The sequence below is a fragment of the Niabella aquatica genome (assembly GCF_054779315.1).
Genome location: NZ_BAAGYM010000013.1, coordinates 57,385 through 115,055, shown reverse-complemented (window position 1 = coordinate 115,055; position 57,671 = coordinate 57,385). Strand labels below are relative to the sequence as shown.

40 protein-coding genes (2 of these 40 only partly in view) are annotated in these 57,671 nt (G+C 43.6%); 24 read left to right on the top strand and 16 right to left on the bottom strand.

What is annotated here, in order from left to right:
- The 9 genes from ACYVBM_RS11585 to ACYVBM_RS11545 all read left to right on the top strand — a co-directional run.
- Window positions 1-319, top strand: partial view of an ABC transporter permease gene (locus tag ACYVBM_RS11585; protein WP_460685821.1) — the end only. The gene continues 2,168 nt to the left of window position 1, outside the view; 319 of the gene's 2,487 nt are visible here — the last part of the coding sequence; its start codon lies off the left edge, out of view; it ends in the stop codon at window positions 317-319.
- A gap of 94 nt (window positions 320-413) precedes the next feature.
- Window positions 414-2,813 carry an ABC transporter permease gene (locus ACYVBM_RS11580; RefSeq protein ID WP_460685820.1) on the top strand — a complete coding sequence of 800 codons (2,400 nt, stop codon included), beginning with the start codon at window positions 414-416 and terminating at the stop codon, window positions 2,811-2,813.
- A gap of 10 nt (window positions 2,814-2,823) precedes the next feature.
- A complete protein-coding gene (locus ACYVBM_RS11575; RefSeq protein WP_460685819.1) occupies window positions 2,824-3,036 on the top strand; it encodes a hypothetical protein in 213 nt (70 codons plus the stop codon).
- Between the two features lie 23 nt (window positions 3,037-3,059).
- Window positions 3,060-3,368, top strand: a complete 309-nt coding sequence (locus ACYVBM_RS11570) for a hypothetical protein (protein ID WP_460685818.1) — start codon at window positions 3,060-3,062, stop codon at window positions 3,366-3,368.
- An 82-nt stretch (window positions 3,369-3,450) separates the two neighbouring features.
- Entirely contained in the window at window positions 3,451-5,136 is a 1,686-nt protein-coding gene (locus ACYVBM_RS11565; RefSeq protein WP_460685817.1) for an ABC transporter permease, read from the top strand.
- A gap of 113 nt (window positions 5,137-5,249) precedes the next feature.
- Window positions 5,250-5,813: an ABC transporter permease gene (locus ACYVBM_RS11560; protein ID WP_460685816.1), complete on the top strand. Its 564-nt coding sequence runs from the start codon at window positions 5,250-5,252 to the stop codon at window positions 5,811-5,813.
- Between the two features lie 160 nt (window positions 5,814-5,973).
- Window positions 5,974-8,331, top strand: coding sequence for an ABC transporter permease (locus ACYVBM_RS11555; RefSeq protein WP_460685815.1), 2,358 nt, complete (start codon window positions 5,974-5,976; stop codon window positions 8,329-8,331).
- 171 nt (window positions 8,332-8,502) lie between these two features.
- Window positions 8,503-9,168 (top strand): ABC transporter ATP-binding protein, encoded by a 666-nt coding sequence (locus ACYVBM_RS11550; RefSeq protein WP_460685814.1) that lies wholly within the window; start codon window positions 8,503-8,505, stop codon window positions 9,166-9,168.
- An 11-nt stretch (window positions 9,169-9,179) separates the two neighbouring features.
- Window positions 9,180-10,613, top strand: a complete 1,434-nt coding sequence (locus ACYVBM_RS11545; RefSeq protein WP_460685813.1) for a TolC family protein — start codon at window positions 9,180-9,182, stop codon at window positions 10,611-10,613.
- 55 nt (window positions 10,614-10,668) lie between these two features.
- Here ACYVBM_RS11545 and ACYVBM_RS11540 read toward each other — a convergent pair whose 3' ends face one another.
- The 3 genes from ACYVBM_RS11540 to ACYVBM_RS11530 all read right to left on the bottom strand — a co-directional run bounded on the left by ACYVBM_RS11540 (window position 10,669) and on the right by ACYVBM_RS11530 (window position 16,312).
- Complete coding sequence (locus ACYVBM_RS11540) at window positions 10,669-12,003, bottom strand: TolC family protein (RefSeq protein WP_460685812.1); 1,335 nt, start codon at window positions 12,001-12,003, stop codon at window positions 10,669-10,671.
- A gap of 29 nt (window positions 12,004-12,032) precedes the next feature.
- Entirely contained in the window at window positions 12,033-15,161 is a 3,129-nt protein-coding gene (locus tag ACYVBM_RS11535) for an efflux RND transporter permease subunit (RefSeq protein ID WP_460685811.1), read from the bottom strand.
- 92 nt (window positions 15,162-15,253) lie between these two features.
- Entirely contained in the window at window positions 15,254-16,312 is a 1,059-nt protein-coding gene (locus ACYVBM_RS11530) for an efflux RND transporter periplasmic adaptor subunit (protein WP_460685810.1), read from the bottom strand.
- 192 nt (window positions 16,313-16,504) lie between these two features.
- On the opposite strand from ACYVBM_RS11530, the gene ACYVBM_RS11525 reads away from it, so the two are divergent.
- Window positions 16,505-16,984 (top strand): TlpA disulfide reductase family protein, encoded by a 480-nt coding sequence (locus ACYVBM_RS11525; RefSeq protein WP_460685809.1) that lies wholly within the window; start codon window positions 16,505-16,507, stop codon window positions 16,982-16,984.
- Between the two features lie 24 nt (window positions 16,985-17,008).
- Entirely contained in the window at window positions 17,009-17,620 is a 612-nt protein-coding gene (locus ACYVBM_RS11520; RefSeq protein ID WP_460685808.1) for a thioredoxin family protein, read from the top strand.
- 72 nt (window positions 17,621-17,692) lie between these two features.
- Here the strand turns inward: ACYVBM_RS11520 and ACYVBM_RS11515 are convergent, their stop codons facing one another.
- Window positions 17,693-18,820 carry a 5-(carboxyamino)imidazole ribonucleotide synthase gene (locus tag ACYVBM_RS11515; protein ID WP_460685807.1) on the bottom strand — a complete coding sequence of 376 codons (1,128 nt, stop codon included), beginning with the start codon at window positions 18,818-18,820 and terminating at the stop codon, window positions 17,693-17,695.
- A 167-nt stretch (window positions 18,821-18,987) separates the two neighbouring features.
- Between ACYVBM_RS11515 and ACYVBM_RS11510 the strand changes: the two genes are divergently transcribed.
- Entirely contained in the window at window positions 18,988-20,163 is a 1,176-nt protein-coding gene (locus ACYVBM_RS11510) for a L,D-transpeptidase family protein (RefSeq protein ID WP_460685806.1), read from the top strand.
- A 97-nt stretch (window positions 20,164-20,260) separates the two neighbouring features.
- On the opposite strand, the gene ACYVBM_RS11505 is transcribed toward ACYVBM_RS11510, so the two are convergent.
- The 8 genes from ACYVBM_RS11505 to ACYVBM_RS11470 all read right to left on the bottom strand — a co-directional run bounded on the left by ACYVBM_RS11505 (window position 20,261) and on the right by ACYVBM_RS11470 (window position 34,922).
- Window positions 20,261-22,126 carry a glycoside hydrolase family 13 protein gene (locus ACYVBM_RS11505; RefSeq protein WP_460685805.1) on the bottom strand — a complete coding sequence of 622 codons (1,866 nt, stop codon included), beginning with the start codon at window positions 22,124-22,126 and terminating at the stop codon, window positions 20,261-20,263.
- Window positions 22,127-22,163: 37 nt separating this feature from the next.
- The gene (locus tag ACYVBM_RS11500; RefSeq protein WP_460685804.1) at window positions 22,164-23,522 is read right to left on the bottom strand and encodes an MFS transporter; all 1,359 of its coding nucleotides are present in this window, start codon (window positions 23,520-23,522) and stop codon (window positions 22,164-22,166) included.
- A 394-nt stretch (window positions 23,523-23,916) separates the two neighbouring features.
- Window positions 23,917-25,188 (bottom strand): histidine-type phosphatase, encoded by a 1,272-nt coding sequence (locus ACYVBM_RS11495; protein ID WP_460685803.1) that lies wholly within the window; start codon window positions 25,186-25,188, stop codon window positions 23,917-23,919.
- Between the two features lie 68 nt (window positions 25,189-25,256).
- The gene (locus ACYVBM_RS11490) at window positions 25,257-26,984 is read right to left on the bottom strand and encodes a RagB/SusD family nutrient uptake outer membrane protein (RefSeq protein ID WP_460685802.1); all 1,728 of its coding nucleotides are present in this window, start codon (window positions 26,982-26,984) and stop codon (window positions 25,257-25,259) included.
- Between the two features lie 92 nt (window positions 26,985-27,076).
- The gene (locus ACYVBM_RS11485; RefSeq protein WP_460685801.1) at window positions 27,077-30,115 is read right to left on the bottom strand and encodes a SusC/RagA family TonB-linked outer membrane protein; all 3,039 of its coding nucleotides are present in this window, start codon (window positions 30,113-30,115) and stop codon (window positions 27,077-27,079) included.
- A gap of 219 nt (window positions 30,116-30,334) precedes the next feature.
- Window positions 30,335-31,951 carry a DUF6377 domain-containing protein gene (locus ACYVBM_RS11480; RefSeq protein WP_460685800.1) on the bottom strand — a complete coding sequence of 539 codons (1,617 nt, stop codon included), beginning with the start codon at window positions 31,949-31,951 and terminating at the stop codon, window positions 30,335-30,337.
- Between the two features lie 173 nt (window positions 31,952-32,124).
- Window positions 32,125-33,405, bottom strand: coding sequence for a glucose-1-phosphate adenylyltransferase (locus tag ACYVBM_RS11475; protein ID WP_460685799.1), 1,281 nt, complete (start codon window positions 33,403-33,405; stop codon window positions 32,125-32,127).
- A gap of 89 nt (window positions 33,406-33,494) precedes the next feature.
- Entirely contained in the window at window positions 33,495-34,922 is a 1,428-nt protein-coding gene (locus ACYVBM_RS11470) for a glycogen synthase (RefSeq protein WP_460685798.1), read from the bottom strand.
- A 128-nt stretch (window positions 34,923-35,050) separates the two neighbouring features.
- Here ACYVBM_RS11470 and ACYVBM_RS11465 point away from each other — a divergent pair, with 128 nt between their 5' ends.
- Window positions 35,051-36,490, top strand: a complete 1,440-nt coding sequence (locus ACYVBM_RS11465) for an MFS transporter (protein ID WP_460685797.1) — start codon at window positions 35,051-35,053, stop codon at window positions 36,488-36,490.
- A 34-nt stretch (window positions 36,491-36,524) separates the two neighbouring features.
- On the top strand, window positions 36,525-37,493 hold the full coding sequence (locus ACYVBM_RS11460) for an ROK family protein (RefSeq protein WP_460685796.1): 969 nt from the start codon (window positions 36,525-36,527) through the stop codon (window positions 37,491-37,493).
- 76 nt (window positions 37,494-37,569) lie between these two features.
- On the opposite strand, the gene ACYVBM_RS11455 is transcribed toward ACYVBM_RS11460, so the two are convergent.
- Window positions 37,570-38,280 (bottom strand): response regulator transcription factor, encoded by a 711-nt coding sequence (locus ACYVBM_RS11455; RefSeq protein WP_460685795.1) that lies wholly within the window; start codon window positions 38,278-38,280, stop codon window positions 37,570-37,572.
- Window positions 38,281-38,317: 37 nt separating this feature from the next.
- On the bottom strand, window positions 38,318-39,733 hold the full coding sequence (locus ACYVBM_RS11450; RefSeq protein WP_460685794.1) for a sensor histidine kinase: 1,416 nt from the start codon (window positions 39,731-39,733) through the stop codon (window positions 38,318-38,320).
- A 337-nt stretch (window positions 39,734-40,070) separates the two neighbouring features.
- Between ACYVBM_RS11450 and ACYVBM_RS11445 the strand changes: the two genes are divergently transcribed.
- From ACYVBM_RS11445 to ACYVBM_RS11405, 9 genes are all read left to right on the top strand, one after another.
- Window positions 40,071-43,130 carry a SusC/RagA family TonB-linked outer membrane protein gene (locus ACYVBM_RS11445; RefSeq protein ID WP_460685793.1) on the top strand — a complete coding sequence of 1,020 codons (3,060 nt, stop codon included), beginning with the start codon at window positions 40,071-40,073 and terminating at the stop codon, window positions 43,128-43,130.
- 27 nt (window positions 43,131-43,157) lie between these two features.
- Window positions 43,158-45,134, top strand: a complete 1,977-nt coding sequence (locus ACYVBM_RS11440) for a RagB/SusD family nutrient uptake outer membrane protein (protein ID WP_460685792.1) — start codon at window positions 43,158-43,160, stop codon at window positions 45,132-45,134.
- A gap of 45 nt (window positions 45,135-45,179) precedes the next feature.
- Entirely contained in the window at window positions 45,180-46,166 is a 987-nt protein-coding gene (locus ACYVBM_RS11435; protein WP_460685791.1) for a BT_3987 domain-containing protein, read from the top strand.
- A gap of 89 nt (window positions 46,167-46,255) precedes the next feature.
- A complete protein-coding gene (locus tag ACYVBM_RS11430; RefSeq protein WP_460685790.1) occupies window positions 46,256-47,356 on the top strand; it encodes a C2 family cysteine protease in 1,101 nt (366 codons plus the stop codon).
- A gap of 536 nt (window positions 47,357-47,892) precedes the next feature.
- Entirely contained in the window at window positions 47,893-50,241 is a 2,349-nt protein-coding gene (locus ACYVBM_RS11425) for a GH92 family glycosyl hydrolase (protein WP_460685789.1), read from the top strand.
- A gap of 14 nt (window positions 50,242-50,255) precedes the next feature.
- Complete coding sequence (locus tag ACYVBM_RS11420) at window positions 50,256-50,963, top strand: basic secretory protein-like protein (protein ID WP_460685788.1); 708 nt, start codon at window positions 50,256-50,258, stop codon at window positions 50,961-50,963.
- A 2-nt stretch (window positions 50,964-50,965) separates the two neighbouring features.
- Window positions 50,966-53,029, top strand: a complete 2,064-nt coding sequence (locus ACYVBM_RS11415) for a glycoside hydrolase domain-containing protein (protein ID WP_460685787.1) — start codon at window positions 50,966-50,968, stop codon at window positions 53,027-53,029.
- A 12-nt stretch (window positions 53,030-53,041) separates the two neighbouring features.
- Window positions 53,042-55,339, top strand: a complete 2,298-nt coding sequence (locus ACYVBM_RS11410) for a GH92 family glycosyl hydrolase (RefSeq protein ID WP_460685786.1) — start codon at window positions 53,042-53,044, stop codon at window positions 55,337-55,339.
- Window positions 55,340-55,398: 59 nt separating this feature from the next.
- Window positions 55,399-56,193 (top strand): N-acetylmuramoyl-L-alanine amidase, encoded by a 795-nt coding sequence (locus ACYVBM_RS11405; protein WP_460685785.1) that lies wholly within the window; start codon window positions 55,399-55,401, stop codon window positions 56,191-56,193.
- A gap of 98 nt (window positions 56,194-56,291) precedes the next feature.
- Here the strand turns inward: ACYVBM_RS11405 and lipA are convergent, their stop codons facing one another.
- Window positions 56,292-57,203, bottom strand: a complete 912-nt coding sequence (gene lipA / locus ACYVBM_RS11400) for a lipoyl synthase (RefSeq protein ID WP_460685784.1) — start codon at window positions 57,201-57,203, stop codon at window positions 56,292-56,294.
- A gap of 12 nt (window positions 57,204-57,215) precedes the next feature.
- Between lipA and ACYVBM_RS11395 the strand changes: the two genes are divergently transcribed.
- The gene (locus tag ACYVBM_RS11395; RefSeq protein WP_460685783.1) at window positions 57,216-57,341 is read left to right on the top strand and encodes a hypothetical protein; all 126 of its coding nucleotides are present in this window, start codon (window positions 57,216-57,218) and stop codon (window positions 57,339-57,341) included.
- A 56-nt stretch (window positions 57,342-57,397) separates the two neighbouring features.
- Here the strand turns inward: ACYVBM_RS11395 and ACYVBM_RS11390 are convergent, their stop codons facing one another.
- Window positions 57,398-57,671, bottom strand: partial view of a tyrosine-type recombinase/integrase gene (locus tag ACYVBM_RS11390; protein ID WP_460685782.1) — the end only. Its footprint extends 821 nt past the window's final position; the window shows 274 of its 1,095 coding nt (coding positions 822-1,095); its start codon lies beyond the right edge, outside the window; its stop codon occupies window positions 57,398-57,400.

Below are 57,671 nucleotides of genomic sequence, written 5' to 3'. Positions count from 1 at the left end.
GTTAGCCTCATTCATGGCTGTACAGCGCATTAAAGAAGTGGGTATTCGTAAAGTATTGGGGGCTACCGCAGGCAATATTGTTTATTTGTTTTCAAAAGAATTTATCCTGCTCATTGCAATTGCCTTTGTGATTGCCACACCCATTGCATCGTATTACATGCATCAATGGTTGCAGGATTATGCTTATCGCATTCATGTGAGTTGGTGGTTGTTTGTTGTGGGCGGAATTGCTGCCATTGTTATTGCATTGGCAACGATAAGCTTCCAGGCAATAAAAGCAGCGATGGCAAACCCGGTTACAGCATTACGGAGCGAATAGCCCATCCCCCGCAGGGAGGACTTAATAGCGGCATCAAATATTATGTTATGAACAACATTGTACTTTATAATTGATTAAAAAAAATTCTTTCCTCATGGGAAGCAAGGAGGGGTTTATGTTTCAAAATTATATAAAAACAGCGTGGCGGAATATCATCCGAAGCAAAGTCTTTTCTTTTATCAATATTATGGGGCTGGCCCTTGGTTTGGCATGCAGCTTACTGATCATGCTTTGGGTGAATGATGAAAAAAAGGTAGATGCATTTCATAAAAATGGGGAATACTTATACCAGGTGTATGAGCGGAATCATTTTGATGGAAAAACAGATGCAGGTTATGTTACACAAGGCCTGCTTGCCGATGAATTAAAAAAGACGGTCCCAGAGATCCGGTATGCAAGCGGATTTGAGCCTGTTGCAGCACCCGGCAGCAGCAGTACATTTGAAGCAGGCAAAAAAACGGCCAAAATGAATGGTGCGTTTGCCGGGGAAGATTTTTTTAACATGTTCAGCTATCCTTTATTGCAGGGCAGCATCACTACGGCATTGAACGAACCCAATACTATTGCTATATCAAAACACATGGCTGAGTATTTTTTTGATAATGCTTCCAACGCAATCAATAAAATAATCCGCTTTGATAATAAGGAGGAACTGAAAATAACAGCTGTATTTGATAATGCGCCGCCCAGGTCATCATTACAGTTTGATTTTTTAAGAACATGGGTAGATTTTGTTAAGCAAAACAACTGGGTGCATAACTGGAACAACACAAGTCCGCAGACTTTTATACAACTGAAGCCTGATGCTGACGCTGCAAAAGTTCAGGCCAAGATCAGGGACTTTATCTATAATTACAAACAAAAAGATAAAAGCTTTGTTACGGAACTCGCATTACAGCCCTTTGCAGAAAAATACCTTCATTCAAACTTTAAAAACGGATACCCCGATGGCGGAAGAATTGAATACGTTCGGCTCTTCAGCATTATTGCTGTATTTATATTGCTGATCGCCTGCATCAATTTCATGAACCTCGCAACAGCACGTTCCGCAAAACGGGCAAAAGAAGTGGGTATAAGAAAAGTAATCGGCGCTATGCGGTCTGCATTAATTGCACAGTTTGTTGGCGAAGCAATTATACTTACCTTTATTTCAATCATTATTGCAATTGCATTTGTTCTGTTGAGTTTACCTGTATTTAACCAGTTTACCAATAAACAATTATCCCTTCCTTTTAATCAACCTGCATCCTGGCTAATTATTCTCGGTTTATTGTTAATTACAGGCATTATTGCTGGCAGCTACCCGGCATTATTTCTTTCTTCATTAAAACCGGTGCGTGTTTTAAAAGGAGCTTTAAAATTTAGCTGGAGTACGACATTCTTCAGAAAAGCATTAGTTGTTTTTCAGTTTGCGATGAGTATATTTTTGATTATCGCGATGATCGTTATATATAAGCAACTCAATTATATTCAAACAAAAAACCTTGGTTATGACAGAGATAACCTTATATATATTCCTATTGAAGGGGATCTCGTAAAAAACTACAAAATCTTCAAGCAAAAAGCCCTCGCAGATCCCGCGATAGCAAATGTTTCAAAAATGCGTAACTCGCCCACAGTCATATCTCATCATTTTTTAGGTATTAGCTGGCCGGGTAAAGATCCAAATCTAACAGTACCATTTGCTGCCGGTATTGTAGGCTATGATTTCGTAAAAACAATGAATCTTCAAATGAAGTCGGGGCACGACTTTTCAAAAGAGTATGGAACAGATGCTGCGGGGTACCTTGTGAATGAAACTGCTATTGACAAGATGGATTTGAAAGATCCTATTGGCAAAATAATCAATTGGGAGAACCGCGAAGGTAAAATAATTGGTGTGATAAAAGATTTTCATTTCAGTTCATTGCATGAAACTATTGAACCCTTAATTATAAGGCTGGATGAAAACTGGAGCTGGGGAACCGTTTTTGTGCGTATCAGAGCCGGTAAAACAAAAGAGGCTATTGCTTCTCTGCAACAAATATGCGCAGAACTGAACCCTGCATTTCCATTTACTTACCAGTTTTCTGATCTTGAATATGCCAAATTATATGTAAGCGAATCGGTGATAAGTAAACTGTCCAACATTTTTGCTTTTTTGGCCATATTCATATCCTGTCTCGGTTTGTTTGGCCTGGCAACTTTTAGTGCAGAACAACGTACCAAAGAAATAGGAGTACGAAAAGTGTTAGGTGCTTCTTCTTCAAATATTGCACAACTCTTATCCGCAAGTTTTTTAAAACCAGTTATAGTTGCTTTTTTAATTGCATTTCCGGCGGCATGGTGGGCAATGAGCATGTGGCTGCAGGACTATGCTTATAAGATCGATATTAACTGGGGGATGTTTGCAATTGCAGGATTGCTGACGGTAGGGATAGCATTAATAACAGTAAGTTATCAAAGTATAAAAGCGGCAATAACAAATCCTGTAAAGAGTTTGAGAACAGAATAATAAAACATTCATGAGCGAAAACAGAATATGGTTATTAATGGCAAGAAAACTTTCGGGCGAAGCTTCAGAGAAAGAGCTGAAAGAATTTGAAGAATTGCTGAAAGAAGGGCCGGAACTATTGTTTCTGTATGAAATCATATCCTGTTTTTGGAATAATGATGCGGTGATTCATCAGAAAGCAGACAAAAACGAACTTCAGGAAATACTAAAGAGGTATGGGTAATATACGCTTTTAAAATAAACGCTATGATCAAAAGTCATCTCAAAACCGCATGGAGAAATATTGTCAGGAGAAAGCTGTATACCTCACTCAATATTATTGGGTTAGTTGCGGCTATAGTTTGTGCATCACTTTTATCTCTTTTTATCAGTTTGCATTACAGTTTCTACAGGTATCATAAAAATGCCTCTACTACTTACAAAATAGTTAATGAAATTCACTATGAGAAAACAGCCTATGTAAGTAGTGTATCAGTGGGTATGTATCAGGCATTGTTGCGAGGCAATCCTCATACCAAAACCACCGGCGTAATGTTGAATAACCAGAGCGCTTGAGCAATAAAATAAAAATCATTTATTCAATTCAATCACTGTTCATACAATGCTTAAAAATTATATAAAAATAGCCTGGCGCAATATGCTGAAAAGCAAATTTCATACATTCCTGAATATTATAGGTCTCGCTGCCGGCATTGCTTTTACATTGCTGATCGCGGCCTATATATGGAGTGAGCTGCACGTAAATAAAGACCTGCGAAATGTTGATCAACAATATATCGTCCAAAGCAAATGGGCCAACACCGGTGAGGGTAGTGAAATAGTAACGCTCGGCCCCCTGGCAAAAATCTTAAAAGAAACATATCCTAACCTCGTAAAAAATTATTACCGGTACGATGGTATCACTTCAAGCGTTTACAAAGGAGATAAAAGCTTCAGGGAAAATTTACAAATGGGTGACAGCACCTATTTGAATATGTATGGTTTTACATTATTGCATGGTAATGCAGCTACCGCGCTGCGGGATCCGTTTACGGTTGTGATCACTCAAAGCGACGCCAAAAAGTATTTCGGCAAAACAGATGTGATCGGGGAAAATATTTCTATTGAAAACTTCTCCGGAGAAAAACATGATTTTAAAATAACCGGCGTTTTAGATACGTATCCGAAAAACTCCATTACAAACCTTATAGAAGATAGCCCTAACAGCTTTTTTATTTCCGATGCTAACCTGGATTTTTTTGGCAGGACCATGGATTGGCAAAACCCTTCCATTGCCAGTTATATTGAATTACAGGATGGTGTAACTACTAAAGACCTTGAAAAGCCTATTACCCAGATCATGAAAAGAGATGCACCATCAAAGTTCCAGGCAGATCTGACCCCTTACCTCCTACCTTTAAAAACCTATTACCTCGATCAAAATAACGGGCTTGTAAGAAAAATGATCTATGCCCTGTCTGCCATTGCCCTGTTTATACTCGCAATGGCTGTAATCAATTTCATAAATATGTCCGTAAGCCGCTCTGCCTCCAGGATGAAAGAGATCGGTATCAGGAAGGTCTTAGGAGGCATGAAAAAGCAGCTGGCAATACAATTCCTGCTGGAATCTGTCATCATTGTTTTGTTCGCCACTATTATATCCTTTATCGTTTATGCATTAACGAGAAATATTTTCAGCAGCATACTCGGCAAGGAAATCCCACTGCTTACAGCATTCCCGGTCTATTATATCCTGTTCCCGGTTTTGTTTATTCTGGTACTGGGCCTGGGCGCCGGCCTCTACCCCGCTTTTGTACTGTCTTCCCTGAGGTCTGTTGAATCGCTTAAAGGCAAAATCACATCTGTAAAAGACAATGTTTTGTTACGCAAAGGGCTTATTACTTTCCAGTTTGTTACCGCAACCACTGCTCTTGCCGGCGCTATCATTATTTCAAAACAGATCAATTTTTTCCTAAGCAGGAACCTGGGTTATAATAAAGAATATGTGTTATCCGCGCAGGTACCACGTGACTGGACAGAGGCCGGCGTTGATAAAATGATCACCATAAGAGACCAGTTTAAAACGATACCATCAATTCAGGAGGTATCCCTGTCTTATGAAGTACCTGATGGAAATAATGCCGGGCAATCCTATATCTATCGCCAGGGTGCCGACACTGCAAAAGCGCTACCCATGCAGTTCCTTAGTTCTGATGAGCGCTTTATAAAACTCTACGAGATACCACTGCTTGCCGGGTCGGTTTTCCAGGGAAACAGGCTTGATTCAGGAAAAGTAATAATGAATGAAACCGCCGTTAATTCCTGGGATTTGACAATGCGATAACAGCAATAGGGCAACAGGTAAGATTTTTAGGTGATCCTACGGTTTTTACTATCAGCGGAGTTACGAACGATTTTCATTTTGGCTCTATGCAGCAAAAAGTAATGCCGATCATAATGGCCAACGTACAATTTGCCAATATCTATCGCTACCTGTCTTTCAGAATAAAACCGGGCCATCTTTCTCCAAACATTAGTGCGCTGCAGCAAAAATGGGCTGTAGTTATGAACGGGGCACCCTTTGAATACAAATTTATGGATGAAACCCTGGCCACCTTATATAGATCAGAGATCCGGTTAAAAAAGGCTTCTTATGTAGCAACAACACTGGCATTGATCATTGTGTTACTGGGCATAGCAGGGCTGGTATCTTTAAATATTCAACGCCGCACTAAAGAGATCGGCATCCGTAAAGTATTAGGGTCATCGGTTATAGGCGTTCTTATTTTATTTATAAAAGAGTTCCTGGCAGTAATCCTGACCGGCGGCCTGGTAGCCTGCCCGCTCGCCTACCTCATGATGAACGGCTGGCTGCAGGAGTATGCTTACCGGGTAAAGATAGGCGCTATGCCTTTTATTATCTCAGTGTTTGGTTTAGCGCTGATCACCATTTTACTTATTGGCTTACAAGTTTCAAAGGCTGCGTTAATGAACCCGGTAAAGAGTTTGAGAACGGAATAAATCCGCTCCCTCCCCTTCCGGCTTGTCGATCGGAATGGAAGAGGAAGCTTATGAAATGAATAAATGAATCTTAAAATAGATAACGAATTAATAAAAGACTTAAATAGGCAATAACGTCTGAATACTCAGCGCTCAGATCCTAACACTTTATACTCATATTATGATAAAAAATTATTTTAAAACCGCATGGCGCAGCCTGCTCAGGAATAAAAGCTTTGCATTTACCAACCTGCTGGGTCTAACCCTGGGCATCACCTGTACAATTCTTATCCTGTTATGGGTACGGGATGAACGGACCTACGATAAGTTTCATGTAAACTATGATAATATTTCCGTGGTAATTGCCAACCGTGAATTTACAGATGGTGTTTTTACGGATTACAATATGGTGCTGCCTCTTGCACAGGCTATTGAGCAAACAAGCCCTTTGGTAAAAAATGCCGTGGTCACCACATCCGATTATGACCTGATCCTTAAATATAATAACACCGCATTTAAAAAAAACGGCCTGACAGTAAGCGGGCATTTTTTCAGCATGCTTTCCTGGAAATTCTTAAAAGGCAATCCTGCCACAGCAATCAACGATCCGGCATCTATAATATTGACACAATCTGCAGCAAAGGCAATGTTTGGTAATGCAGATCCCCTGAATAAGGTCATAAGAGTGGAAGAGGAAAACAGGAATGCAAAAGTCACGGCTGTTGTTGCTGACCCGCCGGGCAATTCCAGCTTTCAGTTCGATTTTATCCGTCCGTTTAATTATGCAGATCCAGAATTGAAACGCCTGATGAATGAATGGGTTAATTCATCCTGGCGCGTATATGTGCAGGCGGTGCCAGGCACTGATATCAATCAGATAAATAAGGCCATTAATGCAATAAAAAAGCAACATGACCCCCAGGACAAAAGCATCTACTTCACTTTCCCCATGAGCAAATGGCGCCTGTACAGCGAATTCAAGAATGGCAAGAATACCGGCGGCATGATCGAATATGTGCGGCTGTTTACCATTGTGGCTATTATTATCTTATTAATCGCCTGCGTGAACTTCATGAATCTTTCGACGGCCCGTTCCGAAAAGCGTGCAAGGGAGGTCGGTATCCGTAAAGCACTGGGCAGCAGTAAACCAGCATTGATCATGCAGTTTTTTTGTGAGTCGGTTATTTTGGTAGCGGCAGCCTTTTTACTTTCCATCATTACTGTTTATTTACTGCTGCCGGCTTTTAATACACTGGTAAATAAACAACTGTTTCTTGACGTCCGTCAGCCCTATTTCTGGCTGGGGTCTCTTGTAATTGTTGTATTTACCGGTGTCATAGCAGGCAGCTACCCGGCTTTATATTTATCTTCCTTTAGCCCTGTAAAAGTATTGAAAAGTACATTCCGGTTTGGCCGTAACGCCGCTTTGCCCAGGCATTTTCTGGTGGTAATACAATTCGTAGCTTCTATATTGCTCATTTCAGCTACCGTTATTGTATACCAGCAAATGCAGCACATCAGGGACAGAGATATAGGGTATAATGCCAATAACCTGATCATGATCCCGGCAACCAATGATATCCAAAAGAATTTTACGGCCATAAAGCAGGAGCTCACGGCAAGCCGTACCGTACAATTCGTTACACGCTCTAACTCACCCATTACGCAGGTGCAGTGGAAAATGGGTGCTCCTGACTGGAACGGGAAACCACCGGACCTGAGTATTATTTTTTCAGGAATCCGCACGGATGTGGATTTTACCCGTACAATGGGAATCAAAATGCTGCAGGGGCACGATTTTGAAGGCATGCCTTCTGACTCAGGATCTATACTGCTTAATAAGGCTGCTGTAGAAGCCATGGGATTAGAAAAACCTGTGGGAACAGAATTACGCTTTGGTGATGAAAAATATACGGTAATTGGCATCACCGGGAATGTAATCATGGAATCGCCCTTCCTGCCGGTGGATCCCATGTTTACTTTTTATAACCCAAGTGCCACCAGCGTAATTTCATTGCGGCTGGGCGGGAACGTGCTGCCGCAAAAAGCGCTGCCGCTTATTGAATCTGTATTTAAAAAATACAATCCTGCATACCCCTTTGAATACCAGTTTGCCGATGAAGAATTTGGCAGGAAATTCATAACAGAAGCGCTAATCGGTAAGCTCACAAATATTTTTGCAGGTCTTGCGATTTTTATTTGCTGTATTGGTTTGGCGGGGCTGGCATCTTTTACCATCGAAAAACGCTTCAGGGAAATCAGTATCCGGAAGGTGCTGGGTGCAACGGTACAACAGGTTTTGCTGTTAATATCCAGCCAGTTTCTAAAGCTTATTTTAATTTCATTTATCATCGCTTTACCGCTTACCTGGTGGCTTATGGATCACTGGCTGGGAAAATACACCTACCATATTGAGATCAGTGCGTGGATTTTTATAATAGTAGGGTTACTGGTTTTATTGCTGGCATTAATAGTAGTATGCCTGAATGCCAGACGAGCTGCTACGGCAAACCCCGTCAAGGCATTACGAAACGAATAGTTATTGGTGAATAATGACAGGATGTTCGAAAGGATTCATACCCCTATAGGGACCGATGAATTACAAATGGCAGGTGATAAGAGATAAGAAAAGTAAACAGAATATTCATATGTGTAACCCCGAAACCGGCAATAACAAACAAACAAATAAATCATAATATCAAATAAAATCATGGTACAGTTAAAAGGGATATACAAGTGGGTAAACAACGGCAACCAACGTATTTTTTTATTGAAAGACATTCATCTGGATATAAAAGAAGGAGCGTTCGTTTCTGTAATGGGCCCTTCGGGCTCCGGTAAGTCAACACTTCTAAATGTTATAGGTATGCTGGATGGCTTTGACGAAGGCGAATACAATTTTTTAGACACATCCGTGCACCAGCTTAAAGAAAAACAAAAAGCCAGCTTATACAAACAGCATATCGGCTTTGTATTTCAGGCTTATCATTTAATAGATGAACTTACCGTATATGAAAACATAGAAACGCCTTTATTGTATCAGAATGTAAAAGGCAGCGAAAGAAAAGCGATGGTGGCCGACATCCTGGACCGGTTCAACATCGTAGCGAAGAAAGATTTATTTCCCGCCCAGTTATCGGGCGGCCAGCAGCAATTAGTGGGTGTTGCCCGTGCATTGATTGCAAGACCCCGGCTGCTGTTAGCAGATGAGCCTACCGGTAATCTCAACTCTAAGCAGGGAGAAGAAATTATGGAACTGTTTAAACAGCTGAATAAAGAGGGCATGACTATTATACAGGTTACACATTCAGAAAAGAATGCCGCTTATGGGAACCGGATTGTAAACCTGCTGGACGGCATGATCAGTAATGCTTAAATTATTTACGGATGAAAAAAAACAGAAAAAAGAAAATACAATTCCTGTTGGCGATATTGATGTTGCATACTGTTACTATTATTGAAGCGCAGAAGATTATGACGTTAAGGACGTGTGTGGAAACAGGTATCGAAAAAAACTTTGATATTGAGCAGCGCCGCATTGCCGAAGAATCAGAAAAGTTAAATTACAAACAGGCAAAGCTCAATCTTTTACCCGATCTGAACGGCCAGGCAGGTTACAGCATCAATCAGGGACGCAGCATTGATCCCTTCACCAATTCACCAGTCACACAATCATTTAATGCTTCCAGCTATAGCCTGAGCAGTGGTATCATATTGTTCAGTGGCCTGTCAAAAATGAATTCAATGAAACAGGCTGGTCTGGGCTGGCGGGCTTCGCAGATGGAACTACAGCAGCAAAAAGATAACCTGACAATCAATATTATTCTGGCTTACCTGCAGGTGTTAAGTCTTACAGAGCAATCGGCTATGCTGAAAGAGCAGGCGGCACTGTCGTTCAAACAGGTAGAACGATTGACCACCTTAAATAATGAAGGTGCTGTTAAGCCATCAGATCTTTCTGATCTGCAAGGCCAATACGCCAACGATGAACTGGCCATAACTGATAATCATAACTATCTGGAATCTGCAAAGCTCAGCCTGTTCCGCCTAATGAATACCCCTTATGACGAAACCATCATTTTTGAAAAAGTTGACGCTGATGTGTTATCTCTGCCACTGCCTGACCGAAAATCTGTTTACGAAACAGCCCTGCACAATCTGGCGCTTGTAAAAGCGGTAGACCTTAGGACACAAAGCGCTCGAAAAGCCTTAAAAGCTACTAAGGGAGGCCTATGGCCCACTTTAAGTTTGGGCGGCAACTTTTACACACAGTATTCAAGCGTTGCCACGCAGAGCAGCCTGTTAAACACACAGTTTGCGCCATCAGAAAATTATGTATTTGTAAACGACCGGCAGGTGCCCGTATTTGAAAAGCAATATAATTATGCGCAATCCCGTATTACGTTTGAAGACCAGCTGAACAATAATCTTAATTCCTCGCTGGGCGTTACTTTAAGAGTGCCGCTATTTAATGCTTTGCTGCAGCGAAATAAAATCAAGCAGGCGCAGTTGGAGGTACAACGCAACGAAGTCACTGCAGCCGATACCAAGAGACAGCTGCAGCAGAATATTGACCAGGCTACGCTGAACAGGCAAACAGCTATAGACCGCTACAAAACCTTACTACAGCAGGTAAGCGCCTATAAGAAATCTTTTGAAGCCGCAGAGGCCAGGTTTAATGAAGGTGTTGGAAATGTTATTGATTATCTTACCGCAAAGAATAATCTGGACCGTGCTACCCGGGGTTTGCTAAATGCACAATACGACTGTATCCTGAGAAGCAAAATACTCAGTTTTTATCAAAATCATTCTTTATTCTGATAAAGTTATTTTATACGGATATCAGCCTGGTGTAATAAAAAATAATTGCTTACAATTATTTTACAATATCTCCCTTCAGCCTCAGTAATTCTGTTTCCGCTACCTTTAAATTATAACGCGCTGCTATCAGCCTGTCGTATGCCTGGGCAAGACTTAATTGTGCCTCCCTAAGCTGTACCAAGGTAGCGGCGCCCAGCTTATAGGCTTCAAATACAATATTTACATTTTCCTCTGCCAGGCGGATACTCTCTTCCTCCAGGCTCAGAAATTTTTGTTGCTGCTGGTAATCTTTAAATGCATTGATCACAGACAGGCCGATCAGCGAGCGCTGGTTATCATAATTCAGCTCCTGCAGCCGGATGCTCAGCTGATCCTGTTTTATCTGCCGCCGTACCCTGAACTGGTTAAAAACAGGAATCGTGGCAGTAAAGCCATAATTATAGCCGTTTAACTGGTTAAATAAAGTGGAAAAATTATTTAAAACTCTTTTATTGATGGTTCGGCTGTAGTTGTAAGCTGAACCAAAAGCGATGGTAGGCCACATACCTGCCCTGGTCTCTTTCAGTGTATATTTTGCAATATCTATACCCGAGCGTGCCCGTAAAAGAGCAGGATTCGTTTTCTCAAGGCTTTGCTGAATATCACCTAATGCAATGACGTTATTTAAAGGGATCGTATCCGGAATAGAAAACTCATGCTCTCTGATATTGCTGTTCATAGCCTGTATCAGTTGCTGCTTTAATTGCCCGATCAGTGTTTCCTGCTGCATCTTTAATGCTTTCTGCGCATTAAGGTCTACTTTGCTTTGCAATACATCGGGTTTGGCTCCGCTGCCGATCTCCAGCTTATATTGTGCCAAACGGGCCCTGTCGTCATTTAAACGGATCTGCACATCGGTAGCTCTTACCTGTTGCTGCTGCCTGGCAATATTATAATAGGTAGTAATGATCTGTGCAATAGTATTGACCACCTGCTCCTTTATGCTGTACGATCCGGCTTGCAGTAAAGCTGCAGATTTTTCCCGGGTCGCAAACATCTTAAAACCATCAAACAGCACCCAGTCGAGGCCCACACTTGCCTGTAAGTTATTGGAGCGTATCCCCGATGATTTACGTTCTGTACCATCTGCCAGGGTTTGGCGCTGGGCATTGTTATTAAAGGTTCTACTGGCATCTGCATTTACCGCTGGCAGGAAAACGGCATTGCGATAGCTATAATCAATAGCAGCTACCAACGAATCGTTTTTAGCAATCTGGATATCATAATTATTTTGCAATGCGGTAGCAACTGCTTCCTCCAATGTCAGGATGCGCTGGCTGCGGACACTGGTGAATACAACAACAGTGGCAAGCATTCCTAAACAAATCTTACTAATATATGCTGATTTCATGCTGTTATATCAAATGCTGATGACTAAATCTACTCTTTTATATCAACCTGTTCCTTATTATCCGGCAGATCCATTTTCTTTTGCTCATCTACCAAAATCTCCTCAAAAGTTTTCACTTCCCTGTTAGACGCCATATAAGTATAAATAGCCGGTAATACATATAGGGTAAGTATAAGCGAAAATACAATACCGCCCACTATTACGATACCCAAAGGAATTCGGCTGGTGGCAGCAGCACCTAATGACAAGGCAATAGGCAGGGCGCCTAAAGCCATGGCCAGGCTTGTCATTAAAATAGGCCGTAAACGCTGCCCGGCGGCGTACACTACTGCTTCGTGTTTACCTTTACCCTTAGCCCTGTTTTGATTGGCAAATTCCACGATCAATATCCCGTTCTTGGTTACAAGGCCGATCAGCATAATCATTCCTATCTGCGAGAAAATATTAAAGGTTTGACCAAATATCCACAATGAGAGAAAGGCGCCGGCAAAGGCCAGCGGCACTGTAATGATAATAATAAACGGATCGATAAAGCTTTCGAACTGTGCAGCCAGGATCAGGTAAATAAGGCCTATGGCCAGTAACAGCGCAAACATAGTATTACCGCTGCTTTCTGCAAAATCGCGTGCAGAACCGGTGAGTGAAGTGGTGAAGGTTTCATCCAGCACTTTCTGGGCAATCCTTTCCATTTCTTTTACGCCGTCACCTACCGTATGCCCTTCAGTAAGCCCCGCTGAAACAGTAGCTGATTTATACCGGTTAAAGTGATAAATGGTAGGTGGTGTGGTGGATTCTACCGCATTGGTAATATTATCAAGGCTGATTAATTGCCCTGTATTATTACGTACAAAGATCTTTTTCAGATCTTCAGGATCATCACGGTCTATACGGTCTACCTGCGCCATTACCTGGTATTGCTTACCGCTACGTGTAAAATACCCCAACCGCTGGTTACTGTATGCCGTTTGTAAAGCCTGCGAAACATCGGCAATAGAAACCCCTAATTGTGCAGCCTTAAGACGGTCTACATGTATCCTGAGCTCCGGTTTATTAAATTTAAGATCAGCGTCTACCTGTTGTAAGATATTACTTTTATTCGCTTCTTCCAGGAACTCGGGAAGTACCTCTGACAATTTATTAAAATCATTATTCTGCAAAACAAACTGAACCGCCTGCCCTCCCCGCCTGTTTACCTGTATCGTTTGATCCTGTATAGCAAATGCCCTTGCCTCGGTAAATTGAGAAACATGCCGGTTTACATAATCTACGATCTCCTTTTGCGAACGTTCCCGCTCATTGGGCTTTACAAGCCTTACCCTTACCATTCCGGTATTGGCAGACCCGCTCATCCTGGAACCTGTTATAGACAGAACAATTTCCTTCTCAGGGATCGAATCAATCAGGAACTGAGACACCTTATCTACGTATTGATCCATTGCGAGGAATGAGGTGCCTTCCGGCGCAGTAAGATTCAGCCGGAACTGGCTTTTATCTTCCATAGGTGCCAGCTCAGATTGAATATTGGTAAAGATCACATAAATGATCCCGAAGCAGGCAGCAATGATCACCCAGGCCATCCAGCGCCATTTCATAAATCCTTTTAAGGTACGGTCATAAAAGTTTTCCATGCCGGTGAAAAAAGGTTCTGTTTTCCTGTAAAACCACGAGTGATCGTGTACATTTTTCTTTGAAATAAATACATTGAGCACCGGTGTAAGCGTAAGCGACACAAAAGCTGAAATGAGCACGGCACCGGCAACCACTATTCCAAATTCACGGAAAAGACGGCCCACGAAGCCTTCCAAAAAAACAATGGGCAGGAACACCACTGCCAGCGTAATAGAAGTGGCGATTACTGCAAAATAAATTTCCTTCGAACCTTCCAGGGCGGCCTTGCGTTTACTCATGCCCTGCTCCAGTTTTTTAAATATATTTTCTGTTACCACTATGCCATCATCTACCACAAGCCCCGTTGCCAGTACAATAGCCAGTAATGTAAGCACATTAATGGTATAACCCATAATGTACATGATAAAGAAGGCCCCTATAAGCGATACCGGTATATCGATCAGCGGCCTGATGGACAACAGCCAGTCGCGGAAGAAAAGATAAACGATCAATACTACCAGCCCGATGGCTATAAGCAGGGTTTCTTCTACCTCAAGAATAGACTTTTTAATATACTCCGTCTGATCCAGTGCAATGTTCAATTTGATATCAGGTGGCACCTCTTCCCTGATTTCTTCCAGGCGTTTGTAAAACTCGTCAGAGATAGATACATAGTTAGCACCTGGCTGAGGTATTACTGCCAGCGCGATCATAGGCACTGCACTTTCCTTTAAAGCGCTTTCTTCGTTCTCAGGGCCCAGCACCACGCTGCCCACATCTTTTATACGGATATCACTCCCGTTTACATTTTTGATAATGACACCCGCAAACTCTTCTTCGGTATCCAGGCGCCCGAAGGTTCTTATCGTAAGCTCGGTATTGTCTCCCGAAAGCTTTCCTGAAGGAAGCTCGATATTTTCTCGGTTAAGCGCCAGCCGTATTTCTTCCGGAGTAACATCAAAAGCAGCCATTTTATTAGGATCGAGCCACAAACGCATGGCAAAGCGCTTTTCCCCCCATGTATCAATACTGCTTACCCCCGGAATAGTTTGCAGCCGGTCTACCAGGATATTGGTAGCATATTCCGTTAACTCAAGCGGATTTTTGGTATCGCTCTGCACCGTCATTGAAAGGATGGGCTCAGCGCTGGCATCGGCCTTACTCACAGATGAAGGAGATTCGAGGTCGGGCGGCAACTGTCTTTGAGCGGCAGCTACTTTATCGCGTACATCATTGGCAGCCGCTTCAAGATCAACGCCTACATCAAATTCTACATTAATGCTGCTGCTTCCGTTGCTGCTGCTTGATGTTATATTTCTGATGCCCGGGATACCGTTAATCGCATCTTCAAGAGGCTCAGTGATCTGAGATTCGATAATATCGGCATTAGCTCCGGCATAAGTGGTACGTACACCAATGTTAGGTGGGTCAATAGCCGGATAATCTCTTACTCCCAGGAAATTAAAGGCAATTATTCCAAAAACAATAATAACAACGTTCATTACTATTGCAAGCACCGGCCTCCGTAAACTTAATTCAGCAATATTCATTTCAGAAGTGAATGATTAAATGGTTCATAGCTCATAGGAAAGGTTCGTTGACCTCCATATTCATACACCGACTATCCATCACAAACTATCAGCTATTTATTTATAATTTTGCCTATTTCTATTTTTGATCCCGGCTTTGTGGTCATAATGCCAGTGGTCAAAATCGTATCTCCGGCTTTCAGTCCTTTTATTATTTCTACCCTCGCCGAATCCCTGGCTCCAATTTCCACATCCTGGTACAACGCTTTACCACCCTGGTATACAAGAACCTGCTTTCCTTTTATAGTAGGAACCACAGACTGAGAAGGCACAAAAATAGCGTTGTTATTGGGGGCAAATCCTATTTTTACTTTGGCAAAAATTCCGGGAACCAGGCCGGTAGTTCGGCCCTGCACCCTGGCCCTGATCAAAAGGCTCCTGTTTGATACCCCCACATTCGATTCGGTAGCATACACTTTTGCCGAATACACATGATCGCTGCCCTGCACTGTAAAACTCACCGTCTGACCTATGCCCGTTTGGCTTATATACTTTTCGGGAATAGAAAAATCCAGTTTCAAATCACTCACCTGGTTGATGGTGGCAATCACATCAGCCGGTGTAACGTAAGCACCGGGACTGATATTCCTAAGCCCCAGCTTTCCACTGAAAGGGGCGCGCACCTCAGTACGGTATATCTGTGTTTTAATGACATCAATATCAGCACGTATATTGTTCAGGTTAAGAACTGTGGCATCATAATCGTTACGGCTGATTCCCTGAATTTCGAGCAAACGGGAGGCCCTGGTTTCATTACTTTGAGCGATCGCCAGCTGGGATTGTAGTTTTTTTAGCTGAGCCTGTAAATCACCATCGTACATCTTGGCAAGTAAAGTGCCCTTCCCTACTGGTTTCCCTTCCGAAATATTGAGTTGCACCAGGCGACCCGATACTTCCGGGCGTATTTCAGTAACCTCATTGGCCACTATAGATCCCGGCACTTCAACCAGTTCAGCGAAAGCTTCAGTAGCAACAATATATCCTTCCAGTTTGGGTATAGCACGCTGTTGCCCGGCTTTGGCCCTGGCATCTTCCTTTTTCGATCCACAAGCGGCAAATAAGCATACAAGCGATGCGCTTATAATAATTTTGCAAATAGGTTGTACAATCATCAAATATCGTTGAGCTTTAAAATTAAGCAGGGAACTTACATAAGACGTTAAAAATCTGAACTTCCTGCTGAAAAGCCCGCCTATTATTTTAATTTCCGCCTGTTTTTATGATCATAAAATCATCAATTACAATATCCCGGTAAAACATTCGTTATAAATAAAGGTATTTTTGTTATCGGTTAATTGAGAATAATGATGAAAGGATTTATTTCGATCTTTATTTTACTGATATCATTGCATGTAAACGCACAAAAAGTACAACTTATCAGGTTGGATGATCTGGAAAAACGGATCAGCAATGGCAAAGACACTTTTTATGTGATTAATTACTGGGCTACCTGGTGCGCACCTTGTATTAAAGAATTGCCTTATTTCGATCAGCTTCAGAAAGCCAATAAAAACAAGCCGGTGAAAGTATTATTGGTAAGCCTCGATTTTCCGTCGCAGTACAAAAAAAAGGTGATCCCTTTTATTGAAAAAAGAAAACTGACGTCTGAAGTTTTTTTATTGAACGAAACCGACCAACAGGTGTATATAAACCGCATCTCCCCACAATGGTCGGGGGCTTTACCGGCAACGGCTTTTATTAACAGGGTAAAAAATACAGCGCAGTTTTTTGAGCAGGAATTCAGCTACAAACAGCTGCTCGACACTTTTAACTCGCTACAGTAGTCATAAAGTATAAAATAAAGGATTATGAAAAAAATACTTTTCCTGGTGCTACCGGCATTTTTCGCTTTAGCAATCATTGCACAAAATACTGCCGGTTATGCCATAGGCGATGCAGTAAAACCCTTTTCCTTAAAAAATATTGACGGGAAAAATGTAGCGCTCAGCGATTATAAAAGTGCTAAAGGCTTTATTCTTGTTTTTACCTGTAACGAATGCCCTTATGCCAAGGCTTACCAGCAAAGAATTTTAGCGCTCGATAAAAAATATGCAGGTGTGGGCTTCCCGGTACTGGCTATTAATGCGAACGACCCTGTAGCCCAGCCTGCAGACACTTACGAGAAAATGCAGGCAAGGGCGAAAGAAAAAGGATTTACTTTTCCTTATTTAAGCGATCCGCACCAGTTGATTACCAAACAATTTGGCGCTACCAATACACCTCATACATTTATTATTGCAACAACAGGGAGCAATTACACCTTACACTATGCCGGCGCTATTGACAATGACACAGAAAATTCAAATCCGAAAAAAAAGAGGTATGTAGAAGATGCTGTTGATGCGCTCCTTGCTCAAAAAGAAGTGCCTACTACCCAAACCAAAGCCATTGGCTGCGGGATAAAATGGAAAAAAGGATAAGAGTGCTACGTATTACCGATTCAGTCCGCATTTTTTTTATTAATCGCCAGGAGATCCCTCATAACTAAAATATTATTTCTTCGCAATCACAGATAAATTGTATTTGATCCTGTTAGCTTTATGCAGCAGATCAGCTTTTTCATGGCTTACTATAGTTACATGCCCCATTTTCCTCCCGGGTTTTGTATCCTTTTTTCCATAAATATGAAAAAAGGCGTTTTCTATTTTCAACATTTCTTCCAGCCCCTCATAGTATGCCTCACCGCTAAACCCCTCAGCACCAATAATATTTTGCATTAATGATGGCATTATAGCATCGGTACATCCCAGGGGATAGTTTAGCATTACGCGCCATAACATATCAAACTGCGAGCTGTAATGCGCTTCGATCGTATGATGGCCGCTGTTGTGTACGCGGGGAGCTGTTTCATTCACCAAAACATCACCTTCAGGCGTTACAAACATTTCTACGGCAAAAATACCGGGTGAATTAAAGTTCCTTATGGCAGAAAGCGCTATAGCTTCCGCCTTAAAATATACCTCCTGGTCCAGTTCGGCAGGGCAAAGCTGATATGCCAGCAAGTTAAGACCTGGATCAAATACCATATCTACAGGTGGATATAAAGTCATCTTACCGTCTGTGCCCACAGCAATCATCATAGCGATCTCCTTTTTAATATCCACCTTTTTTTCCAGTACGCTTAATGTATCAAAACCTTTCGTTATTTCGCTTTCATCATTTATTACCTGCACTCCTTTCCCGTCATAGCCACCCTCTGCAAGCTTGTGTACAGCGGGTAAAAAAGCGATATTTTGCGCAAGATCATCTATGCTATGTGTAAGCAGGTAGGGCGAAGTTGGTATCTTATGTTCAGAGTAATAGCTCTTTTGTAATGCCTTACTGCAAATGATCCTGAGCACAGAAGGTTTAGGAAACACCTTTACCCCTTCCTTTTCCAATTGCTCCAGCGCATCAATATTTACGTTTTCAATTTCTATAGTAACGGCATCCAGCTTTTTTCCGAACGCGTACACATCATCATAGTTTTTTATATCCCCTTTTGTAAAATAATGGCATAAATGAGCTGCGGGGCAATATCCGTCATTTTCCAGCACATAAGTTTCTACCGGGTAATTAGCTGCTGCCTGCAATAACATACGGCCTAATTGTCCGCCGCCTAAAATTCCAATTTTTTGCATGGCGCAAAGATAGGAAGGCAACAGTACTGCATCACCAGGATTTATAACATTTACTTAGGCAAACTTTGAAGGTTATCTTTTAATTTTGCATTTACTGTAAATACTTAATATCTTTTAACAGGTCTTTTTGTTTTTATCTTTTTAATAGGCTATATTATTTTCAGACGATGAAAAATATTTTTTGGATTATCCTTGTTTTAAGCAACAGCTTTACTTTACAGGCGCAAACCTCTTATATCAGTACTCCTCCCTACTCCTCTTTTGTAACTTACCAGATGGGATTTCAGCGTCCGCGCGAAACTTTTGCCCGTAAAGAAGCGAATTTAAAAGCCTTATTTGAAGCTAAAAACCTGCAATGGCCTGCAAAATATATGTATATCCGGTCATTTAAATATGACAGCCAGTTAGAGGTATGGGTAAAGAACACCATCAGTGAGCCCTATAAGTTGCTTAAAATATATAAGGTATGCGCCCTGGTAGGCACGCTGGGGCCCAAAAGATTTGAAGGCGATTATCAGGTGCCCGAAGGCTTTTACCATATTAATCATTTTAACCCGAATAGCACTTATTATTTATCCCTGGGGCTTAACTATCCTAATGCGTCGGATAGAGTGCTGAGCGATCCTGTAAAACCTGGGGGAGATATTTACATTCATGGCGGCTGTGCTACGGTGGGCTGTATCCCTATCCAGGATGACCAGATCGGGGAACTGTATGTATTAACTGCCAGCAGCAAATCAGCAGGCCTCGATTTTATACCGGTACACATTTTTCCTATCAAATATGATGTAAAGAAAAGCTATGAATACCTGGCTAAACTTACCAAAGATAACCAGCAGTTAAAAGAGTTCTCGGATAAGATGGAAGATGCTTACGACTACTTTGAAAAGTACCGGCAAATTCCTATTGTAATGATCAAAGACAACGGCGAATATATAGTGAGCGAAGCACTTCCCAAGTTGCCTAAATTTCAGCCTAAAGTCCGCCCTGTAAGCAATCATAAACCAGTTGTCCGCCAGATAGACTTTGTAGCTGACGCAGTTGCCAAATGGCCGCAGTTCCCCGGCGGCAGCGAAGCTTTTGCTGCTTATCTTAAAGAGTTAGGAAAAGATATGGTAAAGGTATTGCCCGACAGCGTTACAAAAGCGTATGCACAGGTTGAATTTATTATAGACAAAGACGGGGTGCCTGTAAATTTTAAAGTTTTAAAAGGTGTGGATTCCTATTTTAATGCGGTATTAGTGGAAAAGATGGAACAGATGCCCAAATGGTCGCCCGCGATCTATCGTGAAAAGCCGGTTGCTAAAAAAATGGTACAGACTATACCGGTAGGATTTGATTAACCCTCCGTTTCAATAATCTTCATCTGAACGAATCATTGGGGCACAATGTTCCAATTTCCGTTTTACCGGACGCTGAAAACCTTATGCTTTCAGAATCCTATTTTTTCAGCTCCATTACCAAAGTAGTCATAGGCTGCAGCTGCAATGAATCTTTCAGTGATTCAGGCTGATCAGTAGCAATATTTCTACCTGATGTAAATCCATTTAATCGTTCGCTGAATCTATCCAATGAAATGGCAGCAGGTTGATCATTGGTATTCATCGCGCACATTACCGTTTGCTTATCATCGTACCTGAAGTAAACATATATACCATCATAAGGAGCAAACTGCATGAGCTTTCCGGTTTTTATAGCAGATGAGCTTTTCCTGAAATTCGCTATCTTTCTTATGTAAGAAAATAAGGACTGCTCCTTAGCTGTTCTGCCGGCTGCTGTAAATTTATTATCGGCATCCCCTTTCCAGCCCCCGGGGAAATCCTTACGTACATAACCATCATTAGGCGATGTGGTGCCTGCCATCAAAATCTCACTACCATAATACATTTGCGGAATACCGCGCGATGTTAGCAGCCATGCAAAAGCAGCCTTGTACTTTGCTGTATCCTCGTTCAGCACACTGTAAAAGCGCGCAATATCATGATTATCCAAGAAGATCACCTGCCGCATAGGATCTTTATAAACAAAATCCTGTGCCAGGGTAGTATATAATTTGTTTACTCCATCCGTCCAGCCAAAACGTTCTGTCAGCGCTGGCTGAATGCCATAGAACAGGGTCTGAAAATCGGTGGTGGCCTGCAGATTGCTTTTAAAAGGAATGTTTGTATAATTATTCTCGCAGAAATAGCTTTGGTTAGGCACCCCATGCACCCACGTTTCCCCAAATATGGTAATGCGCGGAAAATCATCATACAAAGCCTGGTTACACCGGTTCATAAATTCAAGGTCGTTATACGCATAGGTATCTACGCGCCAGCCGTCTATACCAAACTCTTCTACCGTCCATATAGCATGCTGTATCAGGAACTGCTGCACTTTTTCATTGCTTTGATCCCAATCCGGCATAGAAGGAACGAACCATCCTTTTTCCATCAGCTTCTTATCTGTTTCCGACGCGTAAGGATCAAAAAGCACCTGATCTTTATAGCTGGTTTGTGTAAACTTAGGCCAGCGGTGAAACCAGGTACTGTCCGGCTGATCTTTAAACAAAAAATGCTCGGTACCTACATGATTATATACCGCATCCTGTATTATTTTCATACCCTTTGCATGAACGGCATCCGCCAGTTCGTGGTAAGCCTTACTGCCGCCAATCCGGCGCTCTATAGTATAATGATCGGTGAAAGCATATCCATGCTCGGTACGTTCCGGCATATCGTTTTCAATTACGGGATTTAACCAAAGCGCGGTAACCCCTAAGTCCTGTAAATAATCCAGGTGATTTTGTATACCTTTTAAATCACCGCCATGGCGGTTAAAAACAGTATCCCGGTTTAAAGTCTGGTCGCGCATCCCTTTTATCCGGTCGTTCGTTTCATCCCCGTTGCTGAACCTGTCAGGCATAATAAGATATAACAGGTCTTCCGAAGTTACCCCTTTGGCATACTCTGTACCATTGCCGCTGCGACGTGGCCTCAGCTCATACTTAAATCCTTTTTTTGAAATGAATGGCAGTGTGATCCAGCCGGGTTTTGCACGCTCCGATATCTCTATATCCAGGAATACATAATTTTTGTTAGCCACGCGCTCTATTCTCTTTAAATTCACGCCGGCAGCCAGCTCCATACCTTCGGGAGCCATTTTGATCACAGGGATGGCATCCCCGATTTTGTCACCCCGGACCATCAGCTGCACTTTATTCCATTTCATACCCGTCCACCAGTGAGCAGGATAAACATTTACCTGCTGACTATGAGAAACAATGGACACAAAAAACAATAATGCAGTAAAAAAATATTTATTCATTTGTATAATATTATTGATTTTAACTACGGATGAAAATTTAATCCTTATTTTCCTCTGAAAACCTGATCATCAGTACCCATATAGCACCTATAATCATTAACACGCCTGCTACTACAAGATAGTAAATAGCATGATTGTTAAAAACGCTTCTTACAACAGGTCCTCCTACTATTCCATTAATGATCTGCGGTATCACTATAAAGAAATTAAAAATGCCCATATAAATGCCCATCTTGTGCTGCGGAATGCTCTCTATCAGCATGGCATAAGGCATTGCCAAAATACTTGCCCATGCAAAACCAATACCCAGCATGCTGATCCATAAATAGCCTGTATCTTTGATACTATACAATAATATCAGGCCAATGCCACCGCTTAACAAGGCCAGTGCATGCGTTTTCTTTTTGCCTATTTTTTTAGCCAGTGGTATTAATATAAAGGCAAAAGGAATAGCGAATAAGTTATACAGGCCAAACAGGTTGCTTACAAAGTCACCGGCCTTATTAAATGCAGCCGAATGCGTGTCGGCAGGGCTTAAGCCAAAATGATGCGTAGCGATGGCACTGGTGGTAAATACCCACATAGTAAACAAGGCAAACCAGCTGAAGAACTGCACCCAACCCAATTTCCACATATTAGAGGGGATCTTTGCAAAATCCTTAAAAATATCTGAAAAGCGGGCTTTATTCTCTGCAGCGGCTTCTTTGTTAGCAAAAGCTCTGAAATCGGCAGGTGAGTACTCTTTGGTAGTGACAATAGTGTAAATTATGGTAAGCAGCAAAATAAAAGCACCTACGTAAAACGAATAGATAACATTATCCGGTACAAATCCTACTGGCGCTACATTGGAAATACCTATTCGGGTAAGCAATGATGGCAGGGTAGATCCTATTACCGCTCCAATGCCAATTAATATAGTTTGTACACCGAAACCTAAAGTTCCCTGCTCTTTGGGCAGCATATCTCCTACCAATGCCCTGAAGGGCTCCATAGATACGTTTACCGAAGCGTCCATTAATGCCAAAAATACCACAGCCAGCAGTAATACATTAGCCCCGATAAAAGCAGTAACACTCGCTGAATTGGGCAGAAATACCAGCCCTAAAGCGCACAGAATAGCGCCAACTAAAAAATAAGGCTTTCGCCTGCCCCAGGTTTCAGACCAGGTATGATCGCCAAAATGACCGATTACAGGCTGTACAATCAACCCGGTAATAGGAGCTACCAGCCAGAACCACGAGAGCTGGTGCACATCTGCACCAAAATTAGCTAATATTCTGCTGGCGTTCCCGTTTTGCAGGCCAAACGCCATCTGGATACCTAAAAATCCCATGCTCATATTAATGATCTGGGCTAATGACAATCGCGGTTTTTGCCTTTGTAGAATTACTGACATTTTCAATCGTTATATTTTTTACAAGCAATGCCTGCCTGCAGGCGTATATTTTTCAAGGTCAAATATAATATGTATTAAGTACACATTAAAATTTATTTAGTGAAAATTTTACGCTGCATGAATGAATATCACTTATAAACGCAAAAAAAGGAACACGGTCCTTCCAAAAGGAGTGGGTAGCTCTGGTTTGAAAAAACCGGAGGAACCTCACTCTGTCTATGCATTATTTCAACTTTTCTTTTTCCAGGCGAGCCGCAGCCTGCAGGTATCGCCGCGTGTGATGCCGCGTCCACGGCTTATATACAATTCCTATCGGAAAACTCAGCTATGAAAAAATTGAACTACATCGCCGCGGGTTGCGCCTGTGGCTATACCCTCCCGGTACATTTTTTCCTTAAAAGCTAAAATCCTGTAATAAACCCCTGTAATATTGAACTATATCCTTCCAGTGATAATAAGGATACCGATCAGTTTTTACAGGTGGGATACTTACTTCATTCTCATTGTGCAAAAATTTTACAAGAATATCGTTTGAATCGTTCTTTCGGAAAAAAATGATCTGTATATTTCCCGCCATAGGCGCCACTTTGAAATCACACCAGGCCTTATAAACATTCACCGCATCAGATACACTGTTATAAGTTCCGTCTAAATGCAGCAGCATAGCCAGTGGGATAATATTACCATCATGCGCAAAGCTAAAATCGGCGCCTTTTCCTTTACTGGCAATGATCTGTTCAGCGCTGTCGATAATGCTTCTCAGCAGTGGTTTGGCATTATCCATCATAATGCCCTTACTTAATGCGCTATTAGCATCATTTACATATGTTTTATAGTTCTTACATTGCCAGAGATCGAACAGCTCATCTTTCGTAAAAATATCGTAGAAAGAACCTTTTGTTTCTACATTCTGCATTCCTCCGGCAATACCGAACAATGCCCACATCACTGTTTCCGGGCTTTTAGCCAAAAAGCTTTTACCGGTAAACAAAGACTTTATTAACCTGTCAGGATGAACATGCGCGCTCTCGAACTGTTTGTATCCTGGTTTCCATGTATCATCTGCGGAGCGATAAGCAATTGCTTTCTTTGTATGATGATTCAGATAGCGCTGCCATTTCATTCCTGAATTACGGGATATGGATAAGGAAGGATTCAACTCCTTTAAACGCTCACAAAATGCATCCATGCTAAGCACACAGCGAACAATAGTGGTAGCACATGCCGCCATTTTACTCTCATTGGTAAATACCTCCGGGTAAGTTCTATACATCCGCTCCGCAATTCCTCTCTGCTCCCGGATACCCAACGGAGAAAGATCGCCGCCCCTCCACTCTACTTCTTTCCATAGCTGTTTCAATCTTTTAAGTACCTCTTTACCCAGGCCTGTTAAGGCATTGTTTTTTTCAGCAGCTTCAAAAAGATCTATCATGTTTTTATATTCATCATCGCTTATCAGGTAGCGGGAACCATGGCGGCCAAAATGGCTTATATAAAAAGGCTCATAACCTGCAGGTACGGGTGTTTGAGGTCGGATCTCTTTTTCGGGATAGGCAAAATAAACGCCTGCTGTTTTTTCTATATTATTGAATATTTCTTCTTTGGTTGCCTGTGCAGACGCCCAATTAACAACAAAGAGCAATACGATTAAATAAATATTTTTCATTATTGTGTTTTGAAAAGATTGAAGAAGATCGTCAGTACCCTCTTCTAATACATATCGGGGTATTAAGTTTATTTATAGTTAGGATTTTGAGCCAGGTTGGGATTGTATAATACATCATTCTGCGGAATGGGATACAAATTATATTTATCATCGACATCCTGGCCAACATGATTCGTTTCACCTGTTGTAGCACGGCCCTTCCACTCCCAGTTATACCCCTTTGTAAACACGCCAAACCTGACCAGATCACTTCTTCTCCAGTTTTCTGTCCATAACTCCCGCGCTCTTTCGTCCAATAGAAATGGCAACGTTAACTGGCTGTCTGTAATTTCCCCATTGGCTACATTACGTGCGCTGAGGTAAGGGCCTGAGTTATAAGCCCTGTTCCTGACCTCGTTTACATATGCCAATGCTTCGGAACGGGTACCATTTGCGCCACGCAAAATAGCTTCTGCTGCCATAAGATAGGCATCGGCTTTCCTGAATACCGGAAAGGCAATATTTGAATATTTTGTAGGAGCGGATTTCACCCTGTCTTTGGTTACGTTTCTCCATTTGGTCATAGTATAGCCGTAGTAAATAACAGAAGTTACAAATGCTGCACCCTCCCTCCAGTTTTCCTTTAAAAGCGCAGGCTTATCTACTGCGCCACCTGATTTATACGTAGCTGTTGATGGCCCCCCCAGCAATAAAGATCTTTTATCCTTCTTCTTATCATTCCAGGGGTCGGCAGGATTAAAGTCCTGGTCTTCCGGTAAAAACTTATTTACGAATGTGGTAGTTAAAGAACCATTACTGCTATACGTTTCTGAAATGCCGTAATCGACAAAATCAAACATGTAGTTACTGATCGGGAATTTCAGTAAATAGTTCGTTACCCCTTCGCCCTGCATTTTATCATTATCTGTAGGAATAGCCCATAGTATCTCATTGCTGGTATTATTATCTTTTAAAAAATTCTCAATGTATTGTGGCGCCAGCGAATAATTAGGGTCCTGAATTATCTTTTTGCCGTAGGCCAGCGCTTCATTGTAGCGCGCAGTGCCCGTATACACCTGTGCATTCAAATAAAGTTTTGCCAGCAGGAACCATGCTGAAGCCTGGTTGGTTCTCCCAAAAATCTTTTTACTTGAGGGAGCCATTTTATCTTCAATATCCAGCAGTTCCTTTTCAACATATTCAAATATTTCTTTCCTAGTTTTTTGAACCGGGTAGGTTCCGTTGGGAGAGGAATCGTCTACCCAGCCCACCGAACCGTACAGATCACAGAGCAGGTAATATTGATAAGCTCTTACAAACCTGGCCTCTGCACGCCAATGGTCCACATCGTTTTTTGCCTGTTCCCATACACCATACTTTTCCATTACAGATTTTTCTGTTTTTCTTAAAAACTCATTGCATAACGCTATAATGATATATGCCCTGTAGTAAAAATATTGAGGAAACTCAGTACCGGTTGTCCAGTTAAGAGAAACGGTTGATGGGATTCCGTAACCTGTACCCGTACGATAGATGATAATATCTGAAGGGGCTTCCTGCACCCAGAACAAAGACCTTAAATATACACTTCTGCCCCCGTCCCATGCTACATCATTACCACCCGCACCACCCTGACCGGCAACTGCCATGGCGCTATATATCTTTAAAAATACACCATGATATCCTTCATAAGTAGCATAGACATCTTCTTCCATCAGCGCAGTTGATGAAGTTGGCTGAAGATCCAGCTTTTCGCAGGAAGAAGCGAAAATGCTTACAACTAATAATAACAACAAATATCTAAATAACTTTTTCATGTGTTTATTTTTTAATTACCCTATGTAATTCGCTCACTGATCATCTGTCCCAGTGTACAGATTTTCATAGCTCATTTCATATAACTATAGCATTAAAATTTTAAGTTTAATGAAACCATGTACATCCTTTGCCTGGGTGTGCTTGACCCATCGATACCACTATACACTTCAGGATCTACACCGGGATAGTTCGTAACAGTAGCTACATTTTGAATGCCGGCACCGATACGCAAGGAACTTTTATTCCTTAAAATACTGTTGAATGTATACCCCAGCACTACGTTGTCAATTTTAAAATAATCTCCCTTGAAAAGCCAGTAATCTGAAAAATAGTGTTGCTTGGCCCACTCGGGTGCCCATCCTTTTAAAGTGTTGGTAGGGTATTGATTAGATGCATCAAAGAAAGAGTTATTGCTGCCCGAGCTCATGGTTTCCCAATAAACATATTGCCCGAAAGCATAGTGCATATTGCTTCCAAAATCCCATTGCTTATACTTTACTGAAGTTGAGATACCGCCGTAATAAGGCACAAGCGAACTCTTTTTTGTATCCCATTTATTGGCATCAGCGGCATCATCATTTACCAACTCCTGTGAGCCTGAAACGTTGGGATCATAATTGGGGTTGTAGAATTTTTCGATAGGTTTGCCATTTTCATCGTAGGCCTGTTTAGCCAGGTAGTAAGTGTAAGGCGTATTCCCTACTTTATGATATTGTGCATACCGGTTAGAGCTGGTATATCCTGTTTTTACCCATGTGTTTTCGGGAGGACCATCATATACCGTTAGTTTCTCTATTTTTGAAGCATTCCAGGCAAAATTAAAGTTCAGATTCCATGAAAAATCTTTAGTTCTTAAAGGAACACCGCCAATGGCAAACTCAATACCCTTACTTGACATTTCGCCGATATTCTGGTCAACGGATTCTGCAAAATTGGAGCCTGCCGCAACTTTTACAGCGTTCATTAAAAGGTGTGATGTATATCGCTGATAAAGATCAATTGCCCCGTATAACCTGTTTTTAAAAAAACCGTAATCCAGGCCTATATTCGCCGTTTTGGTAACCTCCCATTTAATAGACCTGTCGAATGCAGAAGGACGGTATGTAACATAAAACTGGTAGCCTTCCCTGTACATGAAATTTTGAGTAGAAGCATAATAAGTAGCCTGGTAAGCGTAATCATTATTAATATTCTGCTGACCGGTACTGCCATAACTCACCCTGAACCGCAATTCATTCACATTATTTAAGTTTTCCATAAACTTTTCATCGGCAATGTTCCAGGCAAACGCTGCTGACGGAAAAAGTCCCCACCTTGTTTCCGGTGCAAAACGTGAAGAAGCATCAGCCCTAAGCGTTGCGGTTAATAAGAACCGGTTAAAAAGCTTGTAGTTTAGCCTCGAAAACCAGGAAGCCATTGAAACGGCCCCCTCATTAGAGCTTTCTACGCTTCCTGAAACCAATGTTCCGTCGTTGTACATTGTTTGGCTGTTCCAGGAACCATATTTCTGCATCTCGTAGGTATGACCAAGTGTTATATCGAACTGATGATTGGTCAATGCCTTGGTATAATTCAGGTAATAATCCAGCACTGTCCTTCTGCTATAAGAGGTACCGTTTGAATGGGTGGCAATACCTCCTTTCCCTAAATTTACATTAGATACCGACCATGTTCCCGGTGTATTATCGCGGCCTTTTGACTGATCTTCCGAATGATAGGAACTGCTGCTCAAACCTGCATTTAAGGTCAGATCTTCAAAGCCGTGCACTTTATAACTTACTAAAAAATTGGTCAGTAAGCGATTGTTTTTATTGTATCCCATATCAGGCAGTGCAGCGCTTGCAACAGGATTGGATGGACGCTGCGGTTTATTACCCGCTTCATCCGCACCATACATAAAATATCCAAAAGCTTTTTGCGGATAACTGACCCCATTTACAGTAACAGGGCCATAGTCAAAATATACCGGTTGAGTAGGATCTGTAAGAGCAGCCGATGAAAAGGAACTGCCGCTGTTGGGTGTATTGATGTGGGTGTACCTGAGCGTTGCGTCTAAGCTCAAGTGTTTATTTAAGAACTTAGGAGATAAAGCCAGAGTAGTAGTAACCACATCTCTTTTTGTATTGATAACATTTCCCTGTTCCTGGTTATAGCCGGCAGAAAACCTGTAAGGCGTGTAAGGCATGGCTCCTGCCAGGCTTATAGTATGCAGGTTGGTAAAGCTGGTACGCGAGATCTGCTCCTGCCAGTTTGTATTAGCATTTCCTAATAACGCAGTATTCCATCCTCTTTTTTCGTACTCAGTTGTGAACTCACCGGCTTCATAAACATCAAGATATTTTTCAGGCCTGTTTAAGTAAATATCTCCACGGTAATTAATTTCCGGTTTTGTAAATTTGTTTCCAGCGCCTATACTTCCGCGCTTTGTCTTTACAATAATTACTCCGTTAGCTCCGCGGGCCCCGTAAATTGCAGAAGCCGAAGCATCTTTCAAAACCGTAATACTCTCAATATCATTAGGGTTTACAGAGGACAGGCTTCCTTCTGTCATGCCATCTATTACTACCAATGGTTCGTTAGAAGCATTTAAAGAAGCGCCCTGCCGGATCCTTACAGTTCCGCTTGACCCCGGCGAACCCGATCCGAGCGTAACCTGCAGACCTGCTACTTTACCCAACAGCAAGTCTGTTGTTGTAGTAGCTTTTACTCTGCTTACTTCGTCGGGTTTTAATACGGTAACCGATCCGGTAACATCCTTCTTTCTTACCCCACCGTAACCAATTACCACTACTTCACCGAGGTTTTCGGCTGATACTTCTAAAGAAATAAATAATTCGGCTTGACCCTGTACATTTACATCTTGTGTTTTATAGCCAATACTGGAAATGCTAAGCACTGCATTGGGCTGCAGGTTGATACTGAATTTTCCTTCTGTGTCTGTAGTGACACCCGTAATCTGCCCTTTACTATTTACGCTGGCCCCGGCAATAGGCTTTTGTGTGGACTGGTCTGTCACAGTTCCTTTAACATTTATAACCGCCTGCCCGTTTGCTAAATAAGGAAACAGAAAGGGCCCTGTCAAAAAGCATAGGAAAACAAGCAGATCTTTCGTCTGGATAAATAATCGCATGGCTGAAATAATTTGAAGATTTTGGTTATACTATGGCAATACATTTCTTTTCCAAAAATATCGGCACACCAGACCTTTTTGAACAGCAGGAGATATAGAAAGTAGGACAAAAGCAGTTCCTTACAAAACCAACTAATTAATAATCAAATACATATAAAATGAGGCTTTCTGAAATAAAGTAGAAAAAGATGCACTGTAAAGTAGACCCTGATAACAGGATTATTTCCCGATCTGATGAATTTTAACAGAAAATGTCTCTTTTGAAACGGCCAGCTTATTCTTTATTTTCAGTTTATAGTTGTATACTGTTTGAGGAGAGTAATGCAGAAAATCAGCAATTTTACTGCTGTCAGATATTCCAAGCCTCAGGAGCGCAAAAACCCGCAGTTCAGGCGTAAGAATATCTCCCGATTTTGGGATGATCTGTTCTTCAGCTTTCAGGAGCCCGTTGAATTCATCTATAAAATTGGGATATATATCGAGGAAAACGGTATCAAAATTTTGAAAAAACTCTTTTAGCTCATTGGTAACCAACCCGGGGTTACCGGTCATTTTCAGCACCTCATCTGTTTGTTTAGCTTTCAATTTTTTATTCAGGCTTACACGATAATTTTCCAGTTTGTTGATATAGGAAGAACAAAGATTAAATACATAGCCAATATATATTTCTTTAACCTGATCAGACTCAGACAATTTCTTGTTCAGCTCTTTAAGTGCGTCATTGATAAGAATAAGCTCTTCATTTTTCTTTTTTACCAATAGCCGGGCTGCATAATTTTTTTGCAGCTGTTTATAAATAAAAACAATACATAGCAACAAAACAAATGAAAGCACCGAAATAAGAATAAGATACTTAAAAAGCCGGTCTTTTTCCTCTTTCATTTTCTTGTCGTAAGAGGCTACAATAATCGGGAGCGCTTCCGATACTTCGATCATCCGGAATCGGGCTCTTGCAAATGAGGCATCTTCCATAGCACACCTGATATAAGCGTAAGCCCTTTCCAGATCGCCTTGTTTGTACAATATAACAGCCAGCTTCTGAAGCGCAATATAACTTTTAACAGCCTTTCTGATATCAGCTACAGCAGATACAGCCAGGTATTCTTTTTGCAGGTCCGTTTTTCCCGTTTTTCCATAAACTTCAGAAATCCCATACGCTACAGCGCCTGTTTCAGCATCATTCGCTCCAAGTTTTTCATAACACCGGTTCATAAGCGCCAGGGCCTCGGGGTATTTACCCTGTTCTGTAAGCTTACCATTTAACACCAATTTATGTGCAAGCGTTTGAGGATCGGTTACCTCTAACAAGGAGTCTTTATAAAGAGTGATCAGCCCCTGATAATGTTCCTTTTCCTGCTGCGATAATGCATTATGCAGCAACAGGGAATAAATGGAATGGAAGAGGTGAAAGTAATAACTCCATTGGTTTTTATCCAAATCAGACCTTTTTATCCGGTCCATAATATCAAAAGTTTCTTTGTACATGCCCATTTTCCCTAACACTTCTGCAATGTTCATCTGCGATTCGTATTGAAGCTGTACCTTGTTCAATCGCGCGGCAATAGCATTTTTCTTTTTAGCTACCCATAATGCTGAATCCAAGTTGTATTTTTTATATTCTTCAAAGATCCGTGCATACAAAATATAGCTTTTTTCAATATCAGAATTTTGTCTGACTGCAGCTTTTAAGCTGTCAATACGCAGCTCTTTTATTTCAGCAAACTGCGAACGCTTCTTTATGGCATCATCCAGCAGCTTCAATACCGAATCGGTACGGCTTTGAGCAAGCAAAGCCATTGAAAAACATATGGCCGGTAAAAGAAATATTTTCTGCATGGTAAAAAAATGTAAGCGGGTGCAAAATGTAAGCGTTTCCCTCTATTATAGGATGCCGACTGTAGGAACGATACAGGCAATCATTAGTATATTATGGCGCAAATATAATATGTATCAAGTACACATTATAATTTATTTATAAAAAAACCCTGCCGTGCAGGGTGTAGCTAACTTTATACTACATATCCGTTGGGAAAAACAGCTCCCTTCTTGGTTACAATAATTCCATCTCTTATAGTGTATAGCTCGGTTTCGGCAGGAGCCAGATGCGGGCCGCCATTCAGCCGCACATCATCGCCTATACGGCAATTCTTATCTATGATACAGTTCCGCAGGTAACAACGTTTGCCAATACCAATAGGAGGCACTCCTTTATGCTGATCATTGGCTATATCGTCAATCGTTTCATAATAGTCACTACCCATAATATAACAGCTGACAACGGTGGATCCATATCCGATCCTCGACCTGATTCCTATCACACTATGCTCTATGCGGGAGGCATTGATGATACATCCATCGGCGATAACGGTTTTCTCCAATGTAGTGCCGCTGATTTTTGCCGGGGGCAGCATACGGGGGCGTGTGTAAATAGATTTTGTATTATCAAACAAATTGAACTCCGGTATATCTGCCGTCAGTTCAAGATTGGCTTCAAAGAAAGAGTAAATATTCCCTATATCTGTCCAATATCCTTCATATTGGTAGCTGGCTACATTGTATGAATTAATAGATGAAGGAATAATCTCTTTACCAAAGTCTGTAGCATCGGGATGGATTTTTAATAAAAGGTCCAGCAACAGCTGCCTGTTGAAAACATAAATGCCCATAGAAGCCAGGTAATTTCTGCCTTTTTGCTGCATAGCAGGGCCGGTATCGCTCACCCATTCTTCCAAAATATCACGTGAGGGCTTTTCAATAAAGGAACTGATAATACTGTTTTCATCTACTTTTAAAATACCAAATTCAGGAGCTTCCCGGTCACCTACAGGAATCGTTGCAATTGAAATGTCGGCTCCGCAGGCTTTATGATTTTCAATCATCTTGTTAAAGTCCATCTGGTAAAGCTGATCCCCAGAAAGTATTAAAACGTATTCACTGGGAAAGGCCGAAAGATGTCGCAGGCACTGCCTTACCGCATCCGCGGTTCCCTGGTACCAGGCAGGGTTATCGGGTGTTTGCTCTGCAGCAAGTATATCAACAAAAGCCGTACTAAATGCGCTGAACCGGTATGTATTCTTAATATGCCGGTTTAAAGAAGCCGAGTTGTACTGGGTCAGTACAAACATCCTGTTAATATCAGAATTGATACAGTTGGAAATAGGGATATCGACCAACCTGTATTTGCCTGCAATGGGCACTGCGGGCTTAGACCTGCTGCTGGTTAATGGTGCAAGTCTTGTCCCGGCGCCGCCGCCCAGAATCATTGCGATAACTTCCTGCGAGATACTCATAAAATTTATATTTAAAGTTTTTGTTTTGGATCGGGGGCATTTTAATGAAATGCGCTATACCTGTGAAGCAATACCTTATTTTATAATCGCTATTGTTGTTTTACCAGCTCATACAATTCGAGATACTTTTTGGCAGAAGATGTCCAGCTATGATCTATACCCATAATGCGCTGAATGATTTCTCCCAGCTGTACGGGCTTGTTCTCATACAGGTCAATAGCCCTGCCTACAGAATAGGCGATATCGCCCACACTTGACTGCTCCATCGTAATACCAAAACCACCCGGCGCTCCATAATCTATAACGGTATCTTTCAACCCGCCTATATTTCTTACGATGGGCACGGTACCATACCGCAAAGCATATAGCTGGTTGAGGCCGCAAGGTTCTACCCTGCTCGGCATCAGTATAAAATCAGATCCGGCATATATTAAATGGCTGAGCGATTCGCTATAGCCGATATAAGTATTTACATATCCCTTTAATGTTTTATTCATATCAACCAGAGCGGCCTCAACATAAGGGTTTCCCGATCCCAACACCAGAAAGGAGGCTTTGCCGCCATATTGATATACCGACTGGCTGATAGCTTCGGGCAGCAGGTCTGCGGCCTTTTCATCCACCAGCCGGCCAATAAAGCTGATCAGCGGTTTTTGAGGGTCAAGCCCAAATTGTTTTACCAGCTCTGCCTTATTAGCCGCCTTACCGTCCTTAACAGTTTTCAGATCATAATTTTTCAGCAGGTAAGCATCTGTAGCCGGGTTCCATACTTCCGAATCGATACCATTAATGATACCGCTGCACTTTCCTCTTTCATATTCAAACAGGGCTTCAAGGCCGGCAGCCGAATGCCGCAGCTCTTCCATATAATTAGGACTTACAGTGGTTACTTTCCACGCGCATTTTACGGCTGAGGCCATAGGGTTAATCAGCCCGTTCCAATCCAGGTATCCCCAGTTCCATGTATCATAGGCCGGAATTAAATAATATTTATCCCAGCTGAACTGCCCCTGGTACTGCCCGTTATGAATTGTAAAAACGTTGGGGATATTGGCCAGCTGGTAGCGGAATGCATGAACATGCTTACAAAAAAACGGTATAAAGCCGGCCTGATGATCGTGGCAATGCAATATATCCGGCTTATGATGCCAGCGGCTGATCCAATCGCACACAGCCAGTTGAAAGGAGATGAACCGCTCCGCATCATCATCATATCCATAAATCTTTTCCCTGTCAAGCACACCGTTAATATCTACCAGGTAAAGATCAAATCCAAGTTTATTGGTTTTTTCCTTGATCACACTGTATTTGAACCAATGGTTACCCAGTGCCTGCCCCCCTTCGTGCACCAGCTCCCATTCATTGTCATACAAAAATCTGGTACGATACATAGGCATTACCACCTTGGCCACATGTCCCAACTCGTTCTGATATTTAGGCAAAGCCCCTACTACATCTCCAAGTCCCCCCGCTTTTGCCATAGGGTAACATTCTGCCGATACGTGAACAATCTCCATAACTTATAATTGCTTCGCTTAAAAGTAGTAATAATTTATATAAAACAAACAACAATCTATTTAATTTAAAATTTTTACTTACGGTTTATCTATTTACATTTATGCCCACTTTTAACAAAAACGATTTTATGAGTACACAAAAAACGAACTGGTCCCAATTCGGAACACTAATTACAGTATTTTTTTTCTGGGGATTTGTTGCTGCCAGCAACGACATTTTAATTCCTGTTTTTAAAAAGGCGTTTGATCTTTCTCAAACACAAAGCCAGTTGGTCTCTTTTGCTTTTTACGTGGCATATACGGTAGGGTCGATCATTTATATGCTTATCTCGAAAAGTATAAAGCAAGATATCACCAACAAAATCGGTTACAAAAACGGACTTATTGTGGGTCTGATCATCTCAGCCCTGGGTACGCTGCTGTTTTACCCTGCTGCGAACATGGGATCTTTCGGGCTGATGATATCTGGATTGTTCATTGTAGGGCTGGGCTTCTCGCTTCAGCAAATAGTAGCCAATCCGCTGGCCATTGAATTAGGCCCTGCCGCCACAGGTTCTCAGCGGCTTACACTGGCAGGTGGTATCAACAACTTCGGAACAACGATCGGACCGCTCATAGTAGCTTTTGCTATTTTTGGTTCTACTTCTGCTTCTAATACCGAAGCAAGCATAGAAAGTGTAAAAATACCTTATCTTATTTTAGGAGCGGTATTTATTCTGGTAGCCATCATGCTCAAATTTTCATCGTTGCCGGCCGTTACATCTGTAAATACCGAGAACACCGAAGATAAAGAGCCTGGTCATCACCGGAGCTCGGCTTTTAAGTATCCGCAACTAGTACTGGGTATGATTGCCATATTCGTATATGTAGGAGTAGAAGTTGCTACTGCGGCCAACCTACCTGCTTATATGGAAAAAGATCTCGGATTTCATACGAAAGATGTGGCACCATATATCTCTCTTTACTGGGCCAGCCTTATGATCGGGCGCTGGGGCGGAGCAGTAGAAGCTTTTGATGTAAGCGGCGGGGTAAAGAAGATTTTAAGATTTTTAGCTCCCTATCTGGCTTTTGGAGTATTCCTGGTAGTAAATGCTATTGCGCAGCACGATTTAGCACCGTTTTATATTTATGGTGCGATCATTCTTATTATGATAGCTGGTGACATAGCCAGTAAAGGGAACCCTGCAAAAATGCTTCTTATTTACTCTGTATTGGGCATTATTGCACTGATAATCGGGATGGCTACTACAGGCATGGTTTCAGTTTATGCTTTTACAAGCGTAGGGTTATTCTGCAGTACCCTTTGGCCCTGCATTTTTGCACTGGCAATAAACGGACTGGGCAGACATACGAACGAAGGGTCCAGTTATCTTATTATGATGATAATGGGCGGTGGTGTTATGAGCGTGCTCCAGGGGGCATTGGCAGATGCTACTTCTATTCACCTGAGTTACGTGGTAGGTGTTATTTGCTTTAGTTACCTGGTGTTTTATGCACTGCGTGTAAGCAACATCTTAAAGTCACAGGGTATTGATCTTAACAAAATTGCAAAAGGCAGTGGCCACTAAAACAATTCATTTATTTTTCTAAATTTTTGTACACATGAGTATACACGACTTGTCTAAAGAAATGGTTATAGGTATTGATATTGGTGGCACTAATACGAAATTTGGCCTGGTAAACCATCGCGGACTGATCTTCGATAAAGGAGATATCAGAACAGACGCATACCCTACTATTGAAGAATATGTTGATGCGCTGCACTTTGCTCTGCGCCCCCTGCTTTCTAAATTTGAGAAAGAGTATCATTTTAAAGGAATTGGGATGGGCGCCCCTAACGGAAATTTTTACACGGGTTGTATTGAATATGCGCCTAACCTGCCCTGGAAAGGTACGATCCAAATAGCTGATCTTATAAGCAAAAAATTCGATATCCCCTGTATACTTACTAATGATGCCAATGCCGCTGCAGTAGGAGAAATGATGTACGGCGCAGCACGTGGCATGAAAGATTTTATTATGATCACTTTAGGTACCGGTGTTGGGAGCGGTATTGTTTGCAATGGACAGATCGTTTATGGCCATGATGGATTTGCAGGAGAACTGGGGCATGTGATCGTTCGGCCGGGAGGGCGCAAACACTATAGTACCGGCGCCCAGGGATCGCTGGAAGCTTATTGCTCGGCAACAGGCATTACCGTCACCGCGAAAAAATTAAGAGCAGAAAATCCCGACTCTTTACTAAATGATATACCCGAGGAGCAGATTGATTCCAAATCTGTTTTTGATGCCGCCCAGAAAGGCGATGCTACCGCTATAGAAGTATTCCGTTATACCGGTCAGATACTGGGAGAAGCATTGGCCAACTTTATTATGTTTTCTTCACCGGAAGCTATTATACTTTTTGGCGGCGTTATTAAGGCAGGCGATTATATTATGAACCCCACCAAAGAGCATATGGAAAAGAACCTCCTGCCTATTTTCCAAAATAAAGTAAAGCTTGTTTTCAGCGAACTAAAAGAGGCGGATGCAGCTATATTGGGTGCCAGTGCGCTGGTATGGGAATCATAGATAAATAATACTAAACCTGAGAAAGGCTTTAATAAAAAAAGCTGCCTTAAAAATACAGGCAGCTTTTTTTAGTTTATCAATTTTTTACACTAAAGATAAACCCCACGCCATACACGTTCTCAATCTCTACTTTTTCCGACTCTGCCAGCAGCTTTCGAAGTCTGGAGATGAATACATCGAGGCTCCTCCCTAAAAAATAATCGTTTTCGCCCCATAGCTTTATTAATATATCCTCCCGTTTGATTACGGTGTTTTTGTTTTGATACATATACTCCAGCAGGCCGGCCTCGCGCACGGTAAGCGAAATACTTTTGCCAGTATCGCCCACCGAAATTTTAAATACATCTTTTTTGAAGATAATGTCCCCCATGTGGATGGTACTGTTATGAGTGCTATCCTCTCCAGTAACGCCATCTTTATTGTTTCGCCTGATAATATTGGTAGCTCTTAATACCAGCTCATCTATATCAAAAGGTTTATTTATATAATCGTCCGCACCCAGCTTTAGCCCGGCAATACGGTCTTTTTTTTCATTGCGGGCGGTGAGGAACAGGAAAGGAATTTTGTTGTCGACTTTTTTAATGGTTGCGGCAAACTCAAAACCATCCATTCCCGGCAATTGTATATCGGTAATTAGCAGGTCGTAGTCATGCTTCGCCCCGAAAGCATCCAAAGCCTCTTCTGCCGTGGTTTTCAGGTCTACCTCAAAATTCATAAGATGAAGATACTGTTTCACCACATTGCCCAGGTCGGCCTCGTCTTCTACAAAAAGAATTTTATGTTTCATCCGTTTAAAGTTTTTATTTAACCTGGCTTAAAGCACCTCACAGAGGGATAATAATACTGAAATCCGTGCCCTGCTTTTCAACCGTATTCACCTTCAACAGCCAGCGGTGCGCTTCTATACATTGACGGGTGTAGTATAGCCCCAGCCCCAGGCCTTTCACGGCCTTATTATCAATGGCGCTGGTAGCTCGGAAAAATTTGTCAAAAATGTTTTTAAAATCCTGTTCGGGTATGCCCACGCCGTTGTCCACAATATGCACCGTAAGTTTTTTGTCCTGCTCCGTGGCGCTGATATCAATGCGCTTTATGGCGCTGTTATTATATTTGATTCCATTCTCTATGATATTTATGATCATGGTAGTAACCCAGAATTTGTCGAGCCATACCGTATGCCAGCTACCGGGATTACTGAATCGAATCTCCACTTCCCTGCTATCCGCCTGTATCATGTAGTCGTCCACTATTTCACGCAGCAGGTCTTCCATTATCACAGGTTCTTTTTGCAGGGTAGATTCGTTCATCATGGTAATATCTATCACCTGACTGAAAAGACAGTTGAGCCGCTTGGTTTGCCGCCCTATCACCCCGGTAAGAGAAGCCACCATCTCTTTGTTTTCCTGCACCTGCTCTTTTTCCAGCGTTTTATTGGCCACAATGATGGTAGACAAAGGCGTTTGAAACTCGTGGTTGATGCTGTTTACAAAATCCGATTTCATCTCGGCCAGCTTTTTTTGTTTAGCCCAGTTTCTGAAAGTAATGTAAAATATGGTGGCCAGCGAAAGCACAGAAAACAGCGAAAGTGAAAAGGTGGGCAGCATGCTCGCAATCACGGCCCGGATACGGTGCGGGGTATCCGCATACAGCGAAAAACCGATACGGTTGGAATATGGCGTGGGCATGCTGATGGTAATGGCGGATATTAGCTTACCTTCACTTATCAATCCGCTTATAATCAATCCATTATCATTAAACATCTTATCAACATGTTCATATATTTTCGACTTGTCGTAAAGCGTGATGTATTTATTACCATCAAAAGTTACACTAATATGCTCAACCTTTAAAAGCCATCCAATATCTTCATCCAGTTTATTTTGCTTTATGATAGAAGCCATCAGGCTGTCAATATTACTTTCAGTCCGCAGGGTAGTTGCTATGCTGTCCACTACCTTTTGGCTAAACCACTCAAATGCTTTTGTGTCCGTTGTATAAAGCCGTTCCAGTTCCTCCATATTCCTGCTTAAGAACCGGTCTATAATAGCCTGGCCACCCGGAAATACTTTATCGTTACGGATGGCATTGTTGTACGATTCCTTAAGCTGGGCAGCCTCTTTCAAAAAGAACTGTTCATTTTTCAGCTCAAAAGTATTATACACTAAAAAATACTGAACAACTGCCAGTATCACAAAGCTCGCTATAGCTATAAACCTTATGCCGAAAATTGAAGACAACATGCACAACAATAAACTGCCATAAAACTACTGATAGTAACACAGAAATACTCAACGTTTAAATTATGTTAACAATTTGTTGGGCTTTTGTTATTAATATGTTATAGAAACCTTAAATAATTTAGAACTATTAAATGACCAAACCTAAAGCCTTATGATAAAAATAACATAGAGCAACAAGTAGGCAATATATCGCCGCAGCGATGCCACTGAAAGTCAACAATTCTTTATAGGTTTTTTACACATTACAAAAAAGTTTTCCATGCAATTTAAAAAACATTGGTGTTTTATTTGTGTTCTTGTATGCGCTTGCGTATTGAGTTTTCAGACTCGTGCTCAAGTGCCTGCTGACAGTTCAACCCTCCTCTCCCAACAAACTGTCACGCTAACAGGTAGCGTTCGTGACAATCTGAACGGCATTCTCTCAGGGGCTACCATCACCAACCTCAGCACCGGCAAGTCCACCATGTCAAGCGGTTCCGGTACATTTTCTATTGATGCCGCCAAACGCGATACGCTGGTGGCCTCCTACATCGGCTATCAGGACTTTATCTGGCAGCATACCGACCGGCTCAATTACGATGTGGTGCTTACTCCCGTAGTAGGCAGCCTTAACGATGTAGTGGTAACGGGCTTTGGCCGGCGGCAGACACAGTCCAGCGTTGTTGGCGCTATCTCCAGCGTGGATGTGGCTCAATTGCAGCACCCAGTTGCCAATCTCAACACCATGCTCGCCGGCCGCATCGCAGGCATAATAGGTGTGCAGCGCTCCGGCCTGCCCGGCAGCAACAGCGCCGATATATGGATACGTGGTATCCAAACCTTTGGCAACAACCCCTCCGGCCCCTTGGTTATTATTGATGGTGTGCAGGGCAGGGACATTAACAACTACGACCCCGAGGACATACAATCCTTTTCCATACTCAAAGATGCCTCCGCCACGGCGATGTATGGCTCCCAGGGTGCCAATGGTGTTATACTCATTACCACCAAGCGCGGCAGCCCCGGCAAATCTCAGATTATGGCGCAGTATATTGAGGGCTTCACCAATTTTACTAAAATGCCCAAAATGGCGGATGCCGGCACTTATATGCGGCTGAAAAACGAAGCACAGATTGCATCAGGCATTGCGCCTTCTTATTCACAAGCTTATATTGACAGTACCGAATCTGTTACGGCAGACCATTTTGTTTATCCTAATGTGGACTGGTTCAATCAGGTATTGAAGAAAAACGCTCGTTTCCGCAAAGCTAATGTGAGTTCCACCGGAGGAACGGAAAATACACAATATTATGTGGCGCTTACCTATTATAACGAGTCGTCCATGATCAAGACCGATCCTGATCAGAAATTATACGATGCCAATACCTTGTTCCAGCGCTACAACTTCACGTCCAATGTGGATATGAAATGGACCAAGACTACCAGATTTTCCCTGTCCATAGGGGGCTATATCAGTGAGTTTAACGAGCCAGGCGCGGGTGCAGGGTCAGCCTTTAGCAACTCTATGAATGCCAGCCCCGTACTGGCTCCGGCATTTTATCCGGGCAACCTGAGAGCTGGTGTAGCAAGAGGCAACTCATCATCGCCCAACCCCTGGGCGGATGTGGCTATGTCCGGCTACAGCAATACCTACAACTCGCAGATCAACAGTACAGCTGTCCTTCAGCAGGATCTTGGTTTTTGGGTCAAGGGGCTTAGCGCCAATGCGCAGTACTCTTTCGACAACAAAAACACCAGCACCAGTGGCAGGCGCCTGAACCGCAGCGTATGGTATGTCAATCAGGTAACGCCCTATAATCCGGATGGCTCTCTCAACTTTGGTCCACCACAAATTACAGGGTCGGACGACCTGGTGTTTAGCCAGGGCAATTCGGGTAACCGGCAAAACACTTTTCAGGCAACGCTTTCCTACAACAGGACTTTTGGCGACCACAATGTAACCGGTATGCTTGTGTATTTTCAGCGCAGCACGATGGACCCTTTCGACGGCGACCTGCTGGACTATATACCCAGGCGGCAGCAAAACTATGCGGGCAAGGCCGCATATACCTACAAGGGCAAATACCTGTTTGAGTTCAACCTCGGTTACAACGGGTCGGAAGATTATGTGCCCAGCAAGCGCTTTGGCTGGTTTCCTGCGCCGGGTATAGGATGGATAGTGTCCAAAGAAGCATTTTTTGAACCATTATCTAAAGTGTTCCAATACTTTAAGCTTCGCTATTCCAACGGCCTGTCAGGTGCGCCCGGTACAGGCAAGCGCTTTGGCTATGCCACATTGGTTACTACCGGCGCTAATGGCTATACCTTTGGTTCGGGTTCGGGTTCGCAGGGGTACAACGGTGTTAATATCCTCCAGTACGGCGCCGATGTAACCTGGGCCGTAGCACATACCCAGGACTGGGGCTGGGATTTCCATACCCTGAACGGCCAGCTACAGTTTGTACTTGATTACTGGTATTCGTACCGTACCAAGGTGTTTCTGGACAGGGGGGACTTTCCCGCATTTGCAGGCCTCCAGTACCAGCCCGTGGGTAATGTGGGCATTGTTAAGGCCTCCGGTTTTGACGCGCAGGTAACCCTGACACCCTTTACCATTGGCCGCAACATGACCTTGGGCTTCAACGGTACGGCTACATATAGTATTAACAGCTTGCAGAAGAACGCTTCACCTCCGGTTGCCGACCCTTACCAAAGCCCTATAGGGCAATATACCAATCGGATAATGGGCTATGTGGCAGAGAAGCTGTTCCAATCCGAAGCCGAAATTGCCAACAGCCCCGACCAGCGGCCGCTTGGCGGCAACCCTCGCCCCGGGGACATCAAATACAAAGACCTGAACGGCGATGGTACGATCAACCAATATGACCAAACGGTTATCAGCAACGGCGATGTGCCTAAGTGGATATTTGGCGCCGGTTTCAATTATACCCTGGGCAATTTCTACGTAAGTGCTTTCTTCCAGGGCAACCTGGGGTCATATCGCACCATCAGCGGAAATGCGCGCTCGCCTTTTAGCGGCAGCTCGCTCGGCGCAGATGATGGCAATGTTTTTGCCATGGTAACGGACAGGTGGACACCCGAAAACCCCGTGGAGCGCCCATTCTATCCCCGGCTTGGATTTGGCGGCCCTGCCAATAACAACAATGCCGTAGCCAGCACCTGGTGGGTGAGGGACATCAGTTTTGTTCGCCTCAAAACTGCGAATGTGGGCTACAATTTCAAAAACCATAAGTGGATGAATCATATGAGCATGAAGAACTTGCAGGTATATTTAGATGGTATCAACCTCTGGTACTGGAGCCCCTTCAAGCTATGGGATCCGGAGCTGAATACAGGTAACGGCAATTCTTACCCCAACGTAAGGCAGCTTTCCATAGGCATCCGCGCTAATTTTTAATCCATGACTTCTAAAAAAGATACCATCATGAAACGAAGCATAAAACATATTTTTTCACTAAGGAACAACAGGTGGTTGGACGGCGCCACCCTTCCTCAGCCATATACAAAAAATAAAAGAATGAAGATAAAATTGATATCCCGTATGGTTGTCGCCTGCCTGGCAATCGTCAGTTTGGTCGGCATCAGCTCCTGCAAAAAATACCTGTCCAACCTGCCCACAGGGATGTTGGTAAAAGACAGCATTTTTTCCTCGCTCAACAACGTAAACGGCTACCTGGCTCAGGTATATACCAACCTGCCGGACGAGTACTCGCAAACGCGGGGAGGGCGTTATTCCGGCCCCTATACGGGGGCTTCTGACGAAGCCAACTGGTGGTCGCAGGTGGGGCACAGCGCTGCGGCCGGAGGGCTTGGCGCCGGTGCCAATCTGCTCAACCAAAGTACCTGGAACCAGGACTTTGGTGGCAACTTTTGGAACAACTGGTACAAGCCCGTGCGCACCGCCACCGATTTTATCGCCAATATAGATCGCGCCAATCCCAAGGAAGTGCCGGACAATCTCAAGGGGCATTTCAAGGCAGAGGCAAGAGCGCTGCGGGCCATCTTTTATTTCTTTATGCTGCGCCTGTACGGGCCCATCCCCATCCTGTCTGAGCAGATAGACCCCAATGCCACAGGCGATGCCCTGCTGTATGCGCGCACGCCTTTCGACTCCTGTGTCAACTACATTACCAGCGAGCTGGATCAGGCCTACAATGAAATACAGTCTGTTGCCAGCGCGCAGATGCCCGCCGATCAGCCCCTCAATCTGGGCCGTGGCGTAGAGTACGGCCGTATTACCAGCGGCGCGTGCAAGGCATTTAAGCAACAGGTACTACTGTTGGCCGCCAGTCCGCTCTTTAATGGCAATGCCGATTATGCCAATCTGAAAAACACGGATGGCACACAACTGATGCCACAAACCTACGATGTTAACAAATGGAAAAAGGCAGCGGATGCCGCCAAGGCTTTTATAGACGAGTTTGTACCATCTACTTATGATATGTATTATTCCACAAACGGAGCAGACCCCTTCACACGGGCTTACAATGCCTGTAATGAAGTAGTGCTGAACGAGTGGAACAAGGAATGGATATGGGGGCGGGCTAAGAGTGATATCGGCGCAAGACGATACGATGCAACACCTAAATTGGTGGGCACGCCCACTACTGTCAATAAAGGCGGTGGATTCCTCGCTGCCAACCAGTCTATGGTGGATGCCTATTTCATGGCCAATGGCCGCCCTATCACAGATCCGCTTTCAGGCTACCAGTCTTCCGGTTTCTCCAATTTCAAGTCGGTGTACGACAGAATTGCCCGCCGCACGTTCAACCCGTATATCAACCGGGAGCCGCGTTTCTATGTGGGTGTAACCTACAACAACAGCTACTGGCTGCAACAGGGTGGCAGTTCCGATATTATAGTAGACTTTACCCCAACCGGCAACTCAGGAAGGGGGCAAAGTACTACCGATGTTTCGTCAACAGGCTATCTTTTGCGCAAGGCTATAAAGGCTGATGGAGGCTCCATAGGCTACTGCTACCTGCGCTTAGCCATGATATATCTCGACTATGCCGAGGCTTTGAACGAATACAATCCGGGCAATGCCGACATCCTCAAATACCTCAATATTATCCGTGAGCGGGCAGGTGTGGCTCAGTATGGCACAGCCGAGCTGCCGGTACCGGCAACCCAGGCTGAGATGCGCGAGGCTATATGGCACGAACGGCAGGTAGAACTGGCGTTTGAAAACGTGCGTTATTTTGACATCCGCCGCTGGAAGATTGCGCCCCAAACCATGGGAAAGGATGTTTATGGTATGAATATGTTTGCCGGCGGAGACGCGTTCTATCAACTCACACTGGTACAGCGCAGGCGCTTCCTGCAAAGGGACTACCTGTGGCCAATACCTTATAGTGAGCTACTGAGGGATAAATTGCTGGTACAAAACCCCGGCTGGTAGTTTTTGAGCACAAGCATATGATTAATTAAAAAAATATACAATAGGATGAACCAAATAAAAAACGAAAGGATACTCCCCGCCAGTAAAAAAATGATTTTTGTAGTGGCAGTAGCCTGTTCCGCACTGATTATGGGTTGTGTCAAAAATGACAAACTCTATTCTCCGAAGGAGGGTAGCATCTATATGCCTCAGGCCTATCAGGACAGGGCAAATCTTTCTCTTTATTATATTGACTCTTCACAGACGGCTTATTTCGGCGTGGCATACAGTGGCTTTAAAAGCCTCGGACAGGATGTTACGGCAACCTTTGAGGTGGCTAACGGCCTGATTGACCAGTACAATATAGACAATGCCTATACTGGTATTACCTACTATCCGTTGCCTACGGATGCCTATACAATATCCGGACTTAGCACGGTGCTGAAAGCGGGAACAACCAGTTCTGAACCACTGGCATTGACTATTGTAGGGACAAAGCTACAGCTAGGTAAGCATTACCTGATGCCTATACGTCTCAAGAGCGTATCGGGCGGTATATTTGACAGTTCCCTGTCACTGGCATATTTTAAGATAGATGAGTTGACGATAAGGTCCAGAGACATTACTTCCCAAGCTAAGCTGAGCGTAAACATAGACAACGATGGTGGTCCCAATGCCAAAGAAGGTTCCAACAAGTTAGTGGACGGCGATTTTGTTAATACAAAGTTCCTGACATTTAATTACGCCCCCACCTTGTACGCACAGTTGGAGTTCCCTAAGCCAACCATTGTCGGCGGCTATACCATCACATCGGGCGATGATGCACAGGAGCGGGATCCACGGGACTGGACCATGTCGGGGAGCAACGATGGCACCACCTGGACGGTCTTTGACACCAAAGCGAATCAGTCCTTTGACACCAGGAGGCAAACCAGGCGGTTCAATACTTCCAATACTACTGCATACAAGTATTACCGGTGGAATATCACAGCCAAAGCAGGTAGCGGCAATTTGTTCCAGTGTATGGAGTTCAGATTATTGCAATTTTATTAGCAGCAACAGGGTTTCCCATAATATCGAATTGAAATGTTATGGGAAATTCCTGTTAATTGTATTTTTTAAAAGATTCAATTTCTTTTACAATGAAACAGATAAGCCTTTGCGCCGGTGCATTACTCGCACTTACGTTGTGGTACAGTTGTTCTAAGAGCGACACCACACCGGAGCCGGCGCCCAAGCCCGAACCGCCGGTAACAGGCGGCACGGTAACGCGTAACTGGCGGGACACTTCCATTGCCGACCTGATGCTATTGACCTACGCCAGCACTTACTCCTCCAAAACGCCCATGGGTGTGCGCTATCAGAACCTGAAGGCACCCACTGCTGCTGATATTGAGTGGCTGGCGACAGCAGGCAACGAGCCACCTGTGCAGGCCTCCGTAGCAAATACACACTGGCAGACCTTTATGGTAAACCTGTATCCTGCACCTTCAGCTAATAAACCAGACCCCGTGCATGTGAACCAACACATTATAGGCGATTGCAGCGGGCTGGCGGCATTTGCCTGCATGGCCTATGCCGCGCCCGATTTTGTGAAGGGATTGATCACAGACAACGGTAACAATACCTATATCGTACACATGTACGACCCGCAGGGGAAGAAGATAGACGTAGCCGTTTCTTCCTTATTCCTTGCCGAACCCAACGGTAAACTGGCCGCCTGTGGCGCGCAGGGCAGCAATGTAGCCACATGGGCGACCATCCTCGAAAAGGCGGTAATGAAGTACAACTACATATTTAAACTCCATAACGATGGCAAAGACATAGGCGGTATCGGCAGCGAGTTCACCACACCCATGTTTACCGGAAATGGCAATAGCTTTGCGGTTCGCCCCAGTGCAATGAACCCTGCCAATCTACAGCGGATAACCTTATGGGCGCTGGCGAACGGCAAGTTCGTAACCGGCGGCTGGACAAGGAACGACATTGTCGTTGGCGGGAAAAAGTCCGTATTTGGTCATGCCTATTCCCTGTATGTTTCCACCGATGCAACGGCACTGTTTGCCATGCGCAACCCCTGGGGATTTAATCCCTCCACAGACGGTAGTGGCAGTACCGACAACGGGGTAGTGGCCGTGCCCAACGTAGGCAATATTGTCAATGAAATAGACATCCGCATCATTGATCCGGGAGCGGCTGGCGACAAAGGCAATTTAACGCCTTATGAAAAACCTAAACTGTAGTCAATTATATGCTATAAATATTAAAATCCATAGGATCCTCTGATGTTAAGACATCGCCTTGCGAACTATAGTTTCTGCAATACTATTCGCAATATTTTAATACCAATTTAGACTTTAAAAGGTATTGTCGTCCTGAATTTCTATATGAGACGGTTGATGCAAAGAGGGATGAAGGTCTGAATCAGGACTTGAGCCTAATCTCGGAGCCTGCCTTAGTTCACTTTCACCTTCTCCTCACTTAATTTCTCTGTAAATTTATTACAAGTCTAAAGGAGCCTGTCGAAGGACTTTTTTTCAAATGAATCATGCCCGCCTGAACGGAACGGGCAGGGTTCGGCAAGCTCATCACGACCTTGCTTATTAAACAGGTTTTAATGTTTAAATGGTATTATATGAATTTTTCGATTTTATTCACAATTTTTTAGTAACAAGCAGTTAACAACCGAAATACCAAATTGCTCTTAAACTTCCATTAACAATCGCTTCATTATTCATTATCTGTAAACAGAAAGAAAAACTCTTACTTTTAGCTAATCATGAAGCAACAGATTTCAGCAATGATTAAAATGACTTCCCTGCAGGCAGCCATGCTCCTGTTCACAGGTATCACCTGCCTGTTCGGCAGGCAGGCATCAGCACAAGTACCAGCACCGCAGCATATAGAACCGGTTGATTATGTAAACCCCTTAATGGGAACCGACTCCAAAGTCAGCCTTTCCAATGGCAATACTTACCCGGCCATCGGTCTGCCCTGGGGCATGAACTTATGGACACCCCAGACCGGAACCAACGGAAACGGGTGGCAGTACGAGTACGCAGCAAATAAAATAAGAGGCTTTAAGCAAACCCACCAGCCCTCCCCATGGATGAACGATTACGGAATGTTCTCTATTATGCCGGTTACCGGTAAAGCGGTAGCCGACCAGGAAGCAAGGGCAAGCTGGTTTTCACATAAAGCAGAAGTAGCGAAGCCCTATTATTACAGTGTGTACCTCGCCGACCATGATGTAACTACCGAAATAACGCCTACCGAAAGGGCAGCTTATTTCAGGTTTACCTTCCCAAAAACAGACAGCGCTTTTATTGTAATTGATGCTTTTGATAAGGAATCTTATGTTGAAATCATTCCCGCTCAAAACAAGATAATCGGCTACACCACCAAATACGCACGTGGCCGGTTAAATAACTTTAAGAACTACTTTGTCATCCAATTCGACCACCCTTTTACAAGTACCGGTACCTGGGTGGAAAAGGATATTACCCCTAACTCGCTAAAGCTGCTGGAAAACAAAAACAGTGGCGCTATTGTAAGTTTTGCTATTAACAAACGTGGCGGAAAAGTGCAGGCTAAAGTAGCCTCTTCCTTTATCAGCCCCGAGCAGGCGGAAATTAACCTGAAAGAAATAGGCAACCGCAGCTTTGACCAGGTAGCCCAGGCAGGCCGCAGTATTTGGAACAAAACCCTCGGCGCGGTAAAAGCGGAAAGCAAAAACATTGACCAGCTACGCACTTTTTATTCCTGCCTGTACCGTATGGTGTTTTTCCCCAACAAACTGTACGAGAAAGATGCCAGCGGGAAGATTGTGCATTACAGCCCTTATACCGGCGAAGTGTTACCGGGGTATATGTTTGGCGGCACAGGGTTCTGGGATACGTTCCGCGCGCTTTACCCTTTCCTGAACTTTGTTTTTCCTTCCATCAATAAAGAAATGCAGGAAGGCCTGATTAATGCTTATAAAGAAGGCGGCTTTTTGCCGGAGTGGAGCAGCCCCGGTTATGCTGATATTATGATAGGCAACAACTCCGCATCAGTAGTAGCTGATGCTTATATAAAAGGCATTAGAGGCTATGATATAGCAACACTTTATAAGGCATTGCAGCATGGTGCCAACAATGAGGGCCCCATAACAGCAGTAGGGCGTAAAGGTGTAAAATACTATAACGAGCTGGGATATGTGCCTTATGATGTAGGTATTAATGAAAATGCCGCCCGCACTTTGGAGTATGCGTATGACGATTTCACTATTTACCAGTTAGCCAAAGCCCTGAACAGGCCAAAGCAAGAAATCGAAATTTATAAAAAAAGAAGCCTGAACTATAAAAACCTATTCGATCCTGAACACAAACTGATGCGCGGCAAAAACAAGGACGGTATGTTCCAGTCGCCTTTTAACCCGCAGAAATGGGGCGATGCCTTCACCGAAGGTAATAGCTGGCATTACTCCTGGAGCGTTTTTCATGATATTAACGGCCTGATGCAGTTAATGGGTGGCAAAAAAGATTTTGTACAAATGCTCGATTCCGTATTCATTATGCCGCCGACTTTTGACGACTCTTATTACGGGGGCGTGATACACGAGATAAGGGAAATGCAGATTATGAACATGGGGCAATATGCCCACGGCAACCAGCCCATCCAGCACATGATATACCTGTACAACTACGCCGGCGAGCCCTGGAAAACCCAGTATTGGGCAAGAGAGGTGATGGACAAATTGTACCTTGCCACGCCCGATGGCTATTGCGGAGATGAAGACAACGGGCAAACTTCGGCCTGGTTTGTATTTTCAGCCATGGGCTTCTACCCTGTCTGTCCCGGTACCGACCAATATATATTAGGCTCACCGCTGCTTGATAAAATTACCGTTACGCTTGAGAACGGGAAGCAGGTAGTGATTACTGCAAACAATAACAGCAAAAATAACCGCTATGTTTCTGCGCTGAAATTCAACGGCGCCAATTATACCAGGAACTGGGTCAGCCATTTTGATTTGATGAAAGGCGCAAAGCTCGATTTTTCGATGAGCAGCGCACCCAATAAACAAAAAGGTGTTAAAGAAGCAGACTTTCCCTATTCCCTTTCCACAGACCTGCAATCAAAATAAAACATAAAAAATACATGAAAAAAATCATAGCAGCCATCAGCCTTCTGGCTATTTTAGCAACTACTGCACATGCTCAAAGAAGAAGCTGGAATGATGTTGGGCTTAGCGATGCGGTAAGTAACGACACTATCAAAAGAGGAAAGTTCACCATCGTTTTCATCAACAAATCGCCAAAGTTCAACCCTAAAACAGGTGAGCGCATGATAGAAACTTTTTTTAAAGTGTACCCTAAAGAAGCAAAACTTTATAACAAAAACACGCGCAGGCTGGTTACTTTTGTTATAGATCCAGAGTATACAGCAGTAGCAGCAGCATCTGGTGGCATCATAAAAGTAAATCCTGAATGGATGTCTAAAAACCCCGAAGACCTGGATGTAGTAACGCACGAAGCCATGCACATTGTACAGGCCTACCCCGGCGATGCAGGCCCGGGATGGGCAACGGAGGGCGTGGCAGACTATGTGCGCTACAAGCTGGGCGTGAACAATGCAGCCGCCAACTGGAGCTTACCGGCTCTTACTGACAAGCATCATTATACCAATGCCTACCGCGTAACGGCAAGATTTTTTGTGTGGATTGAAAAAAATTATAACAGGAAGCTGGTTAAAAAACTGGATCATGCTATGCGCACCAAGACCTATACGGAGGATTTCTGGAAAAAAGAAACCGGGAAAACCGTAGACGAACTTTGGGATGATTATAAAAAAAATCCGGCAACCTAAACATGAAACAAAGGGTACTTGCTATCAGTATGTTACTGGCATCCGTCGGAGCTATAGCACAAAAAAACACAAATAAGCAACCCGCTGATTATGTAAATGTTTTTTTAGGTACTTCCGGCGACCATGGACAACTTTCTCCCGCAGCAGGCTACCCTTTTAATTACATGAGCATTGTACCGCAAACCTATCCTAAAACGCATACGGGATATGAGTATTATGCCAAACAGTTTCTGGGATTTGCACACACCGTATTTGAAGGAGTAGGTTGCAGGGGCAGCGGCGGCAACATCCTTGTAAAACCTTTTATAAACTCCAAAGAGGACCTGCTTGAAAAGGTGAGCCAGCATGGATCTCCCGGCTCCTATTTTGTAACGTTCGCTAATAAAATATCCGCCGCGTTTGTAGCAGGAAATAAATACGGGCAGCACCTGTACACATTCCCCCGCGGGCAACATGGCCTGGTGATAGACCTGGCCTACAGCTTATCCAACGGGTTTAAAAATACATCCTACTCTATTGCCGGCAACGCCGTGCAGGGCTGGATTGAGGCTGGCACTACCTGCGGTGCAGGCGCTTATAAGATTTATTTTTATTTGGTAATAAACAAACCTGTAACATGGCAACAAACCGCCACTAACGAAATTACTGCCACCTGGAAAAACACGTCTGCCGATACAGCCAGGCTCTGTATCGGGCTGTCATCCGTTAACGAAACCTACGCCCGAAAAGCCATCAAACAGACAGGGTTTACCCGGCAGCAGGAAGAAACCAAAGCCGCATGGAATAAGGCATTACAGCAAATACAGGTTTCTGGGACAGCGCCTCAAAAAAAAGAGCTGTTCTATTCTCTGTTATACAGAACCATCCAGTCGCCCTACAACATCAGCGAGCCGGACGGCGTGTACAGGGCAAACGATGGCAGCCTGCAAAAAAGCAAAACAGCTTATTACAACGGCTGGTCAATATGGGATAATTACAAAACACAGCTACCGCTACTTTCCGTAGCTTATCCTGAACAGTTCGCTCCTGTTGCGCAATCCATCGCGCAGCTTTATTTGTATGGGAAAAAAGACTATGCCACGCAAACAGAACCTTCCAATACGGTAAGAACAGAACATGCGGTAGTAGCGCTCCTCGATGCATACAGGAAGGGCGTTCCTGTTGATCTTAAAAAGATATACACCCCGCTTAAAAACGAAATAGACGGTTTGGATTTTAGCAAACCTGATAAAGCCTTAGAAAGCAGCTATGATACCTGGGCCTTTGCCGAAATTGCTTCCATTACCGGTAACACAGCAGATGCCGCCGCTTATAAGCAAAAAGCATTGCAATATAAAACCTACTGGAACAAAGACTTTAAAGACCTTACAAAAAAAGATGTTGACCAGATGCAGGCGCGTGGCCTTTACCAGGGAACCATCTGGCAATACCGGTGGTTCGTGCCTTTTGATGTAGCAGGCCTGATACAGCTAACCGGCGGCGAAAGCGCTTTCATTGAGCAGCTAAAAACCTTTTTTAATAAAGACCTGTATAATCATGCCAATGAGCCGGACATACAGGCACCATCCATGTTCAATGCTACAAGCGCTTATCCTTTTTCTCAATACTGGATGCACACTATTGCAGCGGACACCATTGTACAATATTATTTTAACGACAATAGTAAAGGCATAGACCCTTATGTAGGGCCTGTCTACAAAAATGAGCCAAAGGCTTTATTAAGGACGATGGATGATGACGGCGGCGCTATGTCGGCCTGGTATGTTTTTGCAGCAATAGGCTTATACCCCGCTGCAGTAGGCGAACCGGTTTACTACCTCCATGTGCCGCAGTTCAAAATAATAGAGCTGAAACTGCCGCAAAACAGGAAGTTCCGTATTGAAGTAAAAAATTTTAACCCCAGGAACAAGTATATAAAAAACGTATGGCTAAACGACAGTCCTTATCTTAAAAATTATATCTTACACGCCGATATAATGAAGGGCGGGCACCTGGCAATAGAAACAACCGGGAAAATAAGTGAAGCGCACCCTGGGCTGAAAATATGGAGCAGCAGTTATCAATAAAAAAGACCTTTAATGATTAAGAAATCAACCTCCCTGGTGCTATTGGCACTTTTAGGCCACAGCGCTATACAGGCGCAGAACAATAACCTGGTTCAGTATGTGAACCCATTGATAGGGACCGCGAAAATGGGGCATACTTATCCCGGTGCCACAGTGCCTTTTGGGGCAGTACAGCTAAGCCCCGATACGGACACTATTCCCTATGCAGGGCCCGACGGGAAGTATACCGGTACTGCATATAAATACTGTGCCGGTTATCAATATGATGATCCCACTATTGTTGGCTTTAGTCACACCCATTTCAGCGGAACAGGTCATGCAGACCTGGGCGATTTCTTAATCATGCCCACTACCGGTAAACTACAGCTCAATCCCGGTACAGCCGACAAGCCGGAAACAGGCTATCGCAGCCGTTTTAGCCATGCCAATGAAGTAGCAGCGCCCAATTATTATAAAGTACAGCTCGACGATCATAACATAACCGCAGAATTGACCACTACCACCCGCGTAGGGGTACATCAGTACACATTTCCCAGGTCGGAAGAGGCGCATATTATCCTGGACCTGATGCATGGAATTTACAATTACGAAGATAAAAACGTATGGACCTTTGTGCGTGTAGAGAACGACACATTAGTTACAGGCTACAGGCAAACGCATGGCTGGGCAAAGACCAGGACCGTATACTTTGCCATGACTTTTTCAAAGCCCATTGAAAGCTATGGTTATGCGCAGTTTAAAAAACAGGTGTACCAGGGCTTCTGGCGCCGGTTCAACGTTAATCAGAACTTTCCTGAAATGATCGGGCAAAACCTGAGGGCCTATTTCAATTTCAGAACAACGGACAATGAAAAAATAAAGATCAAGTTTGCCCTTTCTCCTGTAAGCTCCGCCAATGCTTTGCAAAACCTGCGTACAGAAACCCCGGGCTGGGACTTTGCCACTATCAAAACGCAGGGACAGCAGCTGTGGAACAGTGAGCTGAATAAAATACAGGTAGCGGCGCTCAGCAAAGATGATATGATCAACTTTTACACCGCAATGTATCATACTTTCCTGGGGCCAACCGTTTATAACGATGTCAATGGAGCGTATAAAGGATTAGATCAGCAGGTTCACAAAGCAGAAGGGTTTACCAACTACACGACCTTCTCACTCTGGGATACTTACCGCACCTTACATCCTTTCTTCAATCTTATTCAGCCTGGCAGAAATGCAGATATGATAAAAAGTATGCTGGCTCACTACCAGCAAAGCGTACATGGCATGCTGCCGGTATGGAGCCATTATGCCAATGAAAACTGGTGCATGAGCGGCTATCATGCCGTACCTGTGATTGCAGATGCTATTGTAAAAGGCCTGAAAGGTTTTGATTATAACAGGGCGTTAGATGCCTGTATAGCTACAGCCAATGTAAAATATTACGATGGCCTGGAAGACTATATGAAACTTGGATATGTACCCGACGATAAAAGGGGCAACTCCGTTTCTACAACACTGGAGTATGCTTTCGACGACTGGAGCATTGCTATGGCAGCTCAAAAACTGGGCAGAACCGCCGATTACGAAACCTTCATGAAACGCGCTCAGAACTGGAAAAACGTATATGACGCGTCCATTGGCTATATGCGCCCCCGCCTGAGCGATGGCAGCTTCAAAAAAGATTTTGATGTGCTTTCCACACATGGGCAGGGTTTTATAGAAGGGAATGCCTGGAATTTCAGCCTGTTTGTTCCGCAGGACCCTGAAGGAATGATAGCAGCAATGGGTGGCGAAAAAAGATTCCTGCCACACCTGGATTCTCTTTTCACCATGCACCTGCCCGATGAGTTTTTTGCCGATACGGAAGATATTACCCGTGAAGGCATCATCGGAAATTATGTACACGGCAACGAACCTTCCCACCATGTAGCTTACCTGTACAATTTTACATCGCAACCCTGGAAAACACAGGAACGTGTGCGCATGATCCTGAAAAAGCAATACCAGCCCCGCATTGACGGCCTGGGCGGCAACGACGACTGCGGGCAGATGAGCGCCTGGTATATTTTCTCCAGCTTAGGCTTTTATCCGTTTGCGCCGGGAAGCGAAACCTACCAGTTGGGCAGCCCTGCCATTAAGAAGGCTACACTTCAATTAGAAAATGGCACTACACTTACCGTAGAAGCAAAAAACCAGTCCGATAAAAACGTGTATGTGTCCAAAATTACTTTTAACGGTATGCCTGTAACAGGCCATGCGATTGATCATAGTACACTTATGAAAGGAGGTGCACTGGTATTTTATATGTCGGCAAAACCGAAGAAATAAGCGTTAATGATTACATTTACCAGAGATATCATTAATGATCCTGTTATATTTTCCGGTTTATGAAATCAAGCTTTACCATTGCCACGCTTTTAATGCTGTTATTTGCCTGCTCGCCACGGCCCTGGCAGGCCACCAACAAAGTATATAAAAAGAAGGCCGGCTCTTATGCCAGGCTCATACAGCAGTACCCGTTGAAAGATTCGGGCACTTTATTCGTTGGCACCGTTAATTTTTCCATGCGAAGGCCCAATTTTGTAATCATACATCATACCGCGCAAAACAGCTGTGATGAAACTTTAAAAACCTTTACCACAACTACAAGAGAAGTAAGCGCCCATTACGTTATTTGTAAAGCAGGCACTGTTTACCACATGCTGAGTGATATGCTGCGGGCACAACACGCAGGTGTAAGCCGTTGGGGAGCCGTTACCGATCTGAATAGCTGCAGCATAGGTATAGAGATAGATAATAACGGGGAGGAATCTTTTACAGATGAACAGATCGGCAGCCTGCTTATACTGTTAAAACGCTTAAAGCAGGCATACAACATTCCCGCCGCTAATTTCCTGGGCCATGCAGATGTAGCACCGGGTCGTAAGGTCGATCCCAGCAAATATTTCCCCTGGAAAAAGCTGGCCGATGAAGGGTTCGGGATCTGGTACGATACTGCGAACGTAGTGCCTCCACCAGGCTTTGACGCATTGCAGGCACTTAGAACTATAGGCTATAATATCAATAAGCCAGGGGATGCTATTCATTCGTATAAGCTGCATTTCAATTCACAGGACTCCATTTCAACACTTACAGCCACCGATGCCAAAATTATTACAAGCCTGCTGGAAAAATACAGGTAAAAGTTTGGGTTAGCAGGTTGATACCGTACAGTACGGGCACAGATAATCTGGAGTACCTGTTATCATACCTGGCAGCTAATTATGATGCTGCTAAGTGGCTATACAAAGATTTTTTTACTTTGCGCCCATTCTTTCCGGCCCAGACCGGGGAATACATGTCTTTCGCTATGGTAAGAGGAACGTACCAACGGCCCGCTTTCTACATAATCCAACCCCATTTCGTAACCGGCATCTTTATAATATGCAAATTCATCCGGATGCACAAAGCGTAGTACCGGCAAATGCCTGGGTGTGGGCTGCAGGTACTGACCGACAGTAACCACATCGCAGCCATTATCTTTCAGATCCTGCATCGCCTGCAATACTTCTTCTTTGGTTTCGCCCAGGCCCAGCATAATGCCGCTTTTGGTTCGCATACCACCTTCTTTCAGTGTTCTTATTACTTCCATACTGCGCCAGTACTTAGCCTGGATACGTACCTGCTTGCTAAGGCGTTCCACAGTTTCTATATTATGAGATACCACTTCAGGAGCCGCATCAATCACCCGTTGTATATCATCCTTCTTCCCCTTAAAATCCGGTATAAGGGTCTCTAAAGTAGTGCCCGGACTTAAAGTTTTAACAGCTTTTATAGTATTATGCCATATAGCAGAGCCGCCATCTTTTAATTCATCCCTGTCTACAGAAGTAATAACCGCATGCTTCACCTTCATCAAAAAAATCGCTTCTGCCACCCGCTGTGGCTCGTCCCAGTCCAGCTCTGTGGGTCTGCCTGTAGCCACGGCGCAAAAGCCGCAACTTCGGGTACAAACATTGCCCAGTATCATAAATGTGGCCGTACCGGCGCCCCAGCACTCGCCCATATTAGGGCAATTACCGCTTTCACAAATAGTATGAAGCTTATGGGTGTCCACCAATCCGCGTACGTGCTTATACTCCTCTCCTATCGGCAGCTTCACGCGCAGCCAGTCGGGCTTTTTAACTTTTGTAGTAACAGGTAACTCCGTCATGCTGCGAAAATAATGCTTTTTGATCTGAAAGCCGTACTGCCGGCAGGCAGTATGGGTTGGGGCTGTGAGCTGCAGAACATATCCCGGCTCCGGTCCACGCTGCTACAGGCTACGGCCCCGGCCCAAAGCCGTGGCTAAACCTTTCGCATCGTGCAGCCCCTGTACTAACAATAAATGGCGGCTATTTGTTTGTACTATTTTAATCTATCGAGCGGACTTATAACGCCGCCCAGTCCGGCCTGTGAAACATGCGTATAAAGAAGTGTGGTTTTGATATCATTATGGCCCAGCAGTTTTTGGATAAATGAAATATCAGTGCCATACTCCAGTAAATGTGTAGCATAGCTATGCCTTAGCCCATGTATGCCTACCTGTTTGTTTACTTTCGCTTTTTTCATGGCTTGTTTGAATACCAATTGTGCTGAGCGAATGGTGTATTGCCCACCGTATTGCCCCTCAAAAAGATAC

Excerpts from the sequence above, each read along its gene's own strand:
- ACYVBM_RS11555 (WP_460685815.1), top strand. The coding sequence starts at position 5,974 with ATGATAAAAAATTATTTTAAAACCGCATGGCGCAGCCTGCTCAGGAAT.
- ACYVBM_RS11475 (WP_460685799.1), bottom strand. The coding sequence starts at position 33,405 with ATGAGTATCTCGCAGGAAGTTATCGCAATGATTCTGGGCGGCGGCGCC.
- ACYVBM_RS11455 (WP_460685795.1), bottom strand. The coding sequence starts at position 38,280 with ATGAAACATAAAATTCTTTTTGTAGAAGACGAGGCCGACCTGGGCAAT.
- ACYVBM_RS11570 (WP_460685818.1), top strand. The coding sequence starts at position 3,060 with ATGATCAAAAGTCATCTCAAAACCGCATGGAGAAATATTGTCAGGAGA.
- ACYVBM_RS11550 (WP_460685814.1), top strand. The coding sequence starts at position 8,503 with ATGGTACAGTTAAAAGGGATATACAAGTGGGTAAACAACGGCAACCAA.
- ACYVBM_RS11460 (WP_460685796.1), top strand. The coding sequence starts at position 36,525 with ATGAGTATACACGACTTGTCTAAAGAAATGGTTATAGGTATTGATATT.
- ACYVBM_RS11480 (WP_460685800.1), bottom strand. The coding sequence starts at position 31,951 with ATGCAGAAAATATTTCTTTTACCGGCCATATGTTTTTCAATGGCTTTG.
- ACYVBM_RS11560 (WP_460685816.1), top strand. The coding sequence starts at position 5,250 with ATGGCCAACGTACAATTTGCCAATATCTATCGCTACCTGTCTTTCAGA.
- ACYVBM_RS11515 (WP_460685807.1), bottom strand. The coding sequence starts at position 18,820 with ATGCAAAAAATTGGAATTTTAGGCGGCGGACAATTAGGCCGTATGTTA.
- lipA (WP_460685784.1), bottom strand. The coding sequence starts at position 57,203 with ATGACGGAGTTACCTGTTACTACAAAAGTTAAAAAGCCCGACTGGCTG.
- ACYVBM_RS11505 (WP_460685805.1), bottom strand. The coding sequence starts at position 22,126 with ATGAATAAATATTTTTTTACTGCATTATTGTTTTTTGTGTCCATTGTT.
- ACYVBM_RS11565 (WP_460685817.1), top strand. The coding sequence starts at position 3,451 with ATGCTGAAAAGCAAATTTCATACATTCCTGAATATTATAGGTCTCGCT.
- ACYVBM_RS11580 (WP_460685820.1), top strand. The coding sequence starts at position 414 with ATGGGAAGCAAGGAGGGGTTTATGTTTCAAAATTATATAAAAACAGCG.
- ACYVBM_RS11495 (WP_460685803.1), bottom strand. The coding sequence starts at position 25,188 with ATGAAAAATATTTATTTAATCGTATTGCTCTTTGTTGTTAATTGGGCG.
- ACYVBM_RS11470 (WP_460685798.1), bottom strand. The coding sequence starts at position 34,922 with ATGGAGATTGTTCACGTATCGGCAGAATGTTACCCTATGGCAAAAGCG.
- ACYVBM_RS11440 (WP_460685792.1), top strand. The coding sequence starts at position 43,158 with ATGAAACGAAGCATAAAACATATTTTTTCACTAAGGAACAACAGGTGG.
- ACYVBM_RS11540 (WP_460685812.1), bottom strand. The coding sequence starts at position 12,003 with ATGAAATCAGCATATATTAGTAAGATTTGTTTAGGAATGCTTGCCACT.
- ACYVBM_RS11520 (WP_460685808.1), top strand. The coding sequence starts at position 17,009 with ATGAAAAAAATACTTTTCCTGGTGCTACCGGCATTTTTCGCTTTAGCA.
- ACYVBM_RS11425 (WP_460685789.1), top strand. The coding sequence starts at position 47,893 with ATGAAGCAACAGATTTCAGCAATGATTAAAATGACTTCCCTGCAGGCA.
- ACYVBM_RS11535 (WP_460685811.1), bottom strand. The coding sequence starts at position 15,161 with ATGAATATTGCTGAATTAAGTTTACGGAGGCCGGTGCTTGCAATAGTA.
- ACYVBM_RS11500 (WP_460685804.1), bottom strand. The coding sequence starts at position 23,522 with ATGTCAGTAATTCTACAAAGGCAAAAACCGCGATTGTCATTAGCCCAG.
- ACYVBM_RS11435 (WP_460685791.1), top strand. The coding sequence starts at position 45,180 with ATGAACCAAATAAAAAACGAAAGGATACTCCCCGCCAGTAAAAAAATG.
- ACYVBM_RS11575 (WP_460685819.1), top strand. The coding sequence starts at position 2,824 with ATGAGCGAAAACAGAATATGGTTATTAATGGCAAGAAAACTTTCGGGC.
- ACYVBM_RS11485 (WP_460685801.1), bottom strand. The coding sequence starts at position 30,115 with ATGCGATTATTTATCCAGACGAAAGATCTGCTTGTTTTCCTATGCTTT.
- ACYVBM_RS11415 (WP_460685787.1), top strand. The coding sequence starts at position 50,966 with ATGAAACAAAGGGTACTTGCTATCAGTATGTTACTGGCATCCGTCGGA.
- ACYVBM_RS11430 (WP_460685790.1), top strand. The coding sequence starts at position 46,256 with ATGAAACAGATAAGCCTTTGCGCCGGTGCATTACTCGCACTTACGTTG.
- ACYVBM_RS11395 (WP_460685783.1), top strand. The coding sequence starts at position 57,216 with ATGCTTTTTGATCTGAAAGCCGTACTGCCGGCAGGCAGTATGGGTTGG.
- ACYVBM_RS11410 (WP_460685786.1), top strand. The coding sequence starts at position 53,042 with ATGATTAAGAAATCAACCTCCCTGGTGCTATTGGCACTTTTAGGCCAC.
- ACYVBM_RS11525 (WP_460685809.1), top strand. The coding sequence starts at position 16,505 with ATGATGAAAGGATTTATTTCGATCTTTATTTTACTGATATCATTGCAT.
- ACYVBM_RS11465 (WP_460685797.1), top strand. The coding sequence starts at position 35,051 with ATGAGTACACAAAAAACGAACTGGTCCCAATTCGGAACACTAATTACA.
- ACYVBM_RS11490 (WP_460685802.1), bottom strand. The coding sequence starts at position 26,984 with ATGAAAAAGTTATTTAGATATTTGTTGTTATTATTAGTTGTAAGCATT.
- ACYVBM_RS11510 (WP_460685806.1), top strand. The coding sequence starts at position 18,988 with ATGAAAAATATTTTTTGGATTATCCTTGTTTTAAGCAACAGCTTTACT.
- ACYVBM_RS11450 (WP_460685794.1), bottom strand. The coding sequence starts at position 39,733 with ATGTTGTCTTCAATTTTCGGCATAAGGTTTATAGCTATAGCGAGCTTT.
- ACYVBM_RS11545 (WP_460685813.1), top strand. The coding sequence starts at position 9,180 with ATGAAAAAAAACAGAAAAAAGAAAATACAATTCCTGTTGGCGATATTG.
- ACYVBM_RS11405 (WP_460685785.1), top strand. The coding sequence starts at position 55,399 with ATGAAATCAAGCTTTACCATTGCCACGCTTTTAATGCTGTTATTTGCC.
- ACYVBM_RS11420 (WP_460685788.1), top strand. The coding sequence starts at position 50,256 with ATGAAAAAAATCATAGCAGCCATCAGCCTTCTGGCTATTTTAGCAACT.
- ACYVBM_RS11530 (WP_460685810.1), bottom strand. The coding sequence starts at position 16,312 with ATGATTGTACAACCTATTTGCAAAATTATTATAAGCGCATCGCTTGTA.